The sequence below is a fragment of the Bradyrhizobium oropedii genome (assembly GCF_020889685.1).
GTDB classification, from domain to species: domain Bacteria; phylum Pseudomonadota; class Alphaproteobacteria; order Rhizobiales; family Xanthobacteraceae; genus Bradyrhizobium; species Bradyrhizobium oropedii.
In genome coordinates, this window is sequence record NZ_JACMYO010000053.1 from 1 (window position 1) to 46,732 (window position 46,732).

Sequence of the window (46,732 nt, forward strand, 5' to 3'; positions counted from 1 at the left end):
AGGCATCTGTACGGCCGAGCCCCCACGTCCGATCCTGCCGTTACCCGCGGACGCTCAGCAGAGGGTCCAGGAGACGGTGGCCGCATTGGAGATCGACTGACTGCGTCGCGCGGGGCGTGACATAGGGGATCCAGTATCTGGCCTGCAGCGCGGTGCGGCTTCCATCCGCGCGCAAAATCGGCATAACCAGTCGCAAGGCGTGCTCGGCTTTCTGGGAGGCGTACGATGCGATTGCTGGTGCTTCTGGTGACCTTGCTGGTTCCTGCAATGGCGTGGGCCGAGGAACCCGCAACCAATGCACTGGCGCTGTGGGGCAGCCCCACGGTCGACAATGGCGCCTGCTGCAAGACGCTCGGCGAGGTCCGCGGCAATATCGATCGGCTCGACCGTGAGATCGTGCGCCTGATGGCGGAGCGCGGCCGCTACGTGCATGAAGCCGCGCGCTTCAAGGCCAACCCCGCGCAGGTCGAGGCGCCGGAGCGCGCCGAGGCTGTCGTGAAAAAGGCGATGGCGCTCGCGGATGCGGACGGGCTGTCGCCCAAGGTTGCTGAAGCTGCCTATCGCGCCATGGTGCGCGCCTTTATCGATTACGAGCAGGGCATTTTCGCAGCCGCCGCGGCGCGCGGTGATGCACCCTGGAAGAAATAGCTAGTTGCTGCCGCCTTCGTGGGTGTCGATGCGATGCAGGACATCGTCGGGCAGGGCATGCGCAATGGCCGCGGCAGGTCCGGGCTCGGGCCCGATCTCGCGGCCGCGGCCGCGGATCAGCCGCTCATAGGCCGACACCAGCGTGGTGTAGGGATTGACCCAGAGCCAGCCGTCGCGCGTGAACACCTGCACGTCGAAATGCAGATGCCGTGACGTGCCGTTGGGATGGTCGAGATAGTTCGAGACCACGCCGATCTTCTCGCCCTCGGCGACGCGGCGTCCGTTGAGCAGGCCGTCGGCGTCCATCACCGACGGGTTCATGTGCATGTAGCGGAAGCGGACATGCTCGGTGCGGGTGTTGACCTGCAAAGTCGCCGCCTGCTGCTGCGGCGAGCGGATCATGATGCTGTCGCGCACCGCGACCACCGCCTGCTGCCTCGGGTCGCAACTGTCCTTGCTGTCGGCGGGACACGCGCCCGGCCTGATATCCTGGCCTTGATGGCCGTAGCCGCTGGCGCATTGGCCGACCTCGAAGCTGCGCGCCTCGCAGAAATTGTCCTGCCAGGGATACTCGTCCGCGGTCGCGCCCGCCTTGCGCCTGGCGAAGGATTGCGAGTGCGCGAAGGCCGGTGCCTTCTCGAGCGGAAAGCGGATCTGCGAATAGACGGTGAAATCGGCATGGCCGCCCTGCTGCCTGCGTCCGCCGCTGCCCGCGACGATGTCGCCGCTCGGGCGGTAGCTGAAGTCGGCCGCCTGCGTGATCGGCCGCTCGGCAAAGCCGGAGGCGATATCGCCGCGCGGCTGCGAGGGCTGCCCGCCCGCGATGCGCAACGCCTTCAGGAAGCGCTCGGCGACCGGAGTGGCCTCGCGACAGGCGAGCCGCTTCGCCCGCGGCGCGCTGTCGAGGCATTGGATCGACACGACATAGGGAATCCCGAAGCGGGTGAAGGCGTAGCGGAGATAGCCTTCGCGGATGAAGCGGCGCATGTCCGGAAACTGCGCGGCCAGTGCCTTGACCGGCTCGCCCTTGCCGCCGAGCCGGTCGGCGAGGTCGTAGACCAGGATCGAGCCCGAGATCTGCACCTCGACCGGCTTTGCAAACGTCCGCGGCGGCATGCCGTCGCCGGCACCGGGGTCGAGCGAGAACACCGCGTCATAGCCGGATGCGCCGGCATGGAAGAGATCGACAGCGCGGAAATCGGCCTGATAGCGCGCGACCGGCAGGTTGCCCGGTCCAGCGCCTTGCCGCGCGTCGAGATAGCTTGCGGGGTCGAAAGGTAGCAGCACCGGGATCGGGCTGCGCGCGATGCCGGGGAAGAGCGGCGAGGTCGCCGCATTGAGCTGCACCAAAGCGGGCGTCGCTCGCGGATCGGTGGCGGGGACGCGGCGTTGTCCGGCGAAGGTGAAGTTGGCGGCGACGGCCGGGCGGGAGGTGATCTCCTGCTGCAGCTGGTCGAGCGCAGCGCGCCATTCGACCCGCATGGCCGAGATCGATGGCGTCCGGAATTCGTCGGCATGGGCACCGGGAGGAGGCAAGAGCAGGGCTGCCAGCCAGCAACTGATGAAGCTGACCACCTTCCTGTTCACTGCACCCCCCGGTTCGAGTCTCCTGAGAGACTATCGCTCAATCCTTGGCGCGTTCAACGTAAGAACCGTCCTCGGTCATGACGACGATGCGCGTTCCGGTGGAAACGTGCGGCGGCACGCCGGTGCGAATGCCGTTGGAGAGCATCGCGGGCTTGTAGGACGACGAGGCGGTCTGGCCCTTGGTGACGGGCTCGGTCTCCACCACTTCCAGCGTCACGCGCTGCGGCAGCTGGATCGCGACCGGATTGCCGTCGTGCATCGACAGCTTCACGGTCATGTTCTCCTGCAGATACGGCGCAGACGACCCGACGATCTCCTTCGAGACCTGGACCTGGTCGTAGTTGTCGTTGTTCATGAAGTGGAAGCCGTCGGCGTCTTCGTAAAGGTAGTTGTAGTTGTGGTCTTCGACGGTGGCCTTCTCGACCTGGTCGGTGGTTTTGTAGCGCTCCGAGACCTTCACGCCGTCGCCGATGCGGCGCATTTCGATCTGGCTGACCGGGGTGCCCTTGCCGGGATGAATGTTTTCGGCGGAGAGGACCACATAGAGCTTGCCATCCTGCTCGATGATGTTGCCCTTGCGGATGGAACTGGCGATGACTTTCAAAGGTGTTTTCCTGAATTTGAGGCCGGGGGCGCAAACCGGTTCGGCAGCCCCTCTGCCATGGCGGCGATTTCGGGCTGCAACATACTGATTTGTCCCTGAGATGCCAGTCTTTTGCGGCCGAATTCGGCAGGTCGCCAACCGTTCCGGCTCGTCGGGATTGACCCTGTTTCCGAGCCGAATCCGCGTCCCAGGCCGCTGGCGCCGGCTCGCGCGAGCAAGGCGACCCCAGGCAGCCGCGGGGCACCCGGAGGTCGCAGTCGACGGAATATGGGTTGATCCGTTCCGGTTGAACTGGTGCGGGAATGCCGGGCCCCCGCTCAGGCTCAGCCAGGCGACAGATGGACAACGCCGGCATCTTTCGACAAGAAGGGATCAGCGTCGCCGCATCTCCCCGGAGGCCAAGGTCGTGTGCGCCATGTATTTGTTTAGAATCAAGTATTTGCGTCCGACTCTTGAACACGGGTGGGGGCATGTTGATGTTGAATCCGCAACCGCCAGGACGGCCGCGCGATGACATCTTGTGACCAGCCTTCGCCATGGTGGACACCGTCGCGCTATGCCGACCGCAGGCCGTTCCTGCAGGCGCGGACCGCGATCACGCGGGCGCTCCGCGCCTGGTTCGAGGAGCAGGGATTTGCCGAGGTCGAGACCGCCATCCTGCAGATCTCTCCGGGTAACGAGACGCATCTGCACGCCCCGCGCACCGAGCTCAGGCAGGCCGATGGTGCGCATGCGACGCGTTATCTGCGCACCTCTCCGGAATTCGCCTGCAAGAAGCTGCTCGCGGCCGGCGAGCCGAAGATCTACGAGTTCGCGCGGGTGTTCCGCGACCGCGAGCGCGGCGACCTGCATTTGCCCGAATTCACCATGCTGGAATGGTACCGCGCCAATGCCGGCTATGACGCCATCATGGCCGACACGATCGTCGCGATCGCCCATGCGGCGCAGGCGACCGGGATCGGGCGGTTTTCGTTCCGCGGCAGGATGGCTGATCCGTTTGCCGAGCCGGAGCTGCTGACGGTCGCCGCAGGCTTCGAGCGCTTCGCCGGCATCGACCTGCTGGCGACGATCGCGGGCGGCGAGGGCGACCGCGACGCCTTGGCATCGGCCACGAAGGAGCGGGTGCGGATTGCCGACGACGACACCTGGTCGGACATCTTCAGCAAGGTGCTGGTCGAGCATGTCGAGCCCAATCTGGGTCAGGGGCGTCTGACGGTGCTGTTCGAATACCCGTCACCCGAGGCCGCGCTGGCGCGCTGCAAGGCGGGCGAATCCCGTGTCGCCGAGCGCTTCGAGGTCTATGCCTGCGGCGTCGAGCTCGCCAACGGCTTTGGCGAGTTGACCGACGCGACCGAGCAGCGCCATCGTTTCACCGCAGCGATGGACGAGAAGGCCCGCCGTTACGGCGAGCGCTATCCGCTCGACGATGATTTCCTGGCCGCGGTCGGCCAGATGCCGGAAGCAAGCGGTGTCGCGCTCGGCTTCGACCGGCTGGTGATGCTGGCGAGCGGCGCGCCGCGAATTGATCAGGTGGTCTGGACACCGCCTGCGGGAGAGACATGAACAGCATCGACCACAAATTGGCGGTGACGCTGCGACAGCCGCGCGAACTGGTCGATGCCGGCCTCGCGCCGGTCGCAGCCCTTGCCGCGCTCGAGCAAGTGGCTGCGCGTTACGCGGTCGCGGTGACGCCGGAGCTTGCCGCGCTGATCGATCCGGCCGATCCTGCCGACCCGATCGCGCGGCAGTTCATCCCGAGCGCCGACGAACTCGTGGAGCAGTCGGGCGAGAACGCCGACCCGATCGGCGACGATGCGCATTCGCCGGTCTCAGGCATCGTGCATCGCTATCCGGACCGGGTGTTGTTCAAGCTCGTCCATGTCTGCGCGGTGTATTGCCGGTTTTGCTTCCGGCGCGAAATGGTCGGGCCCGGAAAGGCATCGGCCTTGTCGGACGAGGCCTACCGCGCGGGGCTCGATTACATCCGTAGCCATCCGGAGATCTGGGAAGTCATCCTGACCGGCGGCGATCCCCTGATGCTGTCGCCGCGCAGGTTGACCGAGATCATGGCCGACCTCGCCGCCATCGATCACGTCAAGATCATCCGCCTTCACACCCGTGTCCCGATTGCCGATCCGGACCGCATCAATCCGGAGACGGTCGCGGCACTGCGGGTTCAGGGAGCGACGACCTGGATTGCGATCCACGCCAACCATCCGCGCGAATTGGGCGCCAATGCCCGCGCGGCGTGCGCGCGCCTCAGTGACGCCGGCATTCCATTGGTCAGCCAGTCGGTCCTGTTGCGCGGCGTCAATGACGATGCGGCGACGCTCGAGGCACTGATGCGCGCCTTCGTGGAGTGCCGGATCAAGCCCTATTACCTGCATCACGGCGACCTTGCGCCCGGCACCGCGCATTTGCGCACCACGATCGAAGCCGGGCAGGAATTGATGCGGGCGCTGCGCGGGCGCGTCTCCGGACTTTGTCAGCCGGATTATGTCCTCGACATCCCCGGCGGCCACGGCAAGGCGCCGATCGGCCCGACCTATTTGTCGCAGCCGGCTTCCCGCGAAGGTGAGGAAGACGTGGAACGGCGATACCGTATCGTCGATTATTGCGGTGACGTTCATCTTTACCCGCCGCAACCGTGAGGCTGCGATGCGCGGGGCCGGGGACGGACGGCACGAGCCGCCCGAGGACGAGGGCCGCCGCGGCGTCGAAAATGCTGTGATGTTCGGCTTCTTTGCGGTGCTGGTCGCCGCGGGAATCTGGCTCCTTGGCACGATGGCCGATATACGGAAGGTTCAGGATTGCGCAGCGCAGGGGCGACGCAACTGTGCTACCGTCGAGGTGCCGGAACGGGCGCAATAGGGTTGAGAAGCGGAGACGCGAGATGCGGAAGACTGTTTTGTTGATGGCTCTGATGATGGTTGGAGCGCCCCAGGTTGGTACGTCCCAGGCATGGGCGCAGCAACAGGGTGGATCGTCCTCCGTGCAGAAGAACGCGACGCCTCCGGAGGCGCCGGTCGGACATCGTCAGCCACGCCGCGGCGACGTTGGCAACGAGAAGAATATCAGCGATCCGAACAGCCAGGCCAACAAGGAAGACGCGGCGCTCGACAAGAAGATCAAGAGCATCTGCCGCGGCTGCTAGGCCGCCAGCAACGCCGGCACGGTACCTATTTTCGAATCAAAGGGCGCGCCGCAAACAGGGCGAGATTTTCCCGTGCGGAGATTCGCAAGCGGCTAAATCCGCACCCGGTGCGGCCAGAGCGTTAGCCGTATTTGACGGTAGTGCTCTGGCCCACCTCGATCAGATAACCGTCGGGGTCGCGGATGTAGCAGCGCCACTCGCCGTATTTCTCCAACGGCTCGGTGATGAACTCGGCTCCTCGGCTTTTCCAGAGTCGATAGCACGCTTGAATATCCGCAACGCGGAGATTCAGAAAACTGTTGATGTTGTTCGGGTCGGGAACGCTGAGCGATACCGTCGGCTTGTCCGGTGTCGGTCCGCCTCCAACGTTCAAAATCATCCAGATATTTTCGAATTGAAGGTATCCGGGCGCATTGCCGTCACCGAGGCTCAAAATGCGAGCGCCGAAAACCTTTTCATAGTAGCGAGCCGATCGCTCAATGTCGGCAACGGTGAGAAATTGCGCGATGCTGATCCCCTCCTGCGGGGGCATCTCGTAGCTCTTCTGCTCGACGGTTACGGCCATTGGGAACTCCTTTTCCGATCCAGAGCCCCGCGGCCATTAAACACCCTAAACCCGTCGTATGGCACCCCAATTGTGCGCCTCGCGCTCGAACGGCTACCAACTCGCCAATGTCTCGGAGAGCTAGCGGAGCGCGATCTGATGCGCACCGCTAGCAAGCACTCAATCCGTTCGACCGTCTCAGGCCGAACGCTCCTGCAGGCCATCACGCCGCACGCTGCGCCTCGCGTCGACGGCATCGGCCAGCTGCTTCAAGACGTCAGCCGTCGTCGCGAGGTCGATGCAGCCGTCCGTGATGCTCTGGCCGTAGGTCAGCGGCTTGCCCGGCACGACGTCCTGGCGTCCCGCGACAAGGTTGCTCTCGATCATCACGCCGATGATGCGCTGGTCGCCGCTTGCGACCTGCTGTGCGATGTCAGCGGCAACCAGCGGCTGGTTCTCCGGCTTCTTGCTGCTGTTGGCGTGGCTGGTGTCGATCATCAGCCGTGGCGCGACGCCGGCGTGGCCGAGCTCGGCCGCGGCAGTATCGACGCTCGCTGCATCGTAGTTCGGCACCCGGCCGCCGCGCAGGATGACGTGGCAATCCTCGTTGCCGCTGGTTGCGGCGATCGCCGACCGGCCGCCCTTGGTGACCGCCATGAAATGATGCGGGTGCGACGCCGATTTCACCGCATCGGCCGCGATCCGCACGCCACCGTCGGTGCTGTTCTTGAAGCCGACCGGGCATGACAGACCGGAAGCCAGCTCGCGATGGATCTGGCTCTCGGTGGTGCGTGCGCCGATCGCGGCCCAGGACACGAGATCCGCGATGTATTGCGGCGTCGTCATGTCGAGGAATTCGGTACCGGCGGGCAGGCCGAGATTGTTCACGGCCGACAGCACGTTGCGGGCAAGCCGCAGGCCCTTGTTGATGTCGAAGCTGCCGTCGAGATCGGGATCGTTGATCAGCCCCTTCCAGCCCACCGTGGTGCGCGGCTTCTCGAAATAGACCCGCATCACGATCTCGAGGCGGTCGGCGAGCTGTTCACGCAGGCCGGCGAGACGCTCGGCGTAATCGACGGCCGCCGCGGGATCGTGGATGGAGCAGGGGCCGACGACGACCAGCAGGCGGTCATCGGTGCCGTTGAGGATCGCGTGGATGGCGTTGCGGGCGCCCATCACCACGCGGGTCGCCGTCAGGGTGCGCGGGACCTCCCGCATCACCTCTTCGGGCGTACTCAGCTCTTTCAGTTCCTTGATGCGAAGATCGTCTGTCGTACTCAACACGGCTGGCTCCTTTGGATTTCGGGACCTGCCGGCACACAAAAAAGCCGCCAGGTCTGGCGGCTTGTTTTGGATGTTTGCTGCAATTCTTCAGATTGAGCGCGATCCTCCTGCCGCCAGCGAGCTGTCGTAGCTAAAGTACCAAAAATAGCTGGTGGCGACGGTGATCATGGGGCGGCTCTATAGCGCACGGATGCGGGCCTGTCACCCCCCCAATCCGCGCAGGGCAGCCAGTTGTCTGTCAGGTGTTGCGCGCCGCCAACGCCATGCCGATCAGGGTCGCCCCGCCGAACATCAGATTGAGGCCGACGAGGAGGCCGATCGCCCATCCGGCCGACTCCGGCAGGCCGGCGATGATGAAGAAGGCGATCACGATATCCATCAGGCCGGCGATCAAGAGCCAGGACCAGCGTCCCGACAATTCGCGGCGATGCTCCAGCGCGTACATGATGGTGGCAACGCCCTCGGCGATGAAATAGGCGCCGATGACGATGGTCAGCGTCAGCACGCCCTGTATCGGACGGGCGAGCAGCACCATGCCGGCCAGCACGGCGAGCGCGGCCGAGATCAGCGACCACCAGAAGCCCGGCATGTTGCGCGCCCAGAACGTTGCGATCAGCCCGCCGATGCCTGAGATCAGGAACATCCAGCCGAGGAAGATGGTGACGGCGAGGCTCGCGAAGGTCGGCACGATCATCGCGGCGATGCCGAGGACGACGAGCAGGATGCCTTCGAACAGGAACGCCTTCCAGTGCTGCTTGACGGCGGCCTTCACCTCCAATCGCAGCTTGTCGAGGTCGTTGGACAGGGTCATCGCGGCTCTCCAAATCTGCAACCGTCAAGTCTGCGCAGCGTATCCTAGCTCTGGCTCGGCGCGGACGGAAAGCCCTCGGCGGCGGTCCGCATCCGGTTGCGGCCGAGGAAGTAGACGGCGCTGGTCGCGATCAGGAGCGCAAGTCCGATCAGGATGGAGGTGAAGCCGATCGGAACCAGGATGAAGGACGCATTGCGCTCGGGATTGACGTACCAGTGATGCAGCGAGGTCAACAGGAAGGAGACGCCGGCAAAACCGGTCCCGCCGCCGATCAGCAGCAGTGCCCACATCCGCCGCAACTGGCTGAGCCGCTCGCGGGCAACGTCGGTGCGCGGCGCATGATGTTTGCCGAGGCGGCGCACCAGTCGGACTGCAAAACCGATCGAGGAGAAGCCGGTCAGCACGCTCGCCGAGCCGAGCAGCAGGTGCGTGTTCGAGCTGAGATCGGGGATACGCTGCAGCGCGAGCAGCGGAAAGTCGAACGCCGCGTGCAGCAAGACCGGCGCCACCAGCACCAGCGACCAGTTCGTGATGCGGGCCCAGTCGCGGTGGCCCCGGTAGGCGCCGAGCGCGCCGCCGGAGCGCGCGATCGCAAGGTAGGCGCCGGCGATGATACCGAGCGCGCCGTGAAACGGCACGGTCAGCACGCTGCGCAACGCCGCGAGCGCGCGCCACATGTCCTTGTGCTGGACGAGATAGGCGAGGTTCTCGTAAGCCGCAAATCCGAGCCCGGCAGCCGCGCCATAGACCACCGTATCCATCGGATCGGCGAAGGCACGGCGACGCGTCGAGATGACGACGATGACGAGAACCTTGACGATCTCCTCCGGCGCCGCGACCCCGAACAGAGCGCGCACCGCCTGCGTCGCCCAGGGATTGTCGGGGATGGCGAGCAGCGCATTGAACGGAATTCGCGCCAGCCCCAGCAGCGAGATGCTGGCTGCGCCGAGCACGAAGGCGAGCCACACCTGCACCGGCGGTCCGGGGCGCTCGTCCGCGGCTATGACGAGCCACAATACCAGCAATGCGGGAGCAATGGCGGCGGCGCCGATTACCGTTGGAAGCGACTCAAGCAACAACATGAGCCGGACGGGCCCCTTTGATGGCACCAAAGCGATGCGTGCCAAAGAAATGGCAGCAAGTTCAGCGGATTGCAAATCGGGCGGTGAGGGGAATCGGGTCGGCTGACACGGTTCTCGCGTGCAATATACCACGGTGCCTGCGAAAGCGCGCCGGAAACCCGTCATTTCGGGTCTCAATCGGCTCGAAGCCGCGGCGTGGTTCCTGTCGGCGGAATGCCAAAGGCGGCATGCCAGGCGAAGGAGCTTCAGTGCCCGAACTTGTGATGAGGTGGCGGCCTGTCGGGTCAACCGGTTTGTCTTGATGTCGCGAGCGCGCCGACCAGGTCGCCATGCCATCACGACAACATCGATCCGAAGATCGCGGCGAACTTCACGGCGCGGCGCCATAGCGCTGCGCGGTGGCGATGTGCCGTGACGGCGCGAACTTCACGGCGCGGCGCCATAGCGCTGCGCGGTGGCGATGTGCCGTGACGGCGAGGGCGGTGCCTTGCGACGCTCAACGGCCACAAGTTTCGGCACCGCGTTCCCTTCCATGGGCTATAATGTCGCGGGCAAAGCGACTGATCCGGTAAAAGCCAAAGATGACGTCAATTGATTCTGCTGTGATCGTTCTTGCCGTGATCGCTCTGTTTGCGGCCTTTGTGAACGGTGCGCTGGGCTACGGGTTTTCCTCGCTCACCGTGCCGGTCGCGCTTGTCTTCTACACCAACCGCGTCCTCAACCCTGCCGTCGTCATCGTCGAAGTCGTCGTCAATCTGTATGTTCTATGCATCAACCTGAGCGGCGTTCCGGCGGTGTGGCGGCGTGTGCTGCCTATTCTGATCGGCCTGGTGCCGGGCATCGCGGTCGGAGCCTTTACGCTGACGTCGTTGCAGCCGGGCTGGACCAAATTCGCCACCTACTCGATCATCCTGCCGCTGATCCTGCTGCAGGCGGCCGGTTGGCGGAGGCCGATCCAGTCGAAATGGCTGGTCGGTTTGCCTTTTGGAACGACGCTCGGAGTCCTGTACTCGGTCACGACCATCTCGGGACCGCCGCTGGCGATCCTTTTCAACAATCAGGGTCTCGTCAAAGATGAGTTCCGGGCCGGTCTCGCACTGGTTCGTGTGACCGAGTCCAGCCTGACTGCGATCGCGTACTACAAGCTCGGCCTGTTCATCGAAGAGAGCCGGAGCATCCTGTTCGTGCTCGTTCCCTGCGTTGTCGTCGGCATACCGCTCGGGGCCTGGCTGATCCGGCGGCTGGATGCCGAGACGTTTCGCCGGATCTGCATGAGCTTCGATGCGTGGGTCGTGGGGTTCGGCCTGTCGCGCGTGCTGATGGAAGTGAAGCTGATCGAAAGCCCATGGGCCTACAGCGTCATGGCCGCCACGATGCTGATCGACGTCTGCTTGCTGTACGTCTTCTTCACCGCGCGGAGAGGCGGCGTGCAGAGCTCGCACGCGATGGCTTCGCTGAAATCGGGCAACCGGAGCGGTCCGAGCTGACGACGGACCTGCTGCGCGGTGCGTCCGCAAATTGGCTAGCCTGCCAGCAGGCGCCGGCAGGTTTCGACAAACACCTCGGCCCCCGTGACGATGTCGGCGTCGGCGGTGTTCTCGCTCCAGTGATGGCTGATGCCGCCGATCGACGGCACGAACAGCATCGCCGCCGGCATGATGGTGGCGAGGACCTGGGCGTCGTGGCCGGCGCCGCTCGGCATCCGGATTGATTTGCCGCCGGCGCAGGCTGCGCTCGCCGCCTCGATCGTATCCTGGAACGCAGGCGTCATCATCGCGGGCACACCGGTGCGGATGCGCTCAACCTTCACGCTGCAGCGGCCTTGCGCGGTGCCGTCGGCCGCCATCCGGTGCAAGTGCTCCTCGAGGCGGGCGATCACCTCTGGATTGTCGTCGCGGATCTGGAATAGCATGTCGGCGCTACCCGGGATCACGCTCGGCGCCCCCGGATCCAGCGTGACACGGCCGGTGGTCCACACCGTGCGTGGTCCGCACAGGGCAGGGAAGCTGTCGTCGATCGCGACGCAGAACCGCGCCAATGCCAGGCCCGCATCCTTGCGCACCGCCATCCGCGTGGTGCCGGCATGGTTCTGCTCGCCCGTGAACGTGATGCGGTACTGCCAGATGCCGACGATGGACGTGACGATACCGATGTTGAGCCCGCTGCCCTCCAGCGTGTCGCCTTGCTCGATATGGGCTTCGAGATAGCCGATATGACGGCGAGGTTCGGCGTTGAGGCGCGGCCGGCCGGCGAAGCCCGCATCGTGCAACGCCTGTCGCATGGTGCGATCGCTGGAGCGGTCGCGCGCTGCATCGATATCGGCTTCGGTGACGGTCCCGGCGAAGGAACGGCTGCCGAGGAAGCTGCCGAAATGTCCTTCCTCGTCGCACCACGCGGCGACCTCGACCGCGCCGCGAACGTCCGGATCGGGATTGATGACGCGCGCGGCCTCGAGCGCATAGATCACGCCGAGCGGTCCATCGAGCCAGCCCGCATGGTTCTGGCTTTCCAGATGCGAGCCGGCGAGCAGTTTCGGTCCGGCCTTCGCGCTAAAGCCGAGCACGTTGCCGATGCCGTCGATCGTTGCAGTGAGACCTGCGTCGGGCAGATGTCCGGCGAGCCAATCGAGCGAGCGCAAATGCGGTTCCGAGAATGTCGGCTTGTGCACGCCGGTCTTGTAGGCGCCGATCGCACGCAGCGCGTTGAGATCGGCGAGCACGCGCTTGCCGTCGAAGCGACCGTTGATGCCTGGCATGAGTGGACTCCGGATTAGCGTTTTGATTGGCGTGTTCGCGCCTCAATCCCGTCTTGATGCCGTCGCGGTTGGATGCGACGGAGTAAATCAGGGCAAACGAATTGTTAGCGGTTCTGCTCTTAGGTCGCAGTACTGATGTCGCGGTACGAATAGCGTGTGAGTGTGATCATGTCTGCATTCCGGAACTGGGCTCGCAAGGCCGCTGTGCTGTTTGTTCCAATCGCGCTCGGCGCCTGTGCGCAGTATTCGCAACAATACAGCATGACGACCCCGCCGCCGGGAACAGGTCCGCTGGCCTGGGACGGTGCTGGACAGGATCCCAATCAGCCGCAGCCGCGCCGCCATGCGCGGAATGCTTCGCCGGCGCTGGCGGAGACCTCCGGCACGCAACTGTCGGAAGCGGATGCGGACGATCGGTTGGCGCGCAAGCTCGTGATCTGCAGCACCTGCATCAAGAAGGCACCGGCGGTGGCAGCGACGCAGCCGACGATTCGTCAGGACGTCGCCAGCAATCACTAGCGGCCGGCGCGGAACATGCCGCCGTTCGGCGCGCAGGCCTTAGTTAGGCCACGTTGTCGTTCGATGCGCAGCGCCATGTCGTTCCGAAGAGCCTTTGTTCCCGCCATCGTCGTCGCACTCGCGGCCGTCATCCTGATTCACGTGGGTGGTTCGCGGGCGCACGCCCATGTGCCGCCGCATTGCGGCTTCTGGACCTCGATCGAGGCCGGGTTGTCCTGCAAGTGATCTGCGGCAGGTGACCCGGGAAAAGCGTTCTGAACGCTTGCCCGCCCGGCCATTCGCCACTATACGTTCGCCCGTCGCGGCCGTTGACGGCTGTGGCCAGTCCGGCGTATCTCACGTCTAACGTATTGATTTGCCGGGGGTTTTGCTCCCTTCGTCTATCGGTTAGGACGCCACCCTTTCACGGTGGAGAGAGCGGTTCGATTCCGCTAGGGAGCGCCACATCCGCGCCATTCCATAGCTCTGTCCGAAGCGGCTCCGCCCCGGGAGCGTAATCTTGCGCGGGCTGTTTTGCCCGCCCCAATCAAGCGGGCAGACGCCCCTCATTTCCGCTATCATTGCAGCCATGACGATCGGGATTACCGGACCCGAACGGAAGGCACCACGACAAAGTGGCGTGGTCAGGCTGATCCTTGCGACCATTGCCATTGTGATCTGCTTGATCCTGCTCGCGCTCGCGAGCGATTTCCTGGTCGACTGGCTGTGGTTTTCGTCGGTCGGCTATTTGCAAATCTTCTGGACAACCATCGGCGCCAAGGCTGCCACCTTTGCTGCGGTCTGGACGGGAACGGCTCTCATCCTCGGGGTGAACGGGTGTCTCGCGCTGCGTTTAGCCGGCAAGCGGTCGACACAGGTTGCCGCGGCGTCCGTCTGGCAGGTCGCGGGCAGCGCGCCGCTGGATCCGTTTGCGCGGTTGTTAGATCGACTGCCGTGGCCGGCGATCGTCGCAGGCGGGGCAGCGTTGCTCGCGCTGCTCGTCGCGGCGGCCGAAGTCGGCTATTGGGGCATCTTCCTGAGGTATCTCTATCAGGCGCCCTATGGCGCAGACGATCCGCTCTTCAACAAGGACCTCGGCTTCTACCTGTTCTCGCTGCCCGCCTATGTCCTGATCAAGAACTGGATCCTGCTCACCCTGGTCCTGAGCGCGCTGTTCGCCGCAACGATCTATTGGGCTCGCGGCGATATCGAATACGACGTTCATCGCCGGTCGATGTCGCCCATGGCGATCGCCCACGGTTCGGCATTGCTCGGCCTTCTCTTCGCGGTGAAGGCCTGGTCCTACGCTCTCGACCGCTATCTGCTGCTCTACGGCGACAACGGCGTTGTCGTCGGCGCAAGCTACACCGATGTGCATGTGGGGTTGCCGGCCCTGTGGCTCATGATCGCCCTCTCGATCACCGCGGCGCTCGTCGCGTGGGCAAACCTGCGGGTGCGCGGCTACCGGCTTCCGGCGGTAGCGGTCATGCTCATCGTCATCGGCGCCCTGGCATTGTCCGGCGTCGTCCCCGCGCTGTTCCGGCAATTCTTCGTCAAGCCAAGCGAGCTGGAGCTGGAGAAGCCCTACATCGAACGCAATATCGCGCTCACCCGGCAGGCGTACGATCTCGACAAGATCGTAGCCAAGCCCTTTGCCGCCGAACAGAAGCTTACCCTCAAGACGCTCGACGCCAACAAGGCGACAATCGACAATATCAGGCTGTGGGACTGGCTGCCCTTGTCGGATACCTACGCGCAGTTGCAGGAGATCCGCACCTATTACAGATTCCATGATCTCGACGTTGACCGCTACTGGCTCGACGATTCCTACCAGAGTGTGATGCTCTCGGCGCGCGAGCTGCGCTCCTCGCTCCTGCCGCCAAATGCGCAGACATGGGTCAATCGCCACGTGCTGTTCACCCACGGCAATGGCGCGGTGATGAGCCCGGTCACACGCAAGAGCACCGAGGGTCTGCCGCTGTTCTATTTGCGGGACATTCCGCCGGTTGCGGACGGAGGCCCCAGGATCGTCGAGCCGCGCATTTATTTCGGCGAGGAGAGCGACGACTACGTCATCGTCAAGGGAAGTGCGCCGGAGTTTGATTATCCGAAAGGCAAAGACAACGTCTATGCGGAGTATGAGGGCGCTGGCGGCATTCCGATCGGCTCAGTGGCGTGGCGAACGCTGTTCGCGTACTACCTCAACGATCCGAACCTTTTGCTCTCGAACTACATCACGCCGGAGAGCCGGATCATGATCTGGCGCAATATTCGGGAGCGGGTAGCCGCGATCGCGCCGTTCCTCATGCTCGATCATGATCCCTATCTGGTTATCAGCGGCGGGCGGATGTTCTGGATACAGGACGCGTATACGACGAGTTCCTATTTTCCGTCGGCGCCGCCTGCGCAGGATTTCGATCTCAACTACATCAGGAATTCGGTGAAGGTCATCATCGATGCCTATCACGGGACCGTCGATTTCTATTTGATGGATGCTACGGACCCGATTGCGGCGACCTACGCGCGCATCTTTCCGCACTTGTTCAAGCAGTTCGCGGCGATGCCTGCGGACTTGCAGAAGCACATTCGATATCCGGAGGACCTGTTCCTGATTCAGGCGCGGCTGTTCCAGACCTACCACATGGAGGCCGCCGAAGTGTTCTACAATCGCGAGGATCTCTGGCAATTCCCGCGCCAGCCGGGCAGCGGCGGCGGCACCTCGGTGATGAGTCCTTACTACATCATCATGCGGCTGCCCGGCGAGGCGCGGGCCGAGTTCTTCCTCATGGTTCCCATGGTGCCGAGCCGCCGCGATAACATGATCGCGTGGCTGGCGGCGCGCTGCGATGCGCCCGACTACGGCAAGCTGATCGTGTACGAATTCCCGAAGGACAAGCTCGTCTACGGGCCGTTCCAGATCGAGGCGCGGATCAATCAGAACACGGAGATATCGCAACAGCTGACTTTGTGGAATCAGATGGGCTCGCGGGTGATACGTGGGGCGAACCTGCTGGCGATTCCGATCGAGAACTCGATCCTTTACGTATCGCCGCTCTATTTGCGCGCGGAGTACGGGCACTTGCCGGAGCTGAAACGGGTGATCGCGGCCTATGGCGAACATGTGGTGATGAAGGAGACGCTCGGCGAGGCCTTGTCGGCTCTGTTCGTCGAGCCTGGCGCGGCGCGGCCGGTCTCGGGTGCGAATGAGGACATGTCTGTCACAGGCCCGTCGACGAGCCAGGCGAGGGAGGCGCTCGATCGCTACAATCAGGCCGTTGAACGATTGCGGTCCGGCGACTGGAAGGGCTTTGGCATGCAGTTCGATGCAATGCGCGAGCTTTTGGAGGACATGAACCGACGTTCCACCGGCCATTAGTGCTCCCGGCCCCTCAAGTCTGGCGCTGCCTCGGAAAGGACGAACGTGGCACTACGTTTGGGCTTCGCTCAAGAATATATCGTTAATTCAACAACATAAGAGTTCGCAGTGTTGTTCTGAGTGGCGCGCCATCACGGCCAAAGCCAATTCCAGCCAATGCAAGGGATTATCCTGGGGCAAACGGCTTTGCCGTGCCGGTTGGCAGATGTGAACAACGTCCTCAATCGCTGCAATACGCGGATATTTCGCAACCCTTTGGTAAGCCAACGGCGATAGGCGTGATCGCTGGGGATGATGTAATGGCTCTGGGGTCCAAGAAGCGCGAAACGCGCAAATCGCTGCGTCAATCCGGCTGGATCACGCTCGACGGCGGATTCGCCGCGCGACCTTGCGTGGTCGAGGACATTTCCTCGTCGGGCGCCAAAATCACCGTCCAGGATAACAACACGCTGCCGGCCAAGCTGCGGCTGGCGTTCTCGCGCGACGCCCGCACCGGGCGGGCCTGCGAAGTGGTCTGGCGTGAAGGCAAGACGTTCGGCGTCAAATTCGTGCGCTAGCCCCGTTCGGCCGCACGCGATAGAAGACCGGATGCGCAAGACCTGCTTCGCCATCATCGCCGTCGTGCTGCCCGCAGTTGCGTTCGCGCAGCAGGGCGACCGCCGCAATTTCCAGACGCCTCCCGATGCCGGGAAGACCTTGCCGTCGAAATCCAACACGCGGAGCAATCCTTGCGCGTCTTACGGACCGGGCTTCGTCAAGGTCGAGGGCTCCGACACCTGCGTGAAGCTCGGCGGCGGCATCAGTATCGGTGCGGGGATGTCGAGCGGGCGCTGAACGCCCATGCTCACGACATCGGCGGCGCGATGAACCGCACGAAGGCGGGCCGCGGTGCGATCTCGCCGAACCAGCGTTCGAGATTGGGCAGCTTCGGCTTGATGATGCCTTCGACGCCGAGCCAGCGCCGCGCAAAGGCGCCGAGTGCGATGTCGGCGATCGTGAACTGATCGCCCTCCATGAAGCGGCGGCTTGCGAGCTGCTCTTCGACGACCCGCCACGCCGCGCCCGCGGCGTCGGCAGTTTGCTGGATCTGAACCATGTCGCGTTTCTCCGGCGGCGTGCGCACGAGCCCCCAGAACACCGGGCGATCGACCGGCTGCAGCGTCGACAGTGTCCAGTCGAGCCAGCGGTCGACCGCGGCGCGCGCCTTCGGCGCTTGCGGATAGATCGGCGAGCCCTGACCATAGGCCATGCAGAGATAGCGCATCACCGAATTGGATTCCCACAGCACGTAGTCGCCGTCGACCAGCGTCGGGACGCGGCCGTTCGGATTCATCGCGAGATAGTCGGCCTGGTCGTTCTTGCCGAACTGCATGCCGGCATCGATGCGATGATAGGGCAGGTCGAGCTCGGCGAGACACCAGAGCACCTTCTGCACATTGACCGAATTAGCCCGGCCCCAGATCGTCAGTTGCGGCTTGCTGTCCATCACGCGATTCCCGCTGTTGTGCTTTGCGCGCGTTCTTAGCTGAACCGTCCGGGAAAAGCGCGGGGTGAATTGTACCGAGAACAAAAATAAAGGCTCCGCCGCGTTGCGGCAGAGCCTCGTCGATAGCAGTCAAAGCGCAGTCAGTGACCGAACAGTAACCACAGCACGATGATCACCGGGATCGGCACACCCAACAGCCAAAGCAAAAGTCCTTTTCCCATCTCCTCGCCTCCTCGCATTCGTGTGAGGAGGCAACGTCAACTGCTGCGTCATGTTCCTCGCGATCGCTCCGCGCTTCGCCGATGGAGAAACGCGGATTAGGAACGTGCGCGCCGGCGCGGTGTTACCAATGACCGATGTTGGGCATCGACGCCCACGGCTCGGCCGGCGCCTTCGGGTCACCCTTTTGCAGGATCTCGATCGAGTGCAGGTCGGGCGAGCGCACGAACGCCATGTTGCCGTCGCGCGGCGGACGGTTGATGGTGACGCCCATCTTCATCAGCTTCTCGCAGGTCGCGTAGATGTCGTCGACCTCGTAGGCGAGATGGCCGAAATGGCGGTCCTCGCCGTATTTCTCCTCGTCCCAATTGTAGGTCAGCTCGACCAGCGGCGCGCCGCGGCTTTGCGGCAGGGACTTGAGCAGGTGGAGGTCTTCCTCGGCGCAGAGAAACACCAGCGTGAAGCGGCCCCTGTCGTTGTCGATGCGGCGCACTTCCTTCAGCCCCAGCGCGTCCTGATAGAACTTCATCGCGACATCGAGATTGCGGACGCGCAGCATGGTGTGCAGATAGCGCATTTTTTTTATCCTCCTGAGAAACGTTCAGAGATTCTTGTTTGGGCGGGATGGTCGGGGCGAAAATAGCAGCAAATCGGACCAAGGGGCAGCGATAAGGTGCGGGCCTGTTCTGCGGCCGTTCGCGCTTTTCGGTGCTTCATGATCGCGATTGCGTGAAGGCTTGATCGCGCAGAAATCTCATCAAGTCGATGGACGGTGCCGAGCCTGTCTGCGTTGAGCGATATTCCGGATCGCGCTGGCGATGAACCACATGATGAGCGCGAACAGCACGCCGGCGTGAAGCCCGAAAAAGGGGCCGGTACATCTGCCCGCCCAGGTATCGCGCGATCTCGACGTATTGAAAAAATCCGATACCGCCGAACCAGATCAGCCGAACGAACCACTTCCACTTGATCGGCGCGAGATCCGCGCACGATTGGTCTTCCGACATTTGCCGTCCCTCATGCCGCGCTTTGCTAGCACCTCGGGATTGCCGCCCAATTGGTGCAGTATCTAAAGCTCTATGAGCTTGCGCGGCGCGGATACGAGAAAGCCCCGCCCAGGAAAATTCCGGGACAGGGCTTTCGTGGTCGAGCCTTGGAGGCTGCGCCTCTATCTCATCGATTGCCCATCACGGCCAATCAAGGACGCGCGAGGTTGGACGATCTCTAAAAAGCAAAACCCCGCGAGTGGCCTCGCGAGGTCTGATGCCGAACGGCCTTGGGGAGATCGTGCCGGCAACCGGACACACAACTGTTCGCTGGGCGGAAGGTTCCTCGGTCCGAAAATAGAAAGCCCCGCAGGCTGGATGCGGGGCTTTCCCAGTTGACGGACTGGGGATCTCTCAGGGCGTGAGCCGTCAACTGTTGGGGACCAAACTTAAGGTTGAATTTATAAAATGCAACAGCGCCGCGTAGACGGAATATCTTCGTCCCACAGCGCTGTGCCTGATGCTGGGCCCTGAAATCCCCAGCGCCGGTAAGTCTTCGCGCCCCGCAAAAGGTTCAAACGAAAGACGTCGCGAGAGGAATTTGCGGGGGCATTCAAAGCCGACAGGGTGGTGGAGGTCTCAGACCCTGCGCAAATGCGCCGGCGCGCGCCGCTACCGCAGGCGCGTTGGGGTGTTTGCGCTCTCACACCTTGATGTCGAGAATGGTCTCGACGGCGTCACGATCGGCCTGGTTCTTCGCGGCGAAGACATCCAGCACATCCGCATTGATGATACGTTGCTGCTCCCTCGCCGTCTGATCAAGGACGAGATGCACTCTGGCTTGCGTGACTTCGACAGGTACGGGGTAAACGAGCATGGCTCTCTCCCTCCGGCGATCGAACCTTGTCAGGGCTTTCTTAACGATTTGTAAGCGCCGGAATCGCGCTTTTTGACTCGAATCGGACCGCTTGTGGGCGTCGGTCCGCTCGCGCGCTGTCCGGGTTGGGGACATACTGTGGGCCTGCGGGACCGGGCGGCGGCACGGATGAAGAACGGGCTCTACTCGATCCATATCCACATGACCGACGGCGTGCGGGGCCGCGACAGCGGCGTCCTGATCCTGCGCAATGGCCTGTTGATCGGTGGCGGCCCGTATTTCTGGTCGATCGGCGCCTATACGGTCGGCGAGGGCACCTGGAAGGGACACCTCAGCACCAACCAGCATACGCCGTTACCTGACCCGTTCACCCGGCCGCTGTTCGCCGGCCAGGAGGTGACGAGCGGCTTCTCCGGCACTTTCAGCGGCGATCAGGCCGAGGTGTTCGGGACTGTGCTGGTTGGGACCCGCAGCCTGGGCTTCCAGGCAACCCTGAAACGGCTGGCGGGTGCCTGATCGGCGCGAGGCCTGTGGACAAGTGCGCAGCAAGCACCGAAGCCCGCTCGGCAAATGGACCTGGAGCTGCTGTGAATTTGCTGCGGACAAGCGGGGGATATTCTGTGGACCGGCGGTTCGCGGGTCATCGAGACATCGTTACCCGGCCACCGCTAACCCTACCGGGTTAGGTTAAGGGCAGCATCGTGTTGTCACCACCTGCAATTGCGCTATCGATGGTAGCGGGTGACAGCCATGATGCCATCGTTCCACAGCGCGGATCGACCGACCCACCGGCGTGTGATGGTGGTAGGCCTGCTGTTCTGTTCCGCTTTTGTCGTGATCAGCTTCTGGCTCCGGCCGCAGCCTGAGGCCGGCAAGGCGCTCGTCAAGGCGGACCGGCTGGTCCGCACGGCGGGAGAGGCGCGCAAGACGAATTAGCAAGGCAAACTGACAAGGGAATCTAGCGAGGTAAACCGGGACTGTTGCCGCCGCTCAATCCGGCAGCTTCCCGTTCGGATGCTTGTGATACATCGCGATGCCGATGAAGCCGGCAAAGCCCATCACGTTAAGCAGCAGTTCCATCCACGCCGGCATTGGTGCCAACCTCGCTCACCGCCAAGCTAATCTTTGAGGTTGTGTTTTTAATCTTTGAGGTTGTGTTTTTGTTCCCGCGCTAACCGATGGTAGCTTTGCGCGATCGCATGGCTGTGGAACCGGAACACGCGTTCCAGCCTGGCGCCGCTGCAACCATCCCATCGAGACGACGTTAGCCTTGCGAACCTACGTGAGGAGGTTGCGATGAAAAAGGTATTTGCAGTTTTGGCGACGGTTGCGACCGTTGGCGCAACCATGGTCAGCGCGCCGGCGCAGGCGCGTCATATCGGACCTGGCCTGGCCTTCGGTCTGGCCGCCGGCGCACTGGCCGCGGGCGCGGCGGGCGCGTACTACGGCCCACGCTATTACGGACCCGGCTACGGTTATTATGGCCCCCGCTACGGCTACTACGACGACGGATATGCTTATTATGGCGGTCCGTACTATCGGCACCACTACTACCGCCATTATTGGTAACGGCGACGAGCCCGGAGCGCACCGCTCCGGGCTTTCTCAATTGCGCATCATGATGTGATCGCGCCGACCACGCTCGCATCGACCGTCCGGCAAGCGAGCGAGGACGACATCAAGCGCTCTTGCGCTGAAATCCGCTCCAGACATTGCCGAGCGTGTTGTCGTAATATTCCTGGCGATCGCGCTCGAACTTCTGCTGCGTCGCCCGGAAGCTGGCGATGCGTGCGACGATCTCTTCGCGCTCGCGCGCGACGCGCTCTTCCATATCCGTCATTGCCCATCCTCGTCGTGGTGGTCCTATCCCCGCGCGCATTGGCATCGGCGAATTGGGCGTCAATGCGGAGCAGGCCGTGCAGGAATGTGATGATGCTGGGGCGGTGGGCGGCCCGATCGCTCGCGTCACGGTTGAGCTCGCAATCCGTTCGACCGTGCTATAGTCGCGGCGGCCAACCGGAGTCTTCAGTGATTGCAAAAGACTTGCGCAGCGGCGTCGAGCAGCTCGGCAACATGATTGCCGAGGCGTCATCGATCGTGCCCTTCACCGGAGCGGGCATCTCCACCGAGTGCGGCATTCCGGATTTCCGCTCGCCGGGCGGATTGTGGACCCGCAACCGGCCGATCCCGTTCGACGAGTTCGTCGCCAGTCAGGAAGCGCGAGACGAGTCATGGCGTCGTCGCTTCGCGATGGAACCGACGTTTGCGGCAGCCAAGCCCGGTCGCGGGCATCGCGCGCTTGCTTCGCTCTACCGGGCGGGCAAGGTTCCCGGCATCATCACGCAGAACATCGACAATCTGCATCAGACCTCGGGCTTCAAGGCCGACGATGTGATCGAGCTGCACGGCAACACGACTTACGCCCGCTGCATCGGTTGCGGCAAGGACTACGACCTCTCGTGGGTGAAGCAGCACTTCGACAAGACCGGTCGTGCGCCTGATTGCGCGGACTGCGGCGATCCGGTGAAGACCGCGACGATCTCGTTCGGGCAGTCGATGCCCGAGGATGCGATGCGCCGCGCAGCGGAACTCAGCCGGCAGTGCGACCTGTTCCTGGCGATCGGGTCATCGCTGGTGGTGTGGCCCGCCGCGGGCTTTCCGATGATGGCGAAGGAGAGCGGCGCACGGCTCGTGATCATCAACAACGAGCCGACCGATCAGGACGACATTGCCGATCTGGTGATCCGCCACGACATCGGCGACACGCTTGGTCCTTTCGTAGGCAATTGACGCCTGATTGATTCGCGGCTGTGCAAGCCTGTTCATAGTTCCCGCGGGAATCGTTTTTTAGCTATGCCCGGCAAGCGGGAGTGTTATCTTTTGATTGAGAGATTCGCGCAGCGTCCAGGTGAGTTGTCCAAGTGAGTTGGTCACGGAGAGCAGCGCGTACAGGGTGCGCCGCAACGTCGGCGATCTGCATTTTGATGTGTGGGGTCCGGGGTCATGGGGTCGGACGGATTTGAGTCCAAGAAGCTCGGCGGACCGCCGATGGGCGGAGTTGGGCAAAGTAGGATAGCACAAGGCGAGTATGGCAGCGCGCCGCGCGATCCGGCGTTGGATGCCTTCTCCGGTCTCGGCGACACCGCGGCCAACCTCGTCGAAGTCTCCGGCGTCATCAAGTGGTTCGACGCATCGAAGGGATACGGCTTCGTCGTTCCCGACAATGGCTGGCCCGACATCCTGCTGCACGTGACGGTGCTGCGGCGCGATGGCTATCAGACCGCCTATGAGGGCGCGCGTCTCGTCGTCGAATGCGTGCAGCGCGCCAAGGGCTATCAGGCCTTCCGCATCGTCTCGATGGACGAGTCGACCGCGATCCATCCGGCACAGATGCTGCCGCCGCGAACCCATGTCACGGTGACCGCGACCAGCGGGCTCGAGCGTGCACAGGTCAAATGGTTCAATCGGCTGCGCGGCTTCGGCTTCGTGACTTGCGGGGAGGGCACGCCCGACATCTTCGTGCACATGGAGACGCTGCGCCGCTTCGGCATGACCGAGCTGCGCCCCGGCCAGTATGTGCTGGTGCGGTTCGGGCCCGGCTCCAAGGGCATGATGGCTGCCGAGATTCATCCGGAGACCGGCCCCTCGGCGCTGTCGTCGCACTAGAGAATGATCCGGACCCGGAGGGCCGCGTGAGCGCAAAGCGTGAAGCGGTTTTCCGGAAACATCATGCTCAAGAACTGCCCTCGGCCCGGACGCCCTGACGGAAACGTGAGCCGCCGGCGCGCCTTCAGGGCTCTGGCATTTGCCGCAATCATCGGGTTAGGGTCCGCCGGAAAATCTTCCCCGGTGTGAGTATTTGTCGATGAATTTCGTTCGCATTGTTGGGCGGCTGCGTCCGTCGCTGCTGGCCGCGCTCGTCATCATGGTCGGGGCGCTGCTGGCCCCAGCCGCGCAGGCCGCCAGCGTCCAGCCGCTCGAGATCGTCACCAAATCAGGCGTGCACGTCTTCTCGGTCGAAATGGCGACCACCGAGCAGGAGAAGGAAACCGGCCTGATGTACCGGAAGGAGCTCGCGGACGGCAAAGGCATGCTGTTCGACTTCACGCCAGAGCAGGAAGTGTCGATGTGGATGAAGAACACCTACATCTCGCTCGACATGATCTTCATCCGTGCCGACGGGCGAATCCTTCGGATCGCCGAAAGCACCGAGCCGATGTCGACCAAGATCATCCCGTCGCGGGGGCTCGCCAAGGGCGTCCTCGAGGTGATTGCCGGGACGGCGCAGAAATACGGCATCCAGCCCGGCGACCGGGTCGGCCATCCGCTGTTCGGCGGTCACTAGCTCTCCGTTTCGGTGCGGTTTCCGGACGGAAACCGTTCCCGATTGCCCGGCCGGAAGCCCTGCACCGGCGCCTTGCTGGCGCTGGCTGAAGCGTGTATCCACGGGGCTTCTCGGAAATATCGGGGTATAGCGCAGCCTGGTAGCGCGGCAGTTTTGGGTACTGCAGGTCGTTGGTTCGAATCCAGCTGCCCCGACCATCCCATCCTGAGGCTTCATCGCAATCGTTGACCGTGGCAGGTCGTGGCCCGGTCGCGCGAGAGCGTGCGCGCCCAAGCTTTGATCGAGATGGTCTGGCCTGACGCAACAACGCCGCCCGGACGGAATATCTTCGTCCAGACGGCGCCGTCGAATACTGGGCCCTGAAATCCCCAGTGCCAATGGGTCGTCCGGGCGGGCGATAGGTTCAACCCCGGGACGGTCTCGGTCGCAGTTGTAATGTCGCAGGCCATGTCGCGGCTCGGCACGGTTGCGGGCAGGCGACCGGAGGGCTTCAACCACCCAGGTGCGGCCTGTGACGCAGCAGCGTGATGGCTGGTTTGGCGCCAGAGACGAGTGTTATGTCAGATCAGAAATAACGATCGAGCGGGCAAGATTGCCAGTAGCGAGTACAATCCGATCTGAAAGCTTGCCGAGCGCCGTTCGGCGTTGCCGGCCAGCCTGACAAGAACAATCCGCGAGGAGGCACCATGGCACGCAGACTGATCGATATCTCCGTTCCCCTGCAGAACGACGTTCCGGCCGATCCGCCCGGCAATCATCCGACCATCCAGTATATCGACCACCAGCAGGGGCTGCCGCGCATGCTGCAGTTCTTCGATGGACTGAAGGCAGATGATTTGCCTGACGGGCAGGGCTGGGCTGTCGAGCGGGTCTCGCTCTCCACCCATAACGGCACGCATCTCGATGCGCCCTGGCATTTTCATCCGACCATGAACCGCGGTGAGCGATCCTGGACCATCGACGAGGTGCCGCTGGAATGGTGCTTTCAGCCGGGCGTGAAGCTCGACTTCCGCCATCTGCCTGACGGCTATGTCGCGACTGCGGGCGACGTCGAAGCCGAGCTGAAGCGCATCGGCCACACGCTGTCGCCGCTCGAGATCGTCGTCGTCAACACCAGCGCCGGCGCGAAATATGGCCAGCCCGATTACGTCAATTCGGGCTGCGGCATGGGCTACGAGGCGACGATGTATCTGCTCGAGCGCGGCGTGCGGCTGACCGGCATCGATGGCTGGAGCTGGGACGCGCCGTTCGTTTTCACCGCGAAGAAATATGCCGAGACCAGGGATGCCAGTCTGATCTGGGAAGGCCACAAGGCCGGGCGGCACATCGGCTACTGCCACATCGAGAAGCTGCACAATCTGGAGCAACTGCCGTCGACCGGGTTCATGGTGTCGTGCTTCCCGGTGAAGATCGAGCGCGCATCGGCGGGGTGGACGAGGGCGGTTGCGATCCTCGACGGCTAGCCGCTATCGGGTTTTCGCCCGGCTGGGGAACCGGTGGACAGGCTGTTCATTCCGCTAGATTGTTGCGGCACGGCTACAGCCTAAGGCAGACGAATCTGCTCTGATGCACGTCGTAGATGCATTGGGTGATCGGGTCGGCGGCTCGTCCTCGCGTCCCGATTTTCTGAAGCGTTCTCTCCCGTGACTAGAGCCCCGGCGTCTTCCGGGGCTCTTTCTTGCGTGCCGCAGGCGAGCCAAGCGCCAGCGGGTGAATGAAGCCCCAAAAGAAAATCAGGTGCGCCGGAACCGACGCACCTGATTTATGTCTCCAATATCGCTTGTGTCGGCAATATCGCTTATGCGGTTGTTAGTACCGGCAGACGCGAACACCACGCGGGGTCCACCAGCAACGGGGACCGACATAACCGCCGTAGTAGCCATAGCCACGGCCATAGCCCCATCCGCGGCCGCGACCCCAGCCGCCCCGATAGCCGTAGCCGCGTCCGCGCCATTGCGCTTGCGCGGAAGACGTGGTGGCACCGACCAGGATGGCAGAGGTGCTTGCGACATAGACGAACAACAAAGCGACTGCTGCAAGGCAACGAGTCAGGATATTGTAGCGTTTAGTCATTCTGAAGATCTCCAGTCACTTCCAAACATCTGAACTGATGCTGGCTGTCTCGCTTAGACGCGCGACACCGCTATCCGGTTCGAGCATGCTAAGACAATACTTTCACTAAGGTTCTTGCGAGCTTTAGCGACTCTATTGAGACCAAAAGGTAAGGTCAAGTTACAGTCCCGCCTGCAAAGGATGATGTGGTTGCTGCGCTCATCTTGTCGTTCATCCGCCGTTCATTCTGTTCATCTTGCATTGCGCAGATCTGGCGCTGACTTGGCGCCGATTTGATTTGTGCATCGCAGAAGCAGAGATTTGCGAACCACGGAAAATGCCGTCGAGAACTTGAAGTCGACACGATCCTGTTCTCTGAGCGTCTCAGTATCCTCCCTGAAGAGTGCCCATGCCGAAACAACACACCTACGTCCTTGGTCTCAACGTCTACGACCATGACGTGAGCGCCTGCCTGCTGCGCGACGGTGCGATCGCCTACGCGATCTCCAAGGAGCGCATCACCCGCGAGAAGCACGCCTCGGGCTTCTACAAGGAAGTCGTCGACTACTGCCTGTCGGCCGAGGGCATCACGCTCGACGACGTCGATCTCGTGGTGCGCAACAGCTACATCCTGCCGGTGCCCGAGATGGAGGAGCGGATGCTCCACCAGGACATGCCGGGCTTCCTGCCGATTGCCGAGCGCAATGAGGCAATCAAGCATCCGCTGTTTCGTTCAAAGTCCGACAAGGTGGTCTCGATCTCGCATCACCTCGCGCATGCCTACAGCGCGTTCGCGGTGTCGCCGTTCAAGGACGGCGTCGTGATGATAGTCGACGGCGTCGGCAATTATCAGGCCGATGCGATGGAGCAGTATCCGCAGGATGGGGCGTCGCCGCTCGCCCGCGAGTCCGAGAGTTACTACAGGTTCGACGATACGAAGCTCGAATGCCTGAAGAAGGTCTGGATGGAGCCTGCGCGCGGGCTCTTGTCGGACGAGTTCTACAACATGCCGGGTCTCGGCGCGCTCTACAGCCGGGTCTCGACCTACGTGTTCGGCGACTGGAACAAGTGCGGCGAGCTGATGGGGCTTGCGCCCTATGGCCGCCGCGATCAGGTCGATCATCTGCTCGAGATGAAGGACGGCAGGCTGCACGTGCCGTTCTGGGGCGCCGACAACCAGCAGCCCTTCGTGCTCGACAGCGGCAGCTGGGACAAGAGCCCGACGATGCGGCACTGGGAGGACATCGCCTGGCGGGTCCAGGACGACACCGAGAACGTGCTGCTGACGCGTGCGCGCTGGCTGCGCGAGACCACTGGTGCGAAGAACCTCTGCATCGCCGGCGGCGTCGCGCTGAACTGCGTCGCCAACGGCCGCATCGCCCGCGAGGCCGGTTTCGAGAACGTCTGGATCCAGCCCGCCGCCGGCGACGACGGCATCGCCATCGGCTGCGCCTATTACGGCTGGCTCGAGATCCTTAAAGCACGGCGCTCCTTCGTGATGGAGCACGCCTTTGTCGGCCGGCGCTACAGCGACGCGGACGTCGCGGCCGCGCTGCAGAACTTCCTGGTGCGCATCCAGGTCGACGCCAGGCGCAGCGACAACATCTGCCGCGATACCGCAAAACTGCTCGCCGACCAGCGCGTGATCGGCTGGTTTCAGGGGGCGTCGGAATTCGGTCCGCGTGCGCTAGGCAACCGCAGCCTGATCGCCGATCCGCGAAGGGCCGAGATGAAGGACATCCTCAACAGCCGCGTGAAGCATCGCCAGGCGTTCCGCCCGTTCGCGCCGCTGGTGCTGGCGGAGCGCATGAAGGAGATCTTTGAGGGCGAGGAGGACTCGCCCTACATGCTGATCGCAAAGCCGGTACGCCCAGAATGGCGCGACAAGATCCCGGCGATCGTGCATGTCGACGGCTCGGCGCGGGTGCAGAGCGTGCGGGAAGAGACCAACCCGATGCTCTATCGCCTGCTGAAGGAGTTCGAGGCGCTCACCGGCGTGCCGGTCTTGATCAACACCTCGTTCAACGTCAAGGGCGAGCCGATCATCGAGACGCCGCAGGATGCGGTGAGCTGCTTCCTCACCACCGGGATCGACAACCTCGTGATGCACGACACGCTGGTGGCGAAAACCGCCATGCACAAGGTCGTGACGCCCGTGATGACGACGTTCGGCGACGTCGCCACCATTGTCTCCTCGACCACGCAGGACGGCAGCCGCGGCGGCAGCTAGAGCGTGGCCCGGGAGGCCATGCTCAGATAGTTCGGGTCAGGCCGCCTTTGCCGGTGCCGCGGGTTTCGGCGCCGGCGGCTTGATCGGCTTGTCCTGCCGCTTCGACCACGAGATGTAATAGGCCACGATCGTCATGATCGCGATGCCGGAGATGCTGACGAAGATCTGCGCGAACAGCGAGCCCGAGCTCATCGAGAGCTCGAAATGTCCGACAAAGGACAGGAACACGCCGACGCAGAACACCGCGAGCGATTGCTGGCCGCAGACGATCAGGGGATCGAACACCTTCCATTCCAGCGCCGCCCAGTCCTTCGGGATGAAGCGGATCACCAGCACCGTGATCACCACGAAGTGCAGGAAGCGGTAGGGCGCGAGGTTGGTCTTGTCGTTCGGGTTGAAGGCCGAATACAGCCAATCCGGCATTTGCGCGCCGAACTCCGGGAAGCGTCCGGCCATCGTCATGATCAGCGCGAAGATCATATAGGCGATGCAGAACCACAGCGTATAGGGCGAGTTGATGATGTGCATGTTCTTGCGTGCGCCGCCCATCGCGCACCACGAGCCGAACACGAACAGCACCTGCCAGGCGAACGGATTGAAGTACCAGGTCCCGGCCGGGTAGGCGGGCAGGTTCCAGCCCATGTGGCGCGACACCAGCCAGAGTGCGAGCGAGGCCAGCATGGTCCAGTTCGGCCGCCGCAGCATGAACCACAGCACCGGCGGAAACAGGCCCATCAGCACGATGTAGAGCGGGAGCACGTCGAGATTGACCGGCTTGAACTTCAGGAACAAGCCCTGGCGCAGTGTCTCGGTGGCGTTGTCGACGAGGCCGGCGACGTTGAACTCGTTGATGATCTCGGAGTCGCCGAAGCGCAGCGCCAGATAGCTGATCGAGGCGATGTAGATCACGAACAGGATGATGTGGGCGACATAGAGTTGCCAGACCCGCTTGGTCAGCCTGGTGGCGCCGACGATGAAGCCCCGCTCCAGCATCATACGGGCATAGACAAAGGATGCCGTGTAGCCGGAGATGAAGACGAACAGGTCCGCCGCGTCGCTGAAGCCGTAATTCCGCGTCGTGATCCAGTTCACGATATTGTCGGGGATGTGATCGAGATAGATCGCCCAGTTCGCGATCCCGCGGAACAGGTCGAGCCGGAGGTCACGTCCTTTTTCGGGCAGGCTTGCGTGGATTTCCATGGGGCGCCGCTTCCTCGAGATGATGCTGTCGAGAAGACCGTGCTGTGACAATTTGGCCGCGGGCCCAAGGGACTCCAGAAGCCTCCCGGGGCCAGATTGTCACAGCGCGGTAGAATGACTATACCGGTCCGGCGAAGGCTACCTCCGAGATCGAGGAATCACCGATCAGTTCGTTGAACGGTGTCTCTATACTATCCCGGCAGTTTCCTTCAAATCGCTTCCAAGTCTACCGCTTCCATGTCGCATATCCCACGGGGCCGACCATCCATGACCGCACGCATTTTTAAGCCCGCCAAAAACGCGATGCAATCGGGACGTGCCAAGACGAAAGAGTGGCAACTGGATTACGAGCCGGAGCAGCCGCGCACCGTGGAGCCCTTGATGGGCTGGACCTCGTCGACCGACATGAAGCAGCAGCTCACGCTGCAATTCGATACCAAGGAGGAGGCGACGGCGTATTGCGAGCGCAAGGGCATCGCCTACCAGGTGATCGAGCCGAAGGATTCGGCGCACCGCCAGGTCGCCTATGCCGACAATTTTGCGTTCCGCCGCTGGGAGCCCTGGACGCACTAGGCCCGGCAATCAGCTCGCAGGGCTGGCGGCGAGGGCGCCCGGGATCGGCAGCGGCGCATCCTTTGAGACGCCGAGCACCGGAAAGCTTCGAATTTTACGCACATTGGGCAGCCCTGCGAATTGCAGCAGCTGCTGGCGCATGTCGTCGACGCTGGGCGCGACGCATCTCAGCATGAAATCGGCATCGCCCGAGATCCGCCAGCATTGCAGGAAGCGCGGCACGGCCGCCACCGTGGCCTCGAACGCCTCGATCGCCACCAGGGTCTGGCTGTCGAGCTGGATCAGGACGAAGGTCGTCACCTCATAGCCCAGCAGCCGTTCGTCGAGCGTGGCGCGGATCGCCTGCACCACGCCGCGACTGCGCAGGGCACGGACCCGGCGCAGACAGGGCGGGGCTGTGATGCCGACCCGCTCGGCGAGCTCGTTGATCCTGATCCGGCCGTCCCTCTGCAATTCGGCCAGGATCCGCAGGTCGATGTCATCGAGCTGTGGGCGCTCGGTCACGGTCACGAACCCGCCACGGCGGTCTGCGGGCTTTCGCTGCCGCTGCTGCGCTGACGGATCGCGGCCTGCGGCGCGACCCCCGACAGCACCAGCTTCTCGTGCGCCGCGATGATGGCGTCCCGGGTCAGGCGGCCGCCGGGACGGTACCAGGTGCAGAGCCCGGTGAGCAGCGAGATGATCGCAAAGGTCGCGACCTGGATGTCGACCACCTCGAACACGCCTTCGGCCGCGCCCTCGGTGAGGATCTGCGCCAGCCGCTGTTCATAGGCGCCGCGCAGCGCCACCACGGCGTCGTAGTTCTTCGCTTCGAGGCTGCGCAGTTCGGAATTGGCGATGAAGACCTCGCGCTTGCGGGTCATGTGATAGCTGACGTGGAAGGCCACGAAGGCGCGCAGCTGCTCCACCGGATCGGCCTTGCCCTCGAGTGCGAGATCAAGCTCGCGCAGCAAATCGTTGATATGGTCCTGCACCAGATCGAACAGCAGGTCCTGCTTGGTTGAGATATGGTTGTAGAGTGAGCCTGCCTGGATGCCGACTTCGGCGGCGAGCTGGCGCAGGCTCATGGCCTCGTAGCCGCGCTCGAAGATCAGGCGCACGCCGGCCTTGCGGATCGCCTCCAGCGTCGTGGGGCCATGTGAGCCGATCGTGCGTGCCATCGGGGCCTCGGAGGGTGTTGGCTTGTCAGGGAGAACCAGGAAACAAGCGAACGACCGTATGTTTATTGCATGAAATCCCAACAGATTCAATGAACTGCGGATTTCATCGCCAAACCATAGCACGGTTGCTTGCGAAGCCAAGAAAAAAACGTATGATCGTTTAATTGCAAGATGAATCTCACGGGAGGGATCATGGCCTCGAACCAGGCGGCAATCTTCAACTTCGACCTTGGCGAGACCGCGGATGCGATCCGCGAGACGGTGCATGATTTCTCGACCAACGAGATCGCGCCACGCGCCGCCGAGATCGACCGCAGCAATCAGTTTCCGCGCGACCTCTGGCCGAAGATCGGCGCGCTCGGGCTGCACGGCATCACCGTCGAGGAAGAGTATGGCGGGTCGGGTCTCGGCTATCTCGAACACTGCATTGCGGTCGAGGAGATTTCGCGGGCGTCGGCCTCTGTCGGCCTGTCCTACGGCGCGCATTCCAACCTCTGCGTCAATCAGATCCGCCGCAACGGCAACGACGCGCAGAAGCGCAAATACCTGCCGAAGCTGATCTCGGGCGAGCATGTCGGCTCGCTGGCGATGTCGGAGCCCGGCGCCGGTTCCGACGTGGTGTCGATGAAGACCCGGGCCGATAAGAAGGGTGACCGGTTCGTCCTGAACGGCAACAAGATGTGGATCACCAACGGCCCGGTCGCCGATACGCTGGTGGTCTACGCCAAGACCGATCCGAACGCCGGTCCGCGCGGCATGACCGCCTTCATCGTCGAAAAGGGCATGAAGGGATTTTCGACCGCGCAGAAGCTCGACAAGCTCGGCATGCGCGGCTCCGACACCTGCGAGCTGGTATTCGAGGATTGCGAGGTGCCGGAGGAGAACGTGCTCAATGAAGTCGGCCGCGGCGTCAATGTCTTGATGTCCGGTCTCGACTATGAGCGCGCGGTGCTGGCGGCGGGGCCGATCGGCATCATGCAGGCCTGCATGGACGTCGTGCTGCCCTATGTCCACGAGCGCAAGCAGTTCGGCGAGCCGATCGGCTCGTTCCAGCTGGTGCAGGGCAAGATCGCCGACATGTACACCACGATGAACGCCTCGCGTGCCTATGTCTACGCGGTGGCGAAAGCGTGCGATCGCGGCGAGACCACGCGCGAGGACGCCGCCGGCGCCATCCTCTATGCCGCGGAGAAGGCCACCCAATGCGCGCTGGATGCGATCCAGCTCCTGGGCGGCAACGGTTACATCAATGATTATCCGACCGGCCGCCTGCTGCGCGATGCAAAACTCTACGAGATCGGCGCCGGCACCAGCGAGATCCGCCGCATGCTGATCGGCCGCGAGCTGTTCGCCAAGACGGCGTAGTTTCTTCTCCCTCGCCCCGCTCTTCGCAGGGAGAGGGGCGGGGTGAGGGGCCGTCACCGCGTCGGCGGTGACAGATCAATCCTCCGCTCATCGTCCTACCGTGTCCTCCAACGAAACGTGCAACACCGATGCCGCTTCATTCGACGATCGATCCCACATCCCAAGAATTCGCCCGCAACGCCGACGTGATGCGCAGCCTGGTCGCGGAGCTCCGCGACAAGCTCAAGCAGGTTGCCGGCGGCGGCGGCGAGACATCGCGCAAGCGGCATACCTCGCGCGGCAAGATGCTGGCGCGTGATCGCGTCGATCTCTTGATCGACCCCGGCACCGCGTTTCTCGAGCTGTCGCCGCTGGCCGCCAACGGGCTGTACGGCGGTGACGTGCATTCGGCCAGCGTCATTACCGGCGTCGGGCGCATCTCGGGCCGCGAATGCATCATCGTCGCCAATGACGCCACCATCAAGGGCGGCACCTATTACCCGCTGACGGTGAAGAAGCATCTGCGCGCCCAGGACATCGCGCGGCAGAACAATCTGCCCTGCGTCTACATGGTGGACTCCGGCGGCGCTTTCCTGCCGTTGCAGGACGAGATCTTTCCGGACGAGCGGCATTTCGGTCGCATCTTCTACAATCAGGCGCAGATGTCGTCGCGGGGCATCCCGCAGATCGCGATCGTGATGGGTTCGTGTACGGCAGGCGGTGCCTATGTGCCGGCGATGTCGGACGAGAGCATCATCGTGCGCAATCAGGGCACGATCTTCCTCGGCGGTCCGCCGCTGGTGAAGGCCGCGACCGGCGAGGTCGTCACCGCCGAAGAGCTCGGCGGCGCCGATGTCCATTCGCGCCAGTCGGGCGTGACCGATCACTATGCGCAGAACGACGCCCACGCGATCGGGATCGCGCGCCGCATCGTCGGCACGCTGAAGCCGCCGGCGAAGGCACCGCTCAACATGCGCCCCCCGCAGGAGCCGCTGTTTCCCGCCGAGGAAATCTACGGCGTGGTCTCCGCCGACGGCCGCAAGCCGTTCGACGTCCACGACATCATCGCGCGCATCGTCGACGGATCGGAGTTCGACGAGTTCAAGAAGCTCTACGGCACCACGCTGATCTGTGGCTTCGCCCATATCTGGGGGTATCCGGTCGGCATCATCGCCAACAACGGCATTCTGTTCAGCGAAAGCTCGCTGAAGGGCGCGCATTTCATCGAGCTGTGCTGCCAGCGCGGCATTCCCCTGGTGTTCCTGCAGAACATCACCGGCTTCATGGTCGGCAAGAAGTACGAGGCCGGCGGCATCGCCCGCGACGGCGCCAAGTTGGTGACGGCGGTTGCGACCGCCGGGGTGCCGAAGTTCACCGTCGTGATCGGCGGCTCCTACGGCGCCGGCAATTACGGCATGTGCGGCCGCTCCTACAGTCCGCGCTTCCTCTGGCTGTGGCCGAACGCGCGCATCTCGGTGATGGGCGGCGAGCAAGCCTCGATGGTCCTGAGCCAGGTCAAGCGCGACGGCATCGAGGCCAAGGGCGAGAGCTGGTCGGCGGAGGAGGAAGACAAATTCCGCGAGCCGATCCGGGCGCAATACGAGAAGCAGGGCAATCCTTATTACGCCACCGCGCGGCTCTGGGACGACGGCGTGATCGATCCCGCCGACACCCGCCTGGTGCTCGGGCTCGGTCTCTCGGCCGCCGCCAACGCGCCGATCGAGCCGACGAAATTCGGCCTGTTCAGGATGTGACCCAGGATCTGACCATGGACCGCTCAAAACTCTACCGGCGTTTCCGTACGCTTCTGATCGCCAACCGCGGCGAGATCGCCTGCCGCGTCATCCGCTCGGCGCGCGCCATGGGCCTGCGCACCGTCGCGGTCTATTCCGAGGCCGACCGCGACGCCATGCATGTCGCGCTGGCCGACGAGGCCGTGCTGCTAGGGCCGGCACGGGCGCGCGACAGCTATCTCAACATCGAACGCGTGATCGCGGCCGCAAAGCAGACCGGGGCGGAGGCCGTGCATCCCGGCTACGGCTTCCTGTCCGAAAATGCCGAGTTCGCTCAGGCCTGCCTCGATGCCGGTCTGGTGTTCGTCGGCCCGACCGCCGCGATGATGACCGCGATGGGCTCGAAATCCGGTTCGAAGGCGTTGATGGAGAAGGCCGGCGTGCCGCTGGTGCCGGGCTATCACGGCGAGGCCCAGGACGAGGCGACCTTGGCGGAGGCTGCGACCCGGATCGGCTTCCCTGTGCTGGTCAAGGCATCTGCCGGCGGTGGCGGCCGCGGCATGCGCGTGGTCAATGCGGCGGCAGACCTTGCGGCCGCGATCACCAGCGCCAAGCGCGAGGCCAAGGCGGCATTCGGCGACGACCGTATGCTGATCGAGAAATACGTGCAGAACCCGCGTCACATCGAGGTGCAGATCATCGGCGACAGCCATGGCAATCTGCTCTCGCTGTGGGAGCGCGAATGCACGCTGCAACGGCGGCACCAGAAGGTGATCGAGGAGGCGCCTTCGCCGACCCTGAACGCCGCGCAGCGCGACACGGTCTGCGAAGCCGCGCGAAAAGCCGCCGGGGCGGTCAATTATGTGGGTGCCGGCACCATCGAGTTCGTCTCCGACGGCAAGGACGTGTTCTTCATCGAGATGAACACCCGCCTGCAGGTCGAGCATCCCGTCACCGAGCTGATCACCGGCGTCGATCTCGTCGAATGGCAGCTCCGCGTCGCGTTCGGCGAGGCGCTGCCGCTGAAGCAAGACGAGATCAAGCTGAACGGACATGCCATCGAGGCGCGCGTCTACGCGGAAAATCCGCAGAAGAACTTCATGCCCTCGGTCGGCCGCATCAAGACCTGGCGGACGCCACCGGAGGGCGATGGCCTGCGGATCGATGCCGGCTATCGCAGCGGCGACAACGTCTCTCCTTATTACGACGCGATGCTCGCCAAGGTGATCGCCTGGGCGCCGACGCGTGAGGGGGCGATCGAGAAGCTCAATCGCGGGCTGGAACAGACCGATGTCCGCGGCATCGTCACGAACATCCCGTTCCTGTCGGCACTGGTGACGCATCCGCAGACGCGGGCCAATGCAATCGATACCGGCTTCATCGAGCGCGAGTTGAAAAACCTGACGGCCGGTACTGGCGCAGCCGGCGAGTTCGAGCTCTGCGCGGCGGTGGCTGCGATCGTCAACCATGAGCAGAAGGCGACGCGGAGCGAAGCCAGCTCGCCCTGGCAGGCTTTCGGCTGGATGCCGGTCGGCCGCCGCCAGCGGGTGTTTTCGTTCCGGCAGGGCCACGAGCCTGCCCACACCATCACGCTGCACTACGGCAACGGACCGTCGACGCTCTCGATCGGCGGGCGCGAGATTGGATTTGAGATCTCGTCATCCGGCGATGACGGCTTTGACTTGACGCTCGACGGCCTCAAGTCGCGCGTCGCTTCGGTCATCGAGGGCCACGAACTCTACTTGCGCACCCGCAACGGCCGCTTCGACCTGCATTGGGTCGATCCGTTCGGCGGCGAGAGCGAGGAGCAGGTCGGCGAGGACAAGATCGTGGCACCCTTGCCGGGCACCGTGGTCGCGCTGCTGGCCGAGGAGGGCGCGACCCTGGAGAAGGGCGCGCCGATCCTGACGCTGGAAGTGATGAAGATGGAGCAGACCCTGCGCGCGCCTTACGCAGGCGTGCTGAAGAAGCTCAAATGCAAAGTCGGCGACATCGTCGGCGAGGGCGTCGAGCTTGCCGAAGTCGAGCCTGCGGCCGCGTCATGAGCGATCAGATCCACATCGTCGAGATGGGGCCGCGCGACGGCCTCCAGAACGAGAAGACGCCGGTCAGCGTCGAGGCGCGTATCGCCTTCGTCGAGGCGCTGGTGGCGGCGGGGCTCAACACCGTCGAGGTCGGCGCCTTCGTGTCGCCGAAGGCGATCCCGCAGATGGCAAGCTCGGAGCAGGTGCTGCGCGGTGTCAGTCACGTCAAGGACGCCGAATTCCACGTGCTGGTGCCGAACGAGAAGGGCTATGACGCGGCCCGCGCGGCCGGCGCCAAGGTGGTCTCGGTGTTTGCGGCGGCCTCCGAAGGCTTTTCGCGCGCCAACATCAATTGCTCGATCGCGGAATCGATCGAGCGCTTCAAGCCGGTGCTGGCGCGCGCCAAGGCCGATGGCGTCAAGGTGCGCGGCTATGTCTCCTGCGTGCTGGGGTGTCCGTTCGACGGCGAGATCAAGCCAAAGGCGGTCGCCGACCTCGCCGTGACCCTGTGGGATCTCGGCTGCTACGAAATCTCGCTTGGCGACACCATCGGCGTCGGCACGCCGGTCAAGGCCAAGGAGGTGCTGCGTGCGGTCGGCGCCGAGCTTCCGGTCGGTAACCTCGCAATGCACTTCCACGACACCTACGGCCAGGCGCTCGCCAATCTCTATGCCGGCATGGAGGAGGGCGTCCGCGTCATCGATTCCGCCGCCGGCGGTCTCGGCGGCTGCCCCTATGCGCCCGGCGCCACCGGCAACGTCGCGACCGAGGATGTCGTCTACATGCTGGAGGGTATGGGCGTGAAAACCGGGATCGACATGGACAGGTTGCTGGCCACCACGAACGAGGTCGCGGGGTTGCTCGGCCGCCCGCCGGTCAGCCGTGTTGCATCCGCGCTGAACGCGAAGCGGAAGCGCCTCGTAAAATCGTAAATTGTAGGATGGATGGGGGAGTTTGTTCCTCGCGGCTCAAAGAGCGAAGGCGGGGGCCTGTGTCGTCGAGCCTGCGTTGCGGCGGTCGCGCTGGATTTATGCGCTGCGAAGCGCAGATTCAAGGCGCACACGGCGCGCCCCTGGCTTGCGCAATCTGGGCTCCCGAAGCTCGCCTCTCAACCCATATGACGATCATGCGGCAGCGCCTTGCGCTGTCGCCGCCCTCCTTGAGGGCGTTTCCTCCCTAGACTTGGGCCGCTTGTTGTTTCGAGCGGCCCTTTTTCTTACGCTGCCGTAGCATCGATCGTCGCGATGACGGCCCGCATGTCGGTCGCCAGCTCGCGATAGTGCCCGCCCAGCCGCTGGTATAGTTCGCGGTTGCTCCCATCCAACGTCCTGCTAGCGATCAGCTCGCATTCGTCGGCGAGGACCTCAAATCGTTCCAGCTTTGCTTGAAGAGCAGACATGGCGGGCGTGTCCCTGACTGTTACTGAGGGAGTTGCGACGCTACTACTTCGGCAGCGTCTAGTGCAGAATAATTATTGCATAGAACTAAATTCTTCCCGACAGCGACGTTGACCGATTGAAGTGCGGTCCGGCATGGCTGGGAGAGTTTCCCCGACAGCGCAATCCTCTCGACAAGGTATTGCGCTTTATCAGAAATGTAACTCACGTGTACGATTTTGCCGTCTCGCCCGGTCGCGGGGCGCTTCGCGCTCGTCACGAGCGCGGCGTGAGAGAGGGCGACAACCTCGACAACCTCATCCACAACTCAGGCGAGTTCTGTCGCTAGACGTCAGCCCTACGGCTGTTTGGTCAGGCGACTGTAAGGTTTCCATAAGGACCGGTAATACATGGTTGCCCGGCGGCCACGATTGTTGCGTTTTCGCAACTGTGTTTGAACATTTAACCCTAAACACAGCCGGTTGGTAGTTGCGCCGCTTTTTGGCCACACCCCGACATGAAAGGATATTCACCTAGCTGAATAGCCAGCGCTCCGACGACGGGACATTTTTTCGGGTTCCGGCGTTGATGGAGGAAAGAGCGCGGGAAACAGGGTCGCGATTGGACGCCAGGATGGACGCCAAGACGAACATCAAGGGCAGGCTGCCGAGCCGTCATGTGACGGAGGGCCCTGAGCGCGCACCGCATCGGTCCTATCTCTACGCGATGGGGCTGACGACAGCCCAGATTCATCAACCCTTTGTCGGCGTTGCTTCATGTTGGAATGAAGCTGCCCCGTGCAACATTTCGCTGATGCGCCAGGCGCAGGCGGTGAAGAAGGGCGTGGCGTCGGCCGGCGGCACGCCGCGCGAGTTCTGCACCATTACCGTGACCGACGGCATCGCCATGGGCCATGACGGCATGCGCTCGTCGCTGCCGTCGCGGGAATGCATTGCCGATTCGGTCGAGCTGACTGTCCGCGGTCACTCCTATGATGCGCTGGTCGGGCTCGCCGGCTGCGACAAGTCGCTGCCGGGCATGATGATGGCGATGGTCCGGCTCAACGTGCCATCGATCTTCATCTATGGCGGCTCGATTTTGCCCGGCAACTTCCGCGGGCAGCCGGTGACCGTGCAGGACATGTTCGAGGCGGTCGGCAAGCACTCGGTCGGCGCCATGTCGGACGAGGACCTGGACGAAATCGAGCGGGTGGCGTGCCCGTCGGCCGGCGCCTGCGGCGCCCAATTCACCGCCAACACCATGGCGACTGTGTCCGAGGCGATTGGCCTCGCGCTTCCGTATTCGGCCGGGGCTCCGGCGCCATACGAGATCCGCGACGCCTTCTGCTCTGCCGCCGGCGAGAAGGTGATGGAGCTGATCAAGAAAAACATCCGGCCCCGCGACATCGTCACCCGGGAAGCCCTTGAAAATGCTGCGGCCGTGGTTGCAGCCTCAGGTGGTTCGACCAATGCTGCGCTGCACCTGCCGGCCATCGCGCATGAGTGCGGCATTAAATTCAATTTGTTCGACGTTGCCGAAATCTTCAAAAAGACTCCTTACGTCGCGGATTTGAAGCCGGGCGGCCGTTATGTTGCCAAAGACATGTTTGAAGTTGGCGGCATTCCGCTGCTGATGAAAACGCTGCTCGACAATGGCCACCTGCACGGGAATTGCCTGACCGTCACTGGCCGAACGATCGCCGAAAACCTCAAAAGCGTGAAATGGAATCCGCACCAGGACGTGGTGCGGCCCGCCGACAATCCGATCACCGTGACAGGTGGCGTTGTCGGACTGAAGGGTAATCTCGCTCCGGAGGGTGCGATCGTGAAGGTCGCGGGAATGTCCAACCTGAGGTTTACCGGTCCGGCCCGGTGCTTCGACCGCGAGGAAGACGCCTTCGAGGCGGTGCAGAAGCGCACCTACAAGGAAGGCGAAGTGATTGTGATCCGCTACGAGGGACCGAAGGGCGGTCCCGGGATGCGGGAGATGCTGGCGACCACGGCGGCGCTGACCGGGCAGGGGATGGGCGGCAAGATTGCCCTGATCACCGATGGCCGGTTCTCCGGTGCCACCCGTGGCTTCTGCATCGGCCATATTGGACCTGAAGCGGCCGTCGGCGGGCCGATCGGGTTGTTGCAAGACGGCGACATCATCGAGATCGATGCGGTCGCCGGCACCCTTAACGTAAATTTGAGCGACGCCGAACTCGCAAATCGTAAGACCAAATGGGCCCCTCGCGCGACGAACCATACATCTGGTGCGCTGTGGAAGTACGCCGAGCAAGTGGGGCCGGCGGTGGATGGCGCAGTCACCCATCCGGGTGGCGCGTACGAGAAACAGTGTTATGCGGACGTTTAAGCGTGCGATATTTGCGTTTGCGTTAGGGGCCATTCCAGTGGCGGGCCCCGGATTCGGCTTCGACGGCGCCCCGGTCAGCCCCCAGGATACCGTTCTTCCGGTGGTCGCTCCGCAGCCCGGCACGGCCGGTGCCCTGAAGCGGGCCGCCACGCCGGTGGCCCCTGCGGCGACCTCGCCGACCTCCTCCTTCAGCACGCTGCAGTACCAGGCCGAGGGCGGCCACCCGGTGGCGCAGTGGAAGCTCGGCAAGATGTACGCCGAGGGCGACGGTGTCATCCAGGATGACATGCGCGCCTTCGAGTATTTCAGCCGGATCGCCAATGCGCATGCCGAGGACTCGCCGTCGGCGCCGCAGGCCTCGATCGTGGCCAACGCCTTCGTGGCGCTCGGCCGCTATTATCTGAGCGGCATTCCCAATTCCAAGGTGAAGGCGGACACCGAACGGGCACGGGAGATGTTCTCCTATGCCGCGTCCTATTTCGGCAATGCCGACGCCCAGTACGACCTTGCCCGGCTTTACCTGAAGACGCCGGACGCCTCGCGGGACGATTTCCGCTATGGCGCGCGCTGGCTGGGCCTTGCCGCCCAGAAGGGCCAGCATCAGGCGCAGGCGCTGCTTGGCCAGATGCTGTTCAACGGCGACCGGCTGCCGCCGCAGCGGGCACGCGGCCTGATGTGGCTGACGCTGGCGCGCGACAGCGCGACGCCGGAAGAGGCCTGGATCAAGGAAAGCTACAACCGGGCGATCGCCAAGGCGTCCGAAGACGATCGCGCCATGGCGTTGCAGATGCTCGAGCACTGGGTGCAGGGCCGCCGCGATTAGAGGCCGCCGGGACTGATATCCCGGGGCCCGGCGGGTCGCTTGGCTGGCAACGCTCAGGCGGTCTCGAGATCGAGATCGGCCCAGACCGGAACGTGGTCGGACGGCTTCTCCCAGGCGCGGACATAGCTGTCGATGCCGACATCGATCAGCCGGTCGCTGGCCTGCGGCGACATCAAGAGATGGTCGATGCGCAGGCCCCAGTTCTTCTGCCAGGCACCGGCCTGATAATCCCAGAAGGTGTACTGACCGGGCTCGTCATTGACCGCGCGCAGCGCATCGGTGAGGCCGAGGCCGAGCAGCGACTGGAAGGCCTCGCGTGTCGCCGGCCGAAACAGGGCGTCGTCGGCCCAGGCGGCCGGATTGTAGACGTCGCGGGCGGCCGGAATGACGTTGAAGTCGCCGGCCAGGATCAGCAGCTCCTCGGCCTTAAGCCGTTCCCGCGTGTACTCAAGAAGCCGCGACATCCATTTGAGCTTGTAGGGATATTTGTCGGTGTTCGCAGGGTTGCCATTGGGCAGGTAAAGACACGCGACCCGCACCACGCCCTGTTTCAGCGTGACGACGCCTTCGAGGAAGCGGGCGTGGGCGTCCTCGTCGTCGCCGGCGAGGCCCGACTTGGTCTCGTCGAACGGCAGCTTGGAGAGCAGCGCGACGCCGTTGAAGGTCTTCTGGCCGTGGGTGACGACATTATACCCCAGCGCCTCGACCTCGAGCCGGGGGAATGCGTCGTCGACGCATTTGATCTCCTGCAGGCAGACGATGTCGGGGGAACACTCCTTCAGCCAGGCGACCAGAAGTTCGATCCGTTGCCGGACCGAGTTGACGTTCCACGTAGCGATGCGAACTGCCATCGGGCATCCTTCATTTAATGGGGCGCACAACCGGGCGCCCCGCTTGGACCAAGCGCTTCCGCATCTCGATGTGTGGGATGCCGGCCTCCTCGAATTCGAGGCCGACCCGCGCGAAACCGACGCGCGCGTAGAACGGCTCCGCCTGCGTCTGCGCGTTCAGGATCAGTTCGGGATAGCCGAGTTCGGCGGCCTTGGCCATCAGCGCATCCAGCACCCGCGCGCCTATACCCGTGCCGCGGGCCGCTTTGAGCACCGCCATCCGGCCGATATCACCGTCGGGCAAAAGCCGACCTGTGGCCACGGGCGCGCCATCCTCGGCGAACGCCAGCGCGTGCCAGCTCGAGGTGTCCATGTCGTCCCATTCCAGTTCCACCGGCACGCCCTGTTCCTCGACAAAGACGTTGTAGCGGATCGCACGGGAGCGCTCGCGGGCTTCTTCCCAGGTGCAGATGAGAACTGAGGCGGACATGAGGTAGGGATTCGGAAAGCTGAAGCGACGCGGTATGCCCGAATTTCCGGCGCTGCGCACGCCGGGGACCGGACCAAGGCCGCACTATTTCACTTTGGTGGCATACCATGGGCGATCCGCCTGTGCTAACCCTCTCCGGAAACAAGGCGTAACAATTGCCGACGGGGGAGTTGCGAAGCGTTCCGGCCCGCAAGGGAAGCCGGCAGCGCACGTGCAAAACTTATGAAAAAACGCAATTTGGTTCTGACCGTCGCTGTTCTCGGCATTGCGGCCGGGGCGGCTTACATGACCCGCGCATCATTGATGGGTGGCGGTGCCGCCACCACGCAAGGGATCCCGCGGCCGCGTGTGGTCTCGGTCGATCTCGCCAAGGCGGAACGCAAATCGGTGCCGGTCGATGTCGATGCGATCGGACAGGTGACGCCGATCTCCAGCGTGGCGCTGAAGTCGCGGCTCGAGACCACCATCGTCTCGGTGCATTTCGAGGACGGCGCCAGGGTCAATGAAGGCGACCTGCTGTTTATGCTCGACGCGCGGCAGATCGACGCCCAGATCGAGCAGGCCGAGGGCGTGCTCGCCCGCGACCAGGCCCAGCTCGAGGGCGCGCAGCGCGACCTCCGCCGCTACACGGAGCTCGTCGGCAAGGGCGCGACCACCCAGGTCAATCTCGACAATGCCAAGACCCAGTCCGACGTCCTGATCGGGACCATCAAGGCCGACCAGTTCGCGCTGGAAAATCTCCGCGTCCAGAAGAGCTACACCGTGATCCGCGCACCGTTCGCGGGGCGGATCAGCGCCGCCAACGTCAAGGTCGGAAATTTCGTTCGCCCGGCCGACACCCAGCCGCTCGCGGTCATCAACCAGATGGCGCCGGTCTATGTCACCTTCGCGATCCCGCAGCGTGCGCTGGTCGATCTGCGCGATGCCATGGGGAAGGGCGATCCCAAGGTGATCGCGACGATTCCCGGCCATCAGCGTTCCGAGAGCGGCAAGGTCGCGATGGTCGAGAACGCCGTCGATGCGACCACCGGCATGGTGACCGTGCGCGGCATCATGAACAATGCGAGCGAGACGCTGTGGCCCGGCACCATCGTGCAGACCAAGCTGATCATCCGCAGCGAGGACGCGGTCGTGGTGCCGACGGTTGCAGTCCAGCGCAGCCAGAACGGCAATTTCGTCTTCATCGTCAAGGACGGCGTCGCCAAGGTCCAACCGGTCAAGGTCGATCGCACCTTCCAGGGCTCATCGGTGATCTCAGACGGATTGGCGGGCGCTGAAAGCATCGTCGTCGACGGCCAATTGCTGCTGTCGGAGGGATCGCGGGTCGAGCTGCGGGCGCGCAAGGCCGGAGCCTGACCGATGACGCTGTCCGAGCTCTGCATCCGCCGCCCGGTGATGACGACGCTGATCACGGCGTCGATCATTGCATTCGGTGTGTTCGGCTTTCGCCTGCTGCCGGTCTCGGCGCTGCCCAAGGTAGACTTCCCGACCATTGCGGTCACGGCCACGCTGCCCGGCGCCAGCGCCGACACCATGGCGGCCTCGGTCGCCGGCATCATCGAGCGTCAGCTCTCGACCATTGCCGGCATCTCATCGATGAACTCGAACTCGTCGCAGGGCACGAGCGTCATCACGATTCAGTTCGACCTCAACCGCAACATCGACGCCGCCGCGCTCGACGTGCAGACCGCATTGACCATCGCGCAGCGCCGGCTGCCGATCGAGATGACGATCCCGCCGAGCTTCCGGAAGGTGAACCCGGCGGACTTCCCGGTGCTGTTCGTCTCGCTGGGATCGGCGACGCTGCCGCTGTCGGCGGTCAACGAATATGGTGACATCACGATCGGGCAGGCGCTGTCGCAGCTGCCGGGCGTCGCCCAGGTGCTGATCTACGGCGCGCAGAAATTTGCGATCCGCGTCCAGGCCGATCCGGAGGCCGCGGCCGCCCGTGGCGTCTCGATGGAGGACATCCGCGCCGCGGTGTCGCGCGCCAACTCCTCGACGCCGGTCGGGACGCTCAACGGCCCCAAGCAGGACGTCGCGCTGCAGGCCTCCGGCCAGATGGACAAGGCGGCCGACTACCGCCAGATCTACGTGGCCTGGCGCAACGGCTCGCCGGTCCGGCTCGACGAAATCGCCAAGGTCTATGACAGCGTCGAGAACGACAAGATCGCGACCTGGATGAACGATGAGCGCGCGATCGTGCTCGCGATCCAGAAGCAGCCCGACGCAAATACGGTGGCGGTGGTCGACGCCGTTCTCGCAAAACTGCCGTCGCTGCGCGCCGCGATCCCGCCCTCGGTGACCATGCAGGTGATGATGGACCGTTCGGTCTCGATCCGGCAGGCGGTCAGCGACGTCGAGGAGACCCTGCTGATCGCAGTCGCTCTCGTGATCCTGGTGATCTTCCTGTTCCTGCGCTCGGCGTCCGCAACCTTCATTCCGGCGCTGGCGGTGCCGATCTCGCTGTTCGGCACCTGCGCGGTGATGTACGCGCTGGACTACTCGATCAACAACATGACGCTGCTGGCGCTGACGCTTTCGGTCGGCTTCGTGGTCGACGACGCCATCGTCATGCTGGAGAACATCGTCCGCCATATCGAGCACGGCATGAAGCCGTTCGAGGCGGCGCTGAAGGGCGCCCGCGAGATCGGCTTCACCATCATCTCGATCACCTTCTCGCTGATCGCCGTGTTCATCCCGGTGCTGCTGATGGGCGGTATCGTCGGCCGCGTGTTCCGTGAATTCGCAGTCACCATTTCGGTCGCGATCATCGTCTCCGGCTTCGTGTCGCTGACCTTAACGCCGATGCTGTGCGCCCGCGTGCTGCGCGCGCATGATGCGACCAAGCGACCGAACATCGTGCTGCGCGTATTCGAGGCGATGTTCGAAGCCTGGCTGCGCGCCTATGAATGGGCGCTCGACTGGGTGCTGGCCAAGAAAGCCCTGATGCTGGTGGTGACGCTCGCGACGCTCGGCGGCACCGTCTATCTCTACATGATCGTGCCGAAAGGCTTCTTTCCGCAGGAGGACACCGGCTTCCTGATCGGCGTGACGGAGGCCGCGACCGACACCTCGTTCGAGGCGATGAAGGTGCGCCAGCAGGCGCTGGTCGAGGTGATGCGCACCGATCCGGCGATCGACTACATCAATTCCACCGTTGGTTCCGGCGGTCCCAATCCGACCACCAATTACGGCCGGCTGTTCATCGCGCTGAAGCCGCAGAAGACCCGTGACAACGCCGCGGTCGTGATCGGGCGGCTGCGCCAGAAGGCGCGCGAGATCCCGGGCATGCAGGCGTTCTTCCAGAGCGTCCAGAACCTCAACATCGGCGGGCGCATTTCGAAGAGCCAATATCAATATGTGATGCAGAGCGGCGATACCGAGTCGCTCTACCGGCTGGCGCCGGAGATGCGCGACAAGATCGAGAAGATCCCGGGGCTGCTCGACGTCACCACCGACCTCTACATCAAGAACCCGCAGATGACGGTCGACATCGACCGCGAGAAGGCGGCGGTCTACGGCGTCACCGTCGATCAGGTCCGTAACCAGCTCTACAACGCCTACGGCGCGCGGCAGGTCGGCACCATCTACATGCCGTCGAACGACTACCAGATCATCCTGGAGGTGCAGCCGCAGTTCCGCGTCGATCCGTCCGATCTGTCGAAGCTCTACATGAAGACCGCGAACGGCCAGACCATTCCGCTCGATGCGGTGGCGCGGCTCGTGCCGTCGGTCGGACCGCTGCAGATCAACCACCAGGGCCAGCAGCCGGCGGTGACGATCTCGTTCAACCTCGCGCCCGGCAATTCGCTCGGCTACGCCGTCGACAAGATCACCGAGCTCGAGCAGACCGCAAATCTGCCGCCGACGATTGCGACCGGATTCTCCGGCACCGCGCAGGTGTTCCAGGATTCGCTGCGCGGGCAGGGCGTGCTGATCCTCGCCGCGGTGTTCGCGGCCTTCGTGATCCTAGGCATTCTCTATGAGAGCTTCATCCACCCGATCACGATCATCTCCGGCCTGCCGTCTGCCGGCATCGGCGCGATCCTGACGCTGATGCTGTTCGGGATGGAGCTGTCGGTGATCGCGATGATCGGCATTGTGATGCTGGTCGGCATCGTCAAGAAGAACGCGATCATGATGGTCGACTTCGCACTGGAACGCCGCCGCGTCGGCCTCAGCGCCGAGCACGCGATCCGCGAGGCGGCGCTGCTGCGCTTCCGCCCGATCATGATGACGACGTTCGCGGCGATCTTCGGCACGCTGCCGATCGCGCTCGG

The 46,732-nt window shown here is 63.7% G+C and carries 47 protein-coding genes and 2 tRNA genes; 30 read left to right on the forward strand and 19 right to left on the reverse strand.

Translation table 11 applies throughout. The features are described from left to right. Positions 1-225: 225 nt before the first annotated feature. Positions 226-648, forward strand: a complete 423-nt coding sequence (locus tag H8A95_RS16815) for a chorismate mutase (protein ID WP_229184125.1) — start codon at positions 226-228, stop codon at positions 646-648. Here H8A95_RS16815 and H8A95_RS16820 read toward each other — a convergent pair whose 3' ends face one another. Both H8A95_RS16820 and efp read right to left on the reverse strand, forming a co-directional pair. Further along, complete coding sequence (locus H8A95_RS16820; RefSeq protein WP_229184126.1) at positions 649-2,235, reverse strand: M23 family peptidase; 1,587 nt, start codon at positions 2,233-2,235, stop codon at positions 649-651. Between the two features lie 37 nt (positions 2,236-2,272). Continuing rightward, complete coding sequence (gene efp / locus H8A95_RS16825) at positions 2,273-2,839, reverse strand: elongation factor P (protein ID WP_092125602.1); 567 nt, start codon at positions 2,837-2,839, stop codon at positions 2,273-2,275. 510 nt (positions 2,840-3,349) lie between these two features. Here efp and epmA point away from each other — a divergent pair. Genes epmA through H8A95_RS16845 form a run of 4 tightly spaced genes read left to right on the forward strand, consistent with a single transcriptional unit; the run spans position 3,350 to position 5,993 of the window. Beyond that, positions 3,350-4,402, forward strand: a complete 1,053-nt coding sequence (gene epmA / locus H8A95_RS16830) for an EF-P lysine aminoacylase EpmA (protein WP_229184127.1) — start codon at positions 3,350-3,352, stop codon at positions 4,400-4,402. After that, complete coding sequence (locus tag H8A95_RS16835; protein WP_229184128.1) at positions 4,399-5,490, forward strand: lysine-2,3-aminomutase-like protein; 1,092 nt, start codon at positions 4,399-4,401, stop codon at positions 5,488-5,490. The genes epmA and H8A95_RS16835 overlap by 4 nt, the downstream gene beginning before the upstream one ends. 7 nt (positions 5,491-5,497) lie before the next feature. Continuing rightward, complete coding sequence (locus H8A95_RS16840) at positions 5,498-5,710, forward strand: hypothetical protein (protein WP_229184129.1); 213 nt, start codon at positions 5,498-5,500, stop codon at positions 5,708-5,710. A gap of 22 nt (positions 5,711-5,732) precedes the next feature. Continuing rightward, positions 5,733-5,993: a hypothetical protein gene (locus tag H8A95_RS16845; protein ID WP_229184130.1), complete on the forward strand. Its 261-nt coding sequence runs from the start codon at positions 5,733-5,735 to the stop codon at positions 5,991-5,993. Between the two features lie 121 nt (positions 5,994-6,114). Here the strand turns inward: H8A95_RS16845 and H8A95_RS16850 are convergent, their stop codons facing one another. The 4 genes from H8A95_RS16850 to H8A95_RS16865 form a co-directional block, all read right to left on the reverse strand. After that, positions 6,115-6,558 carry a VOC family protein gene (locus H8A95_RS16850; RefSeq protein WP_229184131.1) on the reverse strand — a complete coding sequence of 148 codons (444 nt, stop codon included), beginning with the start codon at positions 6,556-6,558 and terminating at the stop codon, positions 6,115-6,117. Positions 6,559-6,735: 177 nt separating this feature from the next. Next, a complete protein-coding gene (locus tag H8A95_RS16855; RefSeq protein WP_338027863.1) occupies positions 6,736-7,821 on the reverse strand; it encodes a 3-deoxy-7-phosphoheptulonate synthase in 1,086 nt (361 codons plus the stop codon). Between the two features lie 238 nt (positions 7,822-8,059). Beyond that, positions 8,060-8,632, reverse strand: coding sequence for an HdeD family acid-resistance protein (locus H8A95_RS16860; RefSeq protein WP_229184132.1), 573 nt, complete (start codon positions 8,630-8,632; stop codon positions 8,060-8,062). A 44-nt stretch (positions 8,633-8,676) separates the two neighbouring features. Next, on the reverse strand, positions 8,677-9,714 hold the full coding sequence (locus H8A95_RS16865; protein WP_229184133.1) for a PrsW family glutamic-type intramembrane protease: 1,038 nt from the start codon (positions 9,712-9,714) through the stop codon (positions 8,677-8,679). 581 nt (positions 9,715-10,295) lie between these two features. Between H8A95_RS16865 and H8A95_RS16870 the strand changes: the two genes are divergently transcribed. Continuing rightward, entirely contained in the window at positions 10,296-11,201 is a 906-nt protein-coding gene (locus tag H8A95_RS16870) for a sulfite exporter TauE/SafE family protein (RefSeq protein WP_229184134.1), read from the forward strand. A gap of 35 nt (positions 11,202-11,236) precedes the next feature. Here H8A95_RS16870 and H8A95_RS16875 read toward each other — a convergent pair whose 3' ends face one another. Continuing rightward, the gene (locus H8A95_RS16875) at positions 11,237-12,469 is read right to left on the reverse strand and encodes a Zn-dependent hydrolase (protein WP_229184135.1); all 1,233 of its coding nucleotides are present in this window, start codon (positions 12,467-12,469) and stop codon (positions 11,237-11,239) included. 168 nt (positions 12,470-12,637) lie between these two features. Between H8A95_RS16875 and H8A95_RS16880 the strand changes: the two genes are divergently transcribed. From H8A95_RS16880 to H8A95_RS16905, 6 genes are all read left to right on the forward strand, one after another. Next, positions 12,638-12,988, forward strand: a complete 351-nt coding sequence (locus H8A95_RS16880; RefSeq protein ID WP_229184136.1) for a hypothetical protein — start codon at positions 12,638-12,640, stop codon at positions 12,986-12,988. Between the two features lie 75 nt (positions 12,989-13,063). Then, positions 13,064-13,213, forward strand: a complete 150-nt coding sequence (locus H8A95_RS16885) for a hypothetical protein (protein WP_229184137.1) — start codon at positions 13,064-13,066, stop codon at positions 13,211-13,213. Between the two features lie 144 nt (positions 13,214-13,357). Then, positions 13,358-13,432 (forward strand) — tRNA-Glu (locus H8A95_RS16890). Positions 13,433-13,556: 124 nt separating this feature from the next. Next, a complete protein-coding gene (locus tag H8A95_RS16895) occupies positions 13,557-16,343 on the forward strand; it encodes a UPF0182 family membrane protein (RefSeq protein WP_229184138.1) in 2,787 nt (928 codons plus the stop codon). Between the two features lie 299 nt (positions 16,344-16,642). Continuing rightward, on the forward strand, positions 16,643-16,900 hold the full coding sequence (locus H8A95_RS16900) for a PilZ domain-containing protein (RefSeq protein ID WP_163159771.1): 258 nt from the start codon (positions 16,643-16,645) through the stop codon (positions 16,898-16,900). A 31-nt stretch (positions 16,901-16,931) separates the two neighbouring features. Beyond that, entirely contained in the window at positions 16,932-17,177 is a 246-nt protein-coding gene (locus H8A95_RS16905) for a hypothetical protein (RefSeq protein WP_229184139.1), read from the forward strand. Between the two features lie 10 nt (positions 17,178-17,187). Here the strand turns inward: H8A95_RS16905 and H8A95_RS16910 are convergent, their stop codons facing one another. The 4 genes from H8A95_RS16910 to H8A95_RS16925 all read right to left on the reverse strand — a co-directional run bounded on the left by H8A95_RS16910 (position 17,188) and on the right by H8A95_RS16925 (position 19,911). Then, positions 17,188-17,829: a glutathione S-transferase family protein gene (locus H8A95_RS16910; protein ID WP_229184140.1), complete on the reverse strand. Its 642-nt coding sequence runs from the start codon at positions 17,827-17,829 to the stop codon at positions 17,188-17,190. Positions 17,830-18,172: 343 nt separating this feature from the next. Further along, positions 18,173-18,625: a VOC family protein gene (locus H8A95_RS16915; protein ID WP_229184141.1), complete on the reverse strand. Its 453-nt coding sequence runs from the start codon at positions 18,623-18,625 to the stop codon at positions 18,173-18,175. Between the two features lie 136 nt (positions 18,626-18,761). Then, the gene (locus tag H8A95_RS16920; protein WP_229184142.1) at positions 18,762-19,055 is read right to left on the reverse strand and encodes a hypothetical protein; all 294 of its coding nucleotides are present in this window, start codon (positions 19,053-19,055) and stop codon (positions 18,762-18,764) included. A 682-nt stretch (positions 19,056-19,737) separates the two neighbouring features. Further along, a complete protein-coding gene (locus tag H8A95_RS16925; RefSeq protein ID WP_229184143.1) occupies positions 19,738-19,911 on the reverse strand; it encodes a hypothetical protein in 174 nt (57 codons plus the stop codon). Between the two features lie 168 nt (positions 19,912-20,079). Here H8A95_RS16925 and H8A95_RS16930 point away from each other — a divergent pair, with 168 nt between their 5' ends. The 3 genes from H8A95_RS16930 to H8A95_RS16940 all read left to right on the forward strand — a co-directional run bounded on the left by H8A95_RS16930 (position 20,080) and on the right by H8A95_RS16940 (position 21,480). Continuing rightward, positions 20,080-20,427, forward strand: a complete 348-nt coding sequence (locus H8A95_RS16930; RefSeq protein WP_229184144.1) for a GrlR family regulatory protein — start codon at positions 20,080-20,082, stop codon at positions 20,425-20,427. Positions 20,428-20,661: 234 nt separating this feature from the next. Beyond that, positions 20,662-20,847 carry a hypothetical protein gene (locus H8A95_RS16935; RefSeq protein WP_229184145.1) on the forward strand — a complete coding sequence of 62 codons (186 nt, stop codon included), beginning with the start codon at positions 20,662-20,664 and terminating at the stop codon, positions 20,845-20,847. 360 nt (positions 20,848-21,207) lie between these two features. Beyond that, entirely contained in the window at positions 21,208-21,480 is a 273-nt protein-coding gene (locus tag H8A95_RS16940) for a hypothetical protein (protein WP_163159767.1), read from the forward strand. A gap of 109 nt (positions 21,481-21,589) precedes the next feature. Here H8A95_RS16940 and H8A95_RS16945 read toward each other — a convergent pair whose 3' ends face one another. After that, positions 21,590-21,751, reverse strand: a complete 162-nt coding sequence (locus H8A95_RS16945; protein ID WP_229184146.1) for a hypothetical protein — start codon at positions 21,749-21,751, stop codon at positions 21,590-21,592. Between the two features lie 188 nt (positions 21,752-21,939). Here H8A95_RS16945 and H8A95_RS16950 point away from each other — a divergent pair, with 188 nt between their 5' ends. The 5 genes from H8A95_RS16950 (at position 21,940) to H8A95_RS16970 (ending at position 25,719) form a co-directional block, all read left to right on the forward strand. Then, positions 21,940-22,701, forward strand: coding sequence for an SIR2 family NAD-dependent protein deacylase (locus H8A95_RS16950; RefSeq protein WP_229184147.1), 762 nt, complete (start codon positions 21,940-21,942; stop codon positions 22,699-22,701). Between the two features lie 213 nt (positions 22,702-22,914). After that, positions 22,915-23,577 (forward strand): cold-shock protein, encoded by a 663-nt coding sequence (locus H8A95_RS16955; protein WP_163159765.1) that lies wholly within the window; start codon positions 22,915-22,917, stop codon positions 23,575-23,577. A 199-nt stretch (positions 23,578-23,776) separates the two neighbouring features. After that, positions 23,777-24,256, forward strand: coding sequence for a DUF192 domain-containing protein (locus H8A95_RS16960; RefSeq protein WP_229184148.1), 480 nt, complete (start codon positions 23,777-23,779; stop codon positions 24,254-24,256). 120 nt (positions 24,257-24,376) lie between these two features. Then, a tRNA-Pro gene (locus H8A95_RS16965) sits at positions 24,377-24,453 on the forward strand. Positions 24,454-24,942: 489 nt separating this feature from the next. Beyond that, entirely contained in the window at positions 24,943-25,719 is a 777-nt protein-coding gene (locus H8A95_RS16970; RefSeq protein ID WP_229184149.1) for a cyclase family protein, read from the forward strand. A gap of 346 nt (positions 25,720-26,065) precedes the next feature. Here H8A95_RS16970 and H8A95_RS16975 read toward each other — a convergent pair whose 3' ends face one another. Continuing rightward, a complete protein-coding gene (locus tag H8A95_RS16975) occupies positions 26,066-26,329 on the reverse strand; it encodes a hypothetical protein (protein WP_229184150.1) in 264 nt (87 codons plus the stop codon). 388 nt (positions 26,330-26,717) lie between these two features. Between H8A95_RS16975 and H8A95_RS16980 the strand changes: the two genes are divergently transcribed. Further along, the gene (locus tag H8A95_RS16980; RefSeq protein ID WP_229184151.1) at positions 26,718-28,538 is read left to right on the forward strand and encodes a carbamoyltransferase family protein; all 1,821 of its coding nucleotides are present in this window, start codon (positions 26,718-26,720) and stop codon (positions 28,536-28,538) included. 36 nt (positions 28,539-28,574) lie between these two features. Here H8A95_RS16980 and H8A95_RS16985 read toward each other — a convergent pair whose 3' ends face one another. Next, positions 28,575-29,738, reverse strand: a complete 1,164-nt coding sequence (locus H8A95_RS16985) for an OpgC domain-containing protein (protein ID WP_229184152.1) — start codon at positions 29,736-29,738, stop codon at positions 28,575-28,577. 267 nt (positions 29,739-30,005) lie between these two features. Between H8A95_RS16985 and H8A95_RS16990 the strand changes: the two genes are divergently transcribed. Beyond that, a complete protein-coding gene (locus H8A95_RS16990; protein ID WP_229184153.1) occupies positions 30,006-30,311 on the forward strand; it encodes an ETC complex I subunit in 306 nt (101 codons plus the stop codon). Between the two features lie 9 nt (positions 30,312-30,320). Here the strand turns inward: H8A95_RS16990 and H8A95_RS16995 are convergent, their stop codons facing one another. Together H8A95_RS16995 and H8A95_RS17000 are read right to left on the reverse strand one after the other, a co-directional pair. Next, on the reverse strand, positions 30,321-30,815 hold the full coding sequence (locus H8A95_RS16995) for an Lrp/AsnC family transcriptional regulator (RefSeq protein ID WP_229184154.1): 495 nt from the start codon (positions 30,813-30,815) through the stop codon (positions 30,321-30,323). Positions 30,816-30,817: 2 nt separating this feature from the next. Continuing rightward, entirely contained in the window at positions 30,818-31,471 is a 654-nt protein-coding gene (locus tag H8A95_RS17000; RefSeq protein ID WP_229184155.1) for a TetR/AcrR family transcriptional regulator, read from the reverse strand. Between the two features lie 192 nt (positions 31,472-31,663). On the opposite strand from H8A95_RS17000, the gene H8A95_RS17005 reads away from it, so the two are divergent. The 4 genes from H8A95_RS17005 to H8A95_RS17020 all read left to right on the forward strand — a co-directional run bounded on the left by H8A95_RS17005 (position 31,664) and on the right by H8A95_RS17020 (position 37,504). Further along, positions 31,664-32,836, forward strand: coding sequence for an isovaleryl-CoA dehydrogenase (locus tag H8A95_RS17005; protein ID WP_229184156.1), 1,173 nt, complete (start codon positions 31,664-31,666; stop codon positions 32,834-32,836). 128 nt (positions 32,837-32,964) lie between these two features. Continuing rightward, positions 32,965-34,569 (forward strand): carboxyl transferase domain-containing protein, encoded by a 1,605-nt coding sequence (locus H8A95_RS17010; protein ID WP_229184157.1) that lies wholly within the window; start codon positions 32,965-32,967, stop codon positions 34,567-34,569. A gap of 14 nt (positions 34,570-34,583) precedes the next feature. Beyond that, on the forward strand, positions 34,584-36,593 hold the full coding sequence (locus H8A95_RS17015) for an acetyl/propionyl/methylcrotonyl-CoA carboxylase subunit alpha (RefSeq protein ID WP_229184158.1): 2,010 nt from the start codon (positions 34,584-34,586) through the stop codon (positions 36,591-36,593). After that, positions 36,590-37,504, forward strand: coding sequence for a hydroxymethylglutaryl-CoA lyase (locus tag H8A95_RS17020; RefSeq protein WP_229184159.1), 915 nt, complete (start codon positions 36,590-36,592; stop codon positions 37,502-37,504). Before H8A95_RS17015 ends, H8A95_RS17020 begins: the two co-directional genes overlap by 4 nt. Before the next feature lie 284 nt (positions 37,505-37,788). Here the strand turns inward: H8A95_RS17020 and H8A95_RS17025 are convergent, their stop codons facing one another. Then, complete coding sequence (locus H8A95_RS17025; RefSeq protein ID WP_229184160.1) at positions 37,789-37,971, reverse strand: hypothetical protein; 183 nt, start codon at positions 37,969-37,971, stop codon at positions 37,789-37,791. A gap of 610 nt (positions 37,972-38,581) precedes the next feature. Here H8A95_RS17025 and ilvD point away from each other — a divergent pair. Both ilvD and H8A95_RS17035 read left to right on the forward strand, forming a co-directional pair. Continuing rightward, positions 38,582-40,306: a dihydroxy-acid dehydratase gene (gene ilvD, locus H8A95_RS17030; RefSeq protein WP_229184161.1), complete on the forward strand. Its 1,725-nt coding sequence runs from the start codon at positions 38,582-38,584 to the stop codon at positions 40,304-40,306. Continuing rightward, positions 40,293-41,129: a tetratricopeptide repeat protein gene (locus H8A95_RS17035; RefSeq protein ID WP_176531191.1), complete on the forward strand. Its 837-nt coding sequence runs from the start codon at positions 40,293-40,295 to the stop codon at positions 41,127-41,129. Before ilvD ends, H8A95_RS17035 begins: the two co-directional genes overlap by 14 nt. A gap of 53 nt (positions 41,130-41,182) precedes the next feature. On the opposite strand, the gene xth is transcribed toward H8A95_RS17035, so the two are convergent. Both xth and H8A95_RS17045 read right to left on the reverse strand, forming a co-directional pair. After that, positions 41,183-41,980, reverse strand: coding sequence for an exodeoxyribonuclease III (xth, locus tag H8A95_RS17040; protein WP_229184162.1), 798 nt, complete (start codon positions 41,978-41,980; stop codon positions 41,183-41,185). A gap of 10 nt (positions 41,981-41,990) precedes the next feature. Continuing rightward, positions 41,991-42,449: a GNAT family N-acetyltransferase gene (locus H8A95_RS17045; protein ID WP_229184163.1), complete on the reverse strand. Its 459-nt coding sequence runs from the start codon at positions 42,447-42,449 to the stop codon at positions 41,991-41,993. Between the two features lie 222 nt (positions 42,450-42,671). Between H8A95_RS17045 and H8A95_RS17050 the strand changes: the two genes are divergently transcribed. After that, positions 42,672-43,805 carry an efflux RND transporter periplasmic adaptor subunit gene (locus tag H8A95_RS17050; protein WP_229184164.1) on the forward strand — a complete coding sequence of 378 codons (1,134 nt, stop codon included), beginning with the start codon at positions 42,672-42,674 and terminating at the stop codon, positions 43,803-43,805. 3 nt (positions 43,806-43,808) lie between these two features. Further along, positions 43,809-46,732 (forward strand): efflux RND transporter permease subunit (locus tag H8A95_RS17055; protein ID WP_229184165.1); only part of this gene is annotated, 2,924 nt, incomplete at its 3' end.

What these genes read in the sequence shown, in the direction of transcription:
- H8A95_RS16815 (WP_229184125.1), top strand. Translation starts at nt 226, where the DNA reads ATGCGATTGCTGGTGCTTCTGGTGACCTTGCTGGTTCCTGCAATGGCG.
- epmA (WP_229184127.1), top strand. Translation starts at nt 3,350, where the DNA reads ATGACATCTTGTGACCAGCCTTCGCCATGGTGGACACCGTCGCGCTAT.
- H8A95_RS16835 (WP_229184128.1), top strand. Translation starts at nt 4,399, where the DNA reads ATGAACAGCATCGACCACAAATTGGCGGTGACGCTGCGACAGCCGCGC.
- H8A95_RS16840 (WP_229184129.1), top strand. Translation starts at nt 5,498, where the DNA reads ATGCGCGGGGCCGGGGACGGACGGCACGAGCCGCCCGAGGACGAGGGC.
- H8A95_RS16845 (WP_229184130.1), top strand. Translation starts at nt 5,733, where the DNA reads ATGCGGAAGACTGTTTTGTTGATGGCTCTGATGATGGTTGGAGCGCCC.
- H8A95_RS16850 (WP_229184131.1), bottom strand. Translation starts at nt 6,558, where the DNA reads ATGGCCGTAACCGTCGAGCAGAAGAGCTACGAGATGCCCCCGCAGGAG.
- H8A95_RS16860 (WP_229184132.1), bottom strand. Translation starts at nt 8,632, where the DNA reads ATGACCCTGTCCAACGACCTCGACAAGCTGCGATTGGAGGTGAAGGCC.
- H8A95_RS16865 (WP_229184133.1), bottom strand. Translation starts at nt 9,714, where the DNA reads ATGTTGTTGCTTGAGTCGCTTCCAACGGTAATCGGCGCCGCCGCCATT.
- H8A95_RS16870 (WP_229184134.1), top strand. Translation starts at nt 10,296, where the DNA reads ATGACGTCAATTGATTCTGCTGTGATCGTTCTTGCCGTGATCGCTCTG.
- H8A95_RS16875 (WP_229184135.1), bottom strand. Translation starts at nt 12,469, where the DNA reads ATGCCAGGCATCAACGGTCGCTTCGACGGCAAGCGCGTGCTCGCCGAT.
- H8A95_RS16880 (WP_229184136.1), top strand. Translation starts at nt 12,638, where the DNA reads ATGTCTGCATTCCGGAACTGGGCTCGCAAGGCCGCTGTGCTGTTTGTT.
- H8A95_RS16885 (WP_229184137.1), top strand. Translation starts at nt 13,064, where the DNA reads ATGTCGTTCCGAAGAGCCTTTGTTCCCGCCATCGTCGTCGCACTCGCG.
- H8A95_RS16895 (WP_229184138.1), top strand. Translation starts at nt 13,557, where the DNA reads ATGACGATCGGGATTACCGGACCCGAACGGAAGGCACCACGACAAAGT.
- H8A95_RS16900 (WP_163159771.1), top strand. Translation starts at nt 16,643, where the DNA reads ATGGCTCTGGGGTCCAAGAAGCGCGAAACGCGCAAATCGCTGCGTCAA.
- H8A95_RS16905 (WP_229184139.1), top strand. Translation starts at nt 16,932, where the DNA reads ATGCGCAAGACCTGCTTCGCCATCATCGCCGTCGTGCTGCCCGCAGTT.
- H8A95_RS16910 (WP_229184140.1), bottom strand. Translation starts at nt 17,829, where the DNA reads ATGGACAGCAAGCCGCAACTGACGATCTGGGGCCGGGCTAATTCGGTC.
- H8A95_RS16915 (WP_229184141.1), bottom strand. Translation starts at nt 18,625, where the DNA reads ATGCGCTATCTGCACACCATGCTGCGCGTCCGCAATCTCGATGTCGCG.
- H8A95_RS16920 (WP_229184142.1), bottom strand. Translation starts at nt 19,055, where the DNA reads ATGTCGGAAGACCAATCGTGCGCGGATCTCGCGCCGATCAAGTGGAAG.
- H8A95_RS16925 (WP_229184143.1), bottom strand. Translation starts at nt 19,911, where the DNA reads ATGCTCGTTTACCCCGTACCTGTCGAAGTCACGCAAGCCAGAGTGCAT.
- H8A95_RS16930 (WP_229184144.1), top strand. Translation starts at nt 20,080, where the DNA reads ATGAAGAACGGGCTCTACTCGATCCATATCCACATGACCGACGGCGTG.
- H8A95_RS16935 (WP_229184145.1), top strand. Translation starts at nt 20,662, where the DNA reads ATGATGCCATCGTTCCACAGCGCGGATCGACCGACCCACCGGCGTGTG.
- H8A95_RS16940 (WP_163159767.1), top strand. Translation starts at nt 21,208, where the DNA reads ATGAAAAAGGTATTTGCAGTTTTGGCGACGGTTGCGACCGTTGGCGCA.
- H8A95_RS16945 (WP_229184146.1), bottom strand. Translation starts at nt 21,751, where the DNA reads ATGACGGATATGGAAGAGCGCGTCGCGCGCGAGCGCGAAGAGATCGTC.
- H8A95_RS16955 (WP_163159765.1), top strand. Translation starts at nt 22,915, where the DNA reads ATGGGGTCGGACGGATTTGAGTCCAAGAAGCTCGGCGGACCGCCGATG.
- H8A95_RS16960 (WP_229184148.1), top strand. Translation starts at nt 23,777, where the DNA reads ATGAATTTCGTTCGCATTGTTGGGCGGCTGCGTCCGTCGCTGCTGGCC.
- H8A95_RS16970 (WP_229184149.1), top strand. Translation starts at nt 24,943, where the DNA reads ATGGCACGCAGACTGATCGATATCTCCGTTCCCCTGCAGAACGACGTT.
- H8A95_RS16975 (WP_229184150.1), bottom strand. Translation starts at nt 26,329, where the DNA reads ATGACTAAACGCTACAATATCCTGACTCGTTGCCTTGCAGCAGTCGCT.
- H8A95_RS16980 (WP_229184151.1), top strand. Translation starts at nt 26,718, where the DNA reads ATGCCGAAACAACACACCTACGTCCTTGGTCTCAACGTCTACGACCAT.
- H8A95_RS16985 (WP_229184152.1), bottom strand. Translation starts at nt 29,738, where the DNA reads ATGGAAATCCACGCAAGCCTGCCCGAAAAAGGACGTGACCTCCGGCTC.
- H8A95_RS16990 (WP_229184153.1), top strand. Translation starts at nt 30,006, where the DNA reads ATGACCGCACGCATTTTTAAGCCCGCCAAAAACGCGATGCAATCGGGA.
- H8A95_RS17000 (WP_229184155.1), bottom strand. Translation starts at nt 31,471, where the DNA reads ATGGCACGCACGATCGGCTCACATGGCCCCACGACGCTGGAGGCGATC.
- H8A95_RS17005 (WP_229184156.1), top strand. Translation starts at nt 31,664, where the DNA reads ATGGCCTCGAACCAGGCGGCAATCTTCAACTTCGACCTTGGCGAGACC.
- H8A95_RS17010 (WP_229184157.1), top strand. Translation starts at nt 32,965, where the DNA reads ATGCCGCTTCATTCGACGATCGATCCCACATCCCAAGAATTCGCCCGC.
- H8A95_RS17015 (WP_229184158.1), top strand. Translation starts at nt 34,584, where the DNA reads ATGGACCGCTCAAAACTCTACCGGCGTTTCCGTACGCTTCTGATCGCC.
- H8A95_RS17020 (WP_229184159.1), top strand. Translation starts at nt 36,590, where the DNA reads ATGAGCGATCAGATCCACATCGTCGAGATGGGGCCGCGCGACGGCCTC.
- H8A95_RS17025 (WP_229184160.1), bottom strand. Translation starts at nt 37,971, where the DNA reads ATGTCTGCTCTTCAAGCAAAGCTGGAACGATTTGAGGTCCTCGCCGAC.
- ilvD (WP_229184161.1), top strand. Translation starts at nt 38,582, where the DNA reads ATGGACGCCAAGACGAACATCAAGGGCAGGCTGCCGAGCCGTCATGTG.
- H8A95_RS17035 (WP_176531191.1), top strand. Translation starts at nt 40,293, where the DNA reads ATGCGGACGTTTAAGCGTGCGATATTTGCGTTTGCGTTAGGGGCCATT.
- xth (WP_229184162.1), bottom strand. Translation starts at nt 41,980, where the DNA reads ATGGCAGTTCGCATCGCTACGTGGAACGTCAACTCGGTCCGGCAACGG.
- H8A95_RS17045 (WP_229184163.1), bottom strand. Translation starts at nt 42,449, where the DNA reads ATGTCCGCCTCAGTTCTCATCTGCACCTGGGAAGAAGCCCGCGAGCGC.
- H8A95_RS17050 (WP_229184164.1), top strand. Translation starts at nt 42,672, where the DNA reads ATGAAAAAACGCAATTTGGTTCTGACCGTCGCTGTTCTCGGCATTGCG.